This window comes from Ekhidna sp. (assembly GCF_040220215.1).
GTDB lineage: Bacteria > Bacteroidota > Bacteroidia > Cytophagales > Cyclobacteriaceae > Ekhidna.
Map to the genome: position 1 here is coordinate 1 of NZ_JAVJTR010000014.1, position 45,087 is coordinate 45,087.

The window sequence follows — 45,087 nt, forward strand, 5'->3', positions numbered from 1 at the left end:
CCGCAAAGAGCGAACACGATTTTTTTATACATGTAAATTGATTTTAGGATTAATCAAATAGTGTTGAGCATAACCTAATATGCTCGGTAAGCGGGATTCTTCCTGCTTGAAATGATTATCCTAAAGATGGGGGGCCTCTTAGCGAAACCGAAGTTAGGTGGGGGGATTTTGTAGGGTCCGGAGGATGTTGCCAGAGTATCTGTTCTTCCAGCTCCCTTTCTGATATCTTAATCTCATAAGCAACATCTGCTACTACAACCTTAACAGATACCTGTTGCTTGGAGATACTTTTGGCGACAAGGATATTATCAACCTGGACTGTGTGAGCGTGTGTCCCAAAAAGGAATCCTAAGAGATCAAAACCTTCACTGGAGTCATCATCGTCATGATGGTGGTGGTGATCGTGATCATGAGAATGCTCAGCCTTAGTCTCAGTAATGCTTATGTGCTCAGCGCTACCGTGCTCATGATGAACATGCGGCAATACCTGATGCAGCTGATACATACTGAATATGCTCAGAAACGATATGGCCGCTATTTTTCTAAACTGCTGCATTAAAGAACAAACTTAATGAAAATCAAATTGGAATAAGGAGTGCTTTGAAGTCGGGTATTTATGCTTTTGGTAGCATGTTTATCAAGAGTTTAAACCATTGACCCAATATCAGATCCCATCGATGGATATGCATAAACCATGTTCCGTATGTCAGAAACCGTAAGCTTTCCACGAATAGCCATTGCAAAAAGGTTAATCATTTCCTCCGCATGAGGACCAATGATGTGTGCTCCTAAAATGTACCCCTCATTGTCTGAAAGGACTTTATACGCATAAGTTGATTCATTGATTCGTTTGGCGTTGTACCAGTTTGATGCTGAGCCATCCTTTACTTGATATTCTAAGCCTGTTTCTTTTGCCTGCTTTTCTGTCATCCCAACAGATGCCAAAGTTGGTAAGGTGAATACCGCACTCGGCATTTCGATGTAGTCAGGTGTTTTCGAATTGCCACGAATAATATTAGCTGCCACAGCATGCCCTTCCATAACAGCAACGGGTGTGAGGTTTAGTCCATGGCTGTCCGCTGCATCTCCCGCAGCGTATACTGATAGATTGGTTTTGTTTTGCAAGTATTCGTTTACCTGTATTCCTTTTCTGCTGTAAGAAATATTGGCCTTTTCAAGGTTCATGCCATCCAATTCAGGCACTCTGCCGGCAGCATTAACAACTAAGTCTGTTTGAATAGTTTTTTCACCATTTTTTGATGCTGCCTTTACGGTAAATCCATTATCCGTTTTTTCTACTGCAACAACATCCGACTCAAGGTGAAGCTCAATTCCCAATTCTTCAGTGGCATTTACCAAATGCTTCACGATATCAGTTTCAAAGTTTTCCAAGGGCGTTTTGCCTCTGTGGATTATGGTTACTTCACTTCCTGCTCTGACAGCCAGTTGAGCAAACTCCATCGCTATATATCCGCCTCCAATAAAAGTAATTTCCTTAGGAAGCTCTTCCAGGTTTAGAAAATCTGTGCTGTCAATGGGTAAGTCACCTCCAGGTATATCCAGGATTACAGGCCGTGCACCTGTGGCAATTACGATTTTATCTGCATCTAATAGATTGTCTCCAATGCGGACAGTGTTTTCCGATTCAAAGCTGGCTGCTCCATGATACATGTCTACACCTGCTTTTTCATAACCTTTCTCTACACCTTTCGGCATTTTTGTAACAAAGTCATTTTTGTAGGCCATCAGATCCTGCCAGTTAATAGAGATATCTCCTTCAATGCCGATCCCCTTCATTTTATTGGCACGATCAATTATTTCAGCTGCTCCTACCAGTATTTTCTTGGGATCACAGCCACGTAGTGCACATGTGCCTCCATAAGGTCTGGAATCTGTAACAGCAGTCCTCAATCCTTTCTTAGCACATTTATTGGCAATGGTCATTCCAGCCATGCCTGACCCGATTATTATTACATCGTATTTCATGAACAACAGCTACTTTTTCCACCTTCCTGAATAGGAGGACATGGGACAGTTCCATACGAGCAATACACACAGCAATCTCCGTCTTTAGGTTTTAAGACTTGTTTGCAGCTTTCACACTCATAGAAGTATTGGCATGCATCTGTAGGCATGGTTTCTTCTTTTTGGTGGCCACAATTGGGACAGGTAATAGTGGATTGTAAAACGATTTCTTTTTCCATTATTCGTCGTTGTTAGGTTTTAGTAATTCAGCTTTATAGTTGGTCTTTTCTGCAATGGCTGCAATGAGTTGCTCAGGCTGGGTCTTTTTAGGATCATAGTCAATCACTGCAATATCACCGGGATATTCCACCGAATTGTCTACAACACCTTTAGTTTCCTTCAAGACTTTATATAGATGACTGGCACAGCCGGCACAAGTGAGACCGGTGACTTTCAGTTTAACTGTCTCACTTTCCTGTGTGGACTCGGTTGTTGGAGAATTGGCAGATTGTGCCATTCCATTTCCTGCAAGCAAGAAGACAAATGTTAGACTTAGAATGATGGTTTTCATTTTCTTTTTTATTTAAAATTTTTTCAATCAATGACTTTTTTATCAGTCACTTTATAGCCTGTAGCTTCCTCAACATTGGTTGCCAATTGATCAACGGATACTTTTGATTGGTCAAACTTTACCGTTGCAATGCCACTTTCGTAGGATGAAGAAGCTTCGAGAACACCTTCACTATTATTAAGCGCAGCATTCACGCTGTGCTCGCATCCTGTGCAGGTCATTCCTTTGATACTTAGCTCTGCATTCAAAATATCATTTTCTTTCACCACAATAACATTCGATGCATTGCTATTGCCTGAGAAAAAGATGCCGGAATAGGATGGGAAAGCAAGCATCAATACAGCAAAGACGGTAACGATTCCCAGAAACTTCTTGGACTGCCAGAAGGAAGGTTTTTCATCATCCTCACAGGCACAATCGATTTCTTCCTGGGTCCTGGGTCTTAATTTTTGATACCAGGCAAACCCTAATACCAAAATGGTGAGGCCTATTAAATAAGGTCTAAAAGGCTCCATCCACGAAAAGGACGAAGCAATGCCTCCAATCCCTGCCAACGTGGCAAAAACAGGAGTGATACAACAAAGTGACGCTGTTATGGCCACCAACAAACCTGCCCCAACACTTTTGGAGGATGTATTTGTTTGATTTGAATTGCTCATGATACTGGTTCTTTATAATTATCAAATAAGCTTTTTAAGACGGGCTTGATCACTTGTATATTCTCTTCTACCAGAGAATAAAAGACCGTTTGGCCTACTTTCTTGTCTTTGACAAGCTTCCCGTCCTTTAGCTTACGTAAATGCTGTGAAACTCCTCCCACAGATATATCAAGAATGTCGCTCAGGTCGCAAGGACACATTTCTCCTTCTTTGTGCAATAGAAAGAGAATTTTCAACCTTATTGGGTTTCCTGAAAGATTGAATATCTGTGTTGCTAGCTCCAGCTGTTCATCAAGCTGGTTCAGTGATTCCTTGCATTCCTTAATTTGGACGGGATCCGCCAATACTCTTATACAGGTCTTGCTCATCTTTTAATGTTTTAGCGATTACTAAAACGTAAAGGTACAAGAAAAGGTTCAGTATTTAAGAGAATGCTAAAATAAGATTAATGTGTTCTTGGTGCGTACATGATGATTAACATACCTATAAGGGCAATTATCCCACCAATAATGTCATACCGATCAGGAATGATACCATCGACTTTCCATCCCCAAAGGATGGCCATAACTATGAAAATTCCACCATACGCCGCATAAACACGGCCGAAATTTGCAGGCTGCCAGGTAGCCACAACACCATACCCAATTAGGATCAAACCTCCAATAGCACCTACCCACCAAGGCTTATTTTCTCTTAATGTAAGCCAGATCAAATAACCCCCGCCTATCTCACAAAGACCTGCCAGAATAAAAAAGAAAAAAGAACTTAGAATTTTACTCATAGAGAAAATAGCATTACGAGAACTTAACAAAAATACTGGAAGAGTAAGCTTCCAACCAGACTTTCCAAAACTCCGCAAGGTTATTAACAATCCTCCAACTCACAATTCTCATCCTGCCCTTCAAACTCTATGGTTATGTGGTTAATGGATTCAGCTTTGAGTTGTGATCTCTTCCACAAGCAATTAAGATTGGAATCAGTCAAATGGAATTTTAAAGGTGAGTGCAGGCGATGGTCGTGCATATGTGCTATACACATGATCCCAGTTTGGTTAACAAAAAAGCCGAGCCATTTCTGACCCGGCCAAACCACCAACTACTTACTAAAAGTCTTAAGAATTAATTCTAAAATTGATTTCTCAATCATTCAAACCTAGACGCCATGTCCAAACCGGAATGTCGGTTTGTCGAATCAAATTCTCCACCGTATTGTGCAACAGTAACCGATGAATGCCAGACCTCCGATGGTTGCCTACCATGATTAAATCTACCTTGTGAGCTTTAGCGACTTTCACGATACCTTCTTCGGCTTCATAATCATTGAAAATCTGAAAATCATGATCAGGAAGTTCAAACTGATTTTTAAAATCATGATATTGTGCTTCGTCTTCATCGGTAGTTTTGAAGTAGGTGGGCGTATTCACCTTAACTACTTTTAGTCTCGCTCCCGTGAGCTTTTGCATGGCAATCACCCGATTCATGAAATAGGCATTCAGGTCTCGGAAATCAGTAGCTAAAAGGATGCTTTTGCAATTAAGGAAATCTTTGGCTTCCCGCATTACTATGACAGGTGCTACACTATGATTAACAATTTTCTCTGTATGTGATTGAATAAATCCGTGATTTCCATTTTTTGCTTCATGCGTTCCCATCACCAATAAATCACATTTTTCATGACTAATTATTTCAGTCAATGAATCGTATGGATGACCAATCTTAATATGCCATTTAATTTCCACTTCCTTATGCGCATTAATAAATTTCATCATGCGCTCCTCAGTTTTTTCAATCAACTTTTCTATGTAAATATTTCCTTCAAAAGAAGGCATACCGGAAACACCCATACTGCTAAAGGTGTCTTCAGTAGGATGCTCTATTACATAAAAGAGGACTACTTTGGCTTGCTCTTTTTTGGCCAGAGCAACAGCATAGTTTGCTGCAGCCATTGATACCTCGTCACTATCAAATGGGACAATTATGTTTTCTATTTTAGTTTTCATTTGCTTCTTATTTAATGATTTTATCAATCTCCTTGATCATCTTGTCCAATGCCATTGTGTATTCTACCGGACTAACTGCTTCATTTTCCAAAAGGCTATCCATTTCTAAAAACACTTGTTTTTCAATTGCTAAATTTTCCGGGTTTTGATCCCAGTATGGATTGTGAAACAGCATCGCATTCTTGATGTGAAGCTGAGCATACTTCAGGGCTATATTGGCTTTGTCTAAATGGTTGGTCTCTGCATACATCTCTGCAACTTCTAGCTCCGCATGTGCCAGGTTGTTCAATGCAAACTCGAAAGCCGATCTCAACCTTTCAGAGTCTACTGAGTCTCTCAATATGCTTTTGTGCACATCTTCCAGCCCTTTAATCGCATTTTCTAGTTTCTCAAAACTTTGATCATCGACATCACTTTCAAGCTTCCATATAGACTGAATGGCTCGCTCAAGATTGAAGGCGCTTATTGCGTGTCTGTCTTTTTGTTCATAGTAATCCACATTACGCATGTACTCATCCGGCATAATTGCCGATTCGTTCAATGTTGGGTTATCAGGAGTTTGTTCCTGCCCCACTAAATAAAAGATCACAAAAAGGGTAATAACCCCAATGATGATCCACGTGATTTGTTTTCTCATAATATTATGATTTTTAGTTATCTAATTTCATTTCCAGCCCCCACCAAGAGCACGATAAATGCTTACCCATGCTTGTAGTTGGGCCACTTTAGTTTCTACTAATTCAAATTCAGTTTCCAGAGCATCTTCCTGAGTGAGTAAGACTTCCATATAATCCGCTCTTGCAGATCTGAATAGATTGTTGGATATGTCTATGGATTCGTTCAGTCGCTGAACTTGTTCAAATTTGAACCTATAGCTCTGCCTTAAATTCTGAATGTTAGCAATCTGATTTGCTACCTCCACATAGGCATTCAGAATAGTCTGCTCATATTCTATGGCTGCCTGTTTTTGTCGCTCATTTGCATTTTTATAAAATGCCTTTATGGCATTTCTATTGACCAAAGGAGATACTATATCTCCGGCCACCCCATACATCAGTGATTCGGGTGTTTCTAACAAATATTTGGGATTAAATGCCTGATAACCCAAGCCTGCATTTATTTCAAGTCTCGGATAAAAGTTGGCTTTGGCCACCTGGACATCCAATTTTGAAGCGGCCAATTGAAGCTCGGCTTGCCTGATGTCAGGACGATTTTCCAACAACTGTGAAGGCAAACCTGCCTGAATACTATCCGGAATTGCTTTTTCAAAAGAATCAAGAGCTCGCTGAATGGGCTGAGGAAATCTCCCAACAAGAAAATTAATCTCATTTTCAACCTCAACAATCTTTTGAGAGATATCAAACTGTAAACTTCTTGTTCCAGCCAGTTGGGCTTCAAATCGCTTTACCGCCAGCTCCGTTACTTTGGCAGACTGCTTTTGTACTTTCACAACCTGAAGCGCATTGCTTTGGATACCAATGTTTTGTTGAACAATGGCCAACTGTCGGTCTAGTGCAAGAAGTTCGTAATATGCACGAGCTATTTCCGATACCAGATTGGTAATAAGAAAATTTCGACCTTCGATAGATGCTAGATACCTGGTCAGTGCTGACTTCTTCGCGGTTCGAAGCTTTTTCCATACGTCTACCTCCCACGAAGCGTAGGCACCAACCATGAAATCGCCAAGTGGTTCTGGAAAATCCTGACCTTCACGTATTTCCAGACTTTCCTCTACAGCTCCTGCACGGGTATACTTCCCCGGTTTTTCCAGTCCGGCACCTGCACCCACATCTACGAAAGGCAGGTATTCACCCTTTCGGATTTGCACCTCGTTTCTCAGCATCTCCATTTCTCTCATGAAAATGTTTAGTTCCTGATTGTTTTGAAGTGCAGTATCTATAAGTGCTACCAGATAAGCATCATCAAAATATTGCCCCCATTGGATATTGGAGATGTTCGTTGTGTCACTATCTGTGTTGAATTGATTTGGTATCGACTGCTGCGTATTACGAACCGAAAGCTCGGGTACGCAAGAGGATACCAACATAGCTATCAAGACTATTGATAGACTATGCAATGGTTTAATTATCTTCATTGATCTTGAATCTTTAAGCTTGATCATCATCTGCTTTCTTTTTTCTTTTTCTCTTCCCATTTTCGGTTGTCTTCTACAAGGGATTGCACGTATTCTTCAGACATAGGCTCATCTGATTCATCTTTGATCATCTTTCTTCCTTCAGACATTTTTCCGAAGATGTAGTAGAGACCGGGGATAACAAGTACACCTAAAAGTGTTCCCAAAAGCATACCCCCCAGTGCTGATCCTCCGATGGTTTTGTTCCCTACTGCCCCTGCTCCATGGGAGATGACCAATGGAATCAACCCGGCAATAAATGCGAATGAGGTCATCAAAATAGGTCTGAACCTTACTCTTGCTCCTTCAATAGCGGCCTCAAATACAGTTGCTCCCTGATGATGCTTCTGCACGGCGAATTCCACTATTAGCACTGCATTCTTGCCAAGTAATCCAACTAACATGATGAGCCCGACCTGTGCGTACACGTCATTGGCAAGCCCCATCATTTTTAGCAGCATGAAAGAGCCGAAGATTCCAATAGGTAGTGATAACAAAACAGCCAGTGGAAGCAGGAAGCTTTCGTATTGAGCAGCTAAAACCAAATACACGAATATGATCACAATGATGAAAATGTAGAGTGCTTCATTTCCACGCCTCGATTGATCGTATGACAAATCCTCCCATGCGATATCATAACCCCTGGGGAGCGTGTTAGCCGCAACTTCTCGTATAGCTTCTATCGCATCTCCTGTGGTATAGCCCTCTTCAGGTAAGCCACGAATGGAGGCTGAATTGTACAGGTTAAACCGAGTGATTTCATTCGGGCCTTGACTCTTTTCAAGTGTCATAAAAGAGGAGTAGGGGACCATTTCGCCTTCCTCGTTTTTCACAAAGTATTCATCCAAATCAGATGGATATCGGCGGTATTCAGGATGTGCCTGAACATAAACTTTGAAGAACCTACCAAATCGAATGAAGCCTTGCTCATAGGTGCTTCCAATCAAAATATTTAGGTTTTCCATTGCTTTGTCAATAGACACGCCCTTTTGCATAGCCACTTTATTGTCGATGATTAACTTGTATTGTGGGTAGTTTGCCGCGAAGAAGGTGAACAGACCTGTCAGCTCTTCTCGCTTTCTCAATGCATTCATAAAATCATTGTTGATCCGATCAAAATCCTGATAATCGGTCTCATTAGTCTTATCCAATAAGCGCAAGGAGAACCCACCGGAAGTACCAAAACCGGGAACTGCGGGTGGCTCAAAAAACTCAATAATGGCACCTAGATTATGGGTTTTTTCTTCCAACTCCTCCATAATTTCATGGACGGTGTGTTCCCTGTCCGACCAGTTCTTTAAGTTGATGAGGCATGTACCAGCGTTCGAACCACGCCCTTCTGTCATAATCTCGTATCCAGCCAGTGCTGATACAGATTCAATTCCCTCAATTTCTTCAGCGATTTGCTGCAACTCGTGAGAAACCTGGTTAGTACGTTCTAGCGTTGCTCCTGGTGGGGTTTGAATAATGACATAAATAGTGCCTTGATCTTCATTCGGGATAAATCCCGATGGCAAAGATTTATTTTCCAAATAAATGCCAACACCAAAAGCGATAAGAACTCCCCATGTCACCGTCCTTCTATTTACAATCACTTTTAAGACACTTACATATCTGCCAGTTAATTTTTCAAAGCCACTGTTGAATGAATGGAGTGCTTTATCAAGTATATTTTTCTTCTTTTTCTTACCATGATTGTTTTTCAAGATCATGGCGCACAAAACGGGAGTTAGGGTCAATGCAACCACAGCGGATAGTATTATTGAACTTGCCATGGTGATCCCGAATTGACGATAGAAAGTCCCTACAGGACCTGGCATGAAAGTAATTGGCAGAAACACTGACGCCATCACCAAGGTAATAGCGATAATAGCACCACCGATCTCTCCCATCACCTCCCTCACAGCATTGTAAGGAGAAATATTCTTTTCGTGCATCTTGGCATGCACTGCCTCTACCACTACAATGGCATCATCAACGACTATTCCTATAGCCAGAACCAAAGCAAAAAGTGTGATGAGGTTGATGGAAAGCCCAAAAATTTGAAGAACGAAAAAAGCACCAATAAGGGAAACAGGTACTGCTAAAATGGGGATAAGCGTAGACCTCCAGTCTCCCAGGAAAATAAACACCACAAGAGCTACTAAAATGAAAGCATCCCTTAAGGTATGTGTAACTTGTTCTATCGAAGCATCTAAAAAGTTAGACACATCATAACTAATTTTAAAATCCATTCCCGGAGGAAAAGATTCTTTCATTTCAGCAAGTTTATCTTTCACTTCAGCGATTACATCTGAAGCATTACTTCCTACCGTTTGTTTCAACACGATAGAAGCTGCCGGGTGACCATCCAGGTTTGAATAGATATCAAAAAACTCACTTCCTAATTCTACTTCAGCAATTTCCCTCAAATAGATGATTTCACCTTCTTCATTGGCTCTGATGATCACATTCTCGTACTGCTCTGGCTTATTATACCTTTCTTGATACGCTAAAACATATTCACGTGCTTGCGAGTCTTTACTATCTGCTCTTCCTAATCTGCCTGGCCTTGCAATAATGCTTTGTTCGAGGAGCGCTTCCATGACCTCTTCTGCTGAAATTTTATAGGCACGCATTCGATCTGGTTTTAACCAAACCCTCATTGCATACTGCCTACTTCCTAAAATTTGTGCTGTAGCGATCCCCTCGACTCGCTGAATTTCAGGGATCATGTTTATGTTGGCATAGTTGTAAAGGAATTTCTCATCGGCATCTTTATCATTACTATATAAGTTGACATACATCAACATACTTGGCTGTATAGGAGTGATGATAACTCCTTCACGTTGTACCAATAGAGGTAGCAAAGGCATTACTTGATCCACACGAGTTTTTACTCTGACAACCGCCTCATTAGGATCTGTACCCGGTTCAAAAATGACACGAATCGTGGCTTCTCCTGCGCTTGTAGCATCTGATGAGATATAGCGCATTCCCTGCACGCCATTGATTTTTTGTTCTAAAGGAATCAGGGTTGAGTTAACCAGTACTTCGGCATTTGACCCAGGGTAGGCAATAAAAATATTGACCACAGTTGGTGCGATTTGAGGAAACTGAGAAATAGGCAATGTCTTGATTGCCAACGATCCTGTAAACAATAGCACTATTGATATGACAATAGCCAATACAGGTCTGTGTATTATTCTGCTAAGAAACATATTGATTTTGTTTTAGGGGTGAATGAATTATTCAGCGTAGAGATCGAGCTCACTCAAAACCTTCTCTACCTCGTGAAATTCTGGTTCGATTTCATCTCCATCCTTTACCTTCCTCAAACCCTCAAGCAGAATAACATCCGATTCTTCGAGTCCGGATGTTACTTCGAATAGATGCGGTAGTTCAGCACCAATAGTGATATGTCTGGAATGTATGACATTATCTTTTCCAACCACGAAAACATATCTCTGATCCAATATCTCAAAAATTGCCTTTTGAGGAATCAAGAGGGCATTTTTAAGCGGTCGCTTAAGCAGAATATTTCCTGTTTCTCCGTGCCTCAGAAGTCCCTTAGGGTTAGGGAATGTAGCTCTAAAGGCAATATTGCCTGTTTTATTATTGAAGTCGGCCTCTATCGTGGTTACTTTACCATCGTACTCAAACAGCTCATTGTTGGCCAACATAAGCTGTACCTCCATTACACTATCACCTTTTAACTTCTTCTTATAATCCAGGTATTCGGCTTCTGGTACATTGAAATAAACCCACATTTCATGATTATCTGATAGTGTGGTTAGTAATTCCCCCTCTTCTAGAAGACTCCCTTCTCTTGCATGGAAATGATCCATAATTCCATCAAAAGGAGCTCTTATTTGAGTAAAATCAAGGTGTACCTGAGCTAACGCTAATTCGGCATTCGCCTTATCCAGTTTTGCTTGGGCCAGGGCAAGTTCATTGGGAGCCACCACATTCTGGTCGGCTAGTTTTTTGGTGTTCTGATATTCAATTTCTGCAAATTCTGCCTCTGCTTTTGCTCGTCTGAGTTCGGCCTGATAGAGACGTGGCATTATTTGAAACATCAATTGTCCCTTTTTTACAAATTGTCCCTCATCCACATAAATCTTTTCTAAATAGCCTTTCTCTAAGGCCCTTAAATCAATGTGTCTGGATGAGTGAATTTGTGAAACATAGGTTCGTGTAGTTAGTGTATCCTTTCTTAAAGGATTGGTTACAGGAAGTCTCATCAGGGACTCCTGGTGTTCTTTATGTGACCCACAGCTAGTGATAAATACTATCACAGCTATGCTGATCATAGCTTTTAAGTTTTTCATTTTTAATACGTCTGTTAGAAAATCTGAATGGATTCCTGCGTGACAGGATATTCTATGGACTTGTGCAGCGCACTAAAAGTCCAACAAAAAGAGACGTATTAGCAGTCTAGTTTGAGACGATTGTAAAGAATGTAAAGCCTATTGGAGGATTCTGTTGAGGGTGCAAAAGAGTTTGACCCAGTTTTCTGTAGACCACAATAAAGTGTTGGGGTAATGTCACCAGTTTCATGAGCAAAATCATTATCCCATTCTTCTATTTCCTTCTTACCTTCTTTCTCTCCTTTTTCAGCATCTGATTCAGCTCGAAGTTCTATAGGATTATTGTCATCCTCAATCAGGTGACTCCAGATTGAATTCGTCGTAGTGACGATGAGGATAAAGGCAAAAGCAATATGAAGTATTCTTTTCAGCAAAGCAGAATTTACTTTTGGTGGATCGAAATTAACAATTTAATTATCTATTCAATGAGAGAATCCGTTTCTTTTTACCAAACGAGTAAAAGTGTAGACGAATCAGGAATTTTTGCTAGACAAGCTAACAATGCTGCAACTCACAATTCTCATCCTGTCCTTCAAACTCTATCGTGATATGGTTAATGGATTCATCTTTGAGCTGTGATCTCTTCCACAAGCAATTAAGATTGGAATCAGTCAAATGGAATTTTGAAGGTAAGTACAGGCACATGTGCTCTGTTAGCTAAGTCTTCCGCTCTGCTACCTCCAAAAATATGAGCAAGTCCGGTTTTTCCATGAGTACCCATAACAATGAGACCTGCATCAATATCATCCGCAAATTTTGAAATCCCAATGTCTGAGTAATCGGCCTCAATTGTGTTGAGCGTGTAGTCTTTTAAATAATTCCTTTTGGCAAAATCCTTAAGCTGTTGTTGTGCCACTTCTTCTGTTAAAAAATTATGTGGCGTTTTAACACGAATTACATGCATATTTAGTTTAAACAACTCCTGCACATCCTTGGCTTTATAAGCTATGATATCTTGTTCGTTTGAGAGATCTGAAGCAAAAACCATACTCTTCATATTGGAGATTTTTGTCGGCCCTTTAATCGTAAAAACGGGGCAGTCAGCATGTCTTATTACCCTTTCGGCAAGTGACCCAATAAATATTTCTTCTATCCCCGAAGACCCGGTTGAGCCCATTACTATCCAATTTGCTTTTTCTTCTGTAATCTCTTTACTTATGCTATGATACGTACTACCATATTCCATTTTTGTCGTGAGCGGAATTTCCGGATTTCTTCTCATTACCCTGTCTCCCCATTCCTCTAATTGACTATGGACCCTTTTTATAAACTCCTCTTCATATAGCGATTGTGCAAAATCCAAATTCCATTCACCTGCAGAGTTGAAGGAGGTAGATGGGAAATCCAGCACATGCAAAAGGGTAAGCTCACCTTTAATATGCTCGCAAAATTCAATCGCAAAATCCAACGCATCAGATGATCTATCTGAGAAATCTATGGGTACTAAAATCTTTTTCATTTCAATGGAATTAATTTAATCCTACTAATAAGGTTACTTAAATAGCACTTTTCCCTAATGGGAGCCTCTTTAAAAGTATCAATATTTCCTATAAATTGTCATTAATTAAAACCAAACCTTCTAAATATGAAAAGTATAAAAAGCATAAGCCTCATCGCAATTGCGATTCAATTGATGGTAATGAGCTGTACAAATAAGAATAAAGAGACTTCCAGCTATGAAGATAAAATGGATCAGGAGGCCAAAGCAGAGTACCTCGATCCTGATAACCTCTTTGCAGATGCGATAACCCGATTCGAAAATGGAGATCTAATTTCTGTAAAGAACGATATTGAGGAAGCCATAGTCGCTATGAGAAACACTATTATAGCAGGTGATACAGTACATGCTGAGGTTATTGAGTTTGCCATATCCGACTTACAGAACCTTTCCGATAAAATTTCAACTGATGGTTCTGTGTCGCCAGAAGAATTAAGAGGAGCATTTGCGAGTGCAGATGGGTCGCTTGGTATGTATAATCTACTGGTCATTGAGGATTGGGTTTTAAATGAACAAAAAAATAAAGAAACACTTCAGCGTATGCACACTGCAATAGTGCGAACACAATATGCAATCAATCATGCCAACCTTCCAATGTCAGAAGAAGAAAAACAAGAGCTCGCTCAGGCTAAGCAAGATGTAGCTAAGGCTGAACAGGCAGATCACACGTTTTGGAAAAACCTAAAGAAGAAACTTTCAGACATCAATCGAAGACTTGAAGAAAATGAGAATCCTATGGATGGGAGTGGTCTTTGACAATTGATTAAAAAATGGATTCACTTAAATGTTTCATTAGCGGTAAAAAAATTCCTCCAAATGAGGCTCATCAAGGTCTGCAAATACGAAAAGGAGTTTTTCAACTGATTCACAAACAATATCCGGCATTTTCAGAGAATGACTTTGTATGTACGGAGGAGTTGAACAAATTTCGCAAAGCGTATTTACTGAAATTAGTAAGTGGGGAAAAGAAAGAGCTAAGTAAATTAGAGAAAGAGGTTCTGCAAGCGCTCACTGACCACACGAAGGTAGTAACACAGCATGACCTTGCACCTGAAAGCACTTTTGGTCAACGGTTGGCGGATAAGATTGCAACATTTGGAGGAAGCTGGACATTTATCATCGCTTTCTTTAGCGTCTTGATGGGATGGATTTTTTTAAATGTTTTCATAATTGCCGCCAAACCGTTTGATCCCTACCCATTTATACTCCTTAATTTGATTTTATCATGTTTAGCAGCTGTACAGGCACCTGTAATTATGATGAGTCAAAACAGGCAGGAGCAGAAAGATAGAAGTAGGGCTGAAAATGATTATAAAATCAATCTAAAGGCTGAAGTAGAGATTCGAACCCTTCACGAAAAGCTGGATCATTTAATCACATACCAGAATAAAAGGATGATGGAGGTTCAGCAGCTACAAATGGAATACCTTGAAGATTTGGTCAATAAAATCAGGAGTTAATTCTTAAAAATCAAGCTCAAATGTCAAGCAAACTGGATCATTCGAAATTGACTCCTGCAGGTGTGCTCATCACCATGGGAATCATTTTTGGTGACATTGGCACATCGCCACTTTACGTGATTAAAGCAATTGTAGGTGAAAAAGAGATCTCAGAATTATTGGTTTATGGTGGGGTATCCTGTGTTTTCTGGACACTCACAATTATTACCACCATCAAATATGTGATACTTGCGCTAAATGCAGATAACAAGGGTGAAGGAGGAATATTTGCACTCTACGCACGGCTAAGAAAGTATAAGTCCAAATGGATTATTTATCCGGCTATTATTGGGTGTGCAACCCTCATTTCAGATGGGTTTATTACCCCTCCAATTTCTATTTCATCAGCTGTAGAAGGCCTGCAGCTGATAAATCCTGATATTCAAACAGTACCTATTGTGCTGGTTATCCTACTGTCATTATTTATAGCACAGCAGTTTGGCACAGCCAAAATTGGCAGTGCATTTGGGCCAATCATGCTGGTATGGTTTGGGATGATGGCATTTTTCGGTGTGATGGAAATCAGCAAGCACCCGGAAATATTGGCAGCAATAAATCCACTTTACGCCATTCAATTAATAACCAACTATCCCGAGGGAATATGGCTTCTGGGAGCAGTTTTTCTTTGTACTACCGGAGCTGAAGCATTGTATTCTGACCTTGGGCACTGCGGGAAAGCCAACATTAGATTTAGCTGGGGCTTTGTAAAAACAGCTCTTTTGCTAAGTTATTTTGGCCAATCAGCTTACGTCATGCAATTCCAGGGTAAGCTCCTTCCGGATGTAAGTCCTTTCTATGCATTGATGCCTGATTGGTTTTTGCCAGCAGGGATTATTATTGCCACAGGTGCCACCATTATTGCGAGTCAGGCTCTTATCACCGGTACGTTTACCATGGTAAATGAAGCAATGAAACTAAGGCTTTGGCCAAGATTGAAAGTAGAATTTCCTAGTCAGCTAAAAGGGCAGATTTACATACCCGCAATCAATTGGTTGCTCCTCGCAGGTTGTACGATAGTAGTGCTGATCTTCAGGCAGTCCTCAAACATGGAAGCAGCTTATGGTTTGGCAATCACTGTGGACATGCTCATGACCACCACGTTGCTTTCGTTTTTGATTTTCACGAGGTTCAAGTCGTGGCTACCGGTCATTTTCTTTGCATTGGTATTTTATACTATTGAAGGAACCTTCTTTTTATCAAACGCCAACAAGTTTACTCATGGAGGTTGGTTTGCCTTTTTGATTGCCATTAGTTTGTTCCTGATTATGTATGCACTTCATAAGGCCGGAAAGATTCGCAAAAAGCATGTCGAGTTTGAAAAGGTGGAAAACTATTTGCCAATTATTAGTAAACTAAAGGATGACAAAACCATCCCTTTAAAGTCTACTCACCTGGTTTACCTTTCACGGTCTTCCCGACAGGACCTGGTCGAAACTAACATTATTCACTCCATGATCAGGAGTACTCCCAAACGAGCTGGTGTTTATTGGTTTTTGCACGTAGATATTTTAGATGAACCATTTGGACTCTACTATGAAGTGAATGCACTTTCAGAGGGCTGCCATTACGTCAAGTTAAAGTTGGGTTTTAAAGAACCACACAAAATCAATTTAATGTTCAGGCAAGTGGTCAGCGAGATGATGGAAAAGAAATCGGTAACAGATAAGAACATTCATCCATCTCTAAGTGGATTTGATATACCTGCAGATTTTAAGTTTATAATTACTAATTCCAGACTTACAGTGGATACATTTCTTCATCCTTTTGATCAGTTTTTCATTCGAATTTACCGGATATTAAAGCTGTGGAGCGTTTCAATCACTGAAGACTTTGGACTGGAAGAAGCAGATGTAGAAGTAGAGACGGTACCTATTACCATACATGCAAAAGAAAAACTGAAATTACAGCCATGGACTCCATCTCAGAAAAGTTAAAGCTTGATCTGTTTTATACTTCAGAGGCACTCGTTATTGTCATTGGGAGCATCCTGTTGTCATTCATAGTCAATCGATTTTTCAACCGCTTATTTAAAAGCTCGCTCCGCAAAAAGAGAGATGTTACAAATTATCGTTTTGTCCAACATTTGATCACTGCCACTATTTACATGACCGGGTTTGCACTCATTATTTTCAACATACCTAATTTAAGACACCTGGCCTCAACCCTACTGGCCGGTGCTGGAATCGCTGCTGCCATTGTTGGGTTTGCTTCTCAGCAAGCGCTCTCCAATGTTGTGAGTGGTGTTTTCATTATCATTTTCAAACCCTATAGATTGAATGACCGCATCACTACCAAGGATGGCCTAATTGGAAGAGTCGAAGACATAGGCTTAAGACATACAACCATAAGGGATTATCAAAACAAACGAATAGTCATACCAAATTCAGTCATAGGGGGCGAATACATTGTCAATTCCGATCATACGAATATGCGGATTTGTCAGTTTGTCGATTTCGATATAGCATATACGGCAAGCATTGACAAAGCCAGGGAAATCATCCAATCTGAAGCCGGAAAACATCCAAGTGCAGTAGATGGTAGAACAAAAGAGGAAAAAGAACAAGGGCAGGATGTTTTTTTAGTGAAGGTTACGGAGTTAGGAGATTATTCCATAAAAATAAGAGCCTGGATTTGGGCTGAAGATCCTGGCAAGGCGTTTATGATGAAGTGTGATCTGCTGGAATCAATCAAAAAGCGTTTCGATAAAGAAGGAGTGGAGATACCGTATCCATATATGAATATTGTAAGCCAAACTAAAAAGTAAATGAGAGCATTGGTTGTTTCAGGGGGTGGTAGCAAAGGTGCTTTTGCAGGAGGAGTTGCTGAATTCTTACTAACTGAAAAGAAACGAGATTATGATTTATATGTAGGTACCTCTACAGGCGGTCTCCTAATACCATTATTAGCAAGTAATAATCTCGAAAAAGCCAGAAAGGTTTTTACCAGCATTGGGCAAGATGATATTTTCACAAAATCTCCTTTTAAAGTAGAAAAAGAGGAAGGAAAAGAGCCAAAGCTTCACTTTAATCTTCTCACCATCTCTCAAATGATATTGAAGGGTTCTAAAACTATTGGAGATAGTACCGCACTAAAAAACCTCATCACTACCACATTTGAAAAAAAAGATTTTGAGTATTTACATGACAAAGGGAAGCAGGTAGTTGTGACGGTTGCAAACCTCACCAGACAACAACTTGAATACAAATCGTCTTCCGAGTTTGAATATGAGGATTTTTGTGACTGGGTATGGGCTTCTGCAAATGTTTTACCCTTTATGTCATTGCTAGTAAAAAATGAGTCTGAATACGGAGACGGTGGATTTGGTAATGTGATTCCTATTCAAGAGGCTATTAGAAGAGGCGCAAAGGAAGTAGACGTAATAGTGCTAAGACCAGAATCAAGGGACATTCACTTCCCACCAGTAAAAAATGTCTTGCAGTTAATGACCCGTTCTTATGATTTTATGTTTAAGCAAATTATGAAGGATGACCTAGCGCTGGGCAAGCTTGAAGCGGCAGATCACGATGTGAAACTAAACTTTTATTTTACACCACGATTATTAACTGAACAGATGTTGATTTTTGATAAGGAACAAATGCTTAGCTGGTGGTGCGAGGGACGAGAAGTTTTTAAAAGCACTGACCCTGTAGAAGTGAGAATCACAACAGCTACTAAAGCTAATGGGTCATCGCTCTTATAACTTTCATTTTGTTTCCGAATAAACCATTCATATCCTCTACAAGCTCTTTCATGTCCTCGTCTTCGTATGGGTAATACCAGTTTATTTGAACCCTGTGCCCTTTTTCAATGAATTCATTCAATTTTCTAACTAGGTTATGTAAGCATTTTGAAGAGCTCGTATTGAAATATTCAAGGATTATCCTCACCGATAAGTCAAGTTTTATCCCTGAATCTTGAAGCAAGGTCAGGTGATCCAAAATCCTTTTGTAAAAACTTAAGCTGTTACTTGGATAGGATCGGCCTTTGATTTCAAAAACTCCTCTGGTTAAATTAAAGTATACTCTTGGAGTTACTTCCGTAGCTTCTATACAGTAGAAAGCAAATTGAGGTTCTTTCTTCATAGCGAATCAAAAGTCACAAATCTCTTTCGCTCTTACAATGGTGAAATATTACCATTATTTGTATTCACTCGTAAGATTGTTGCGGTTGCTAATCAGATATTCAGTCCGTTATCTTCAAAATTGATCTTTCTTACCTTGTTTTTAGCTCTCCTCTTTCTTATTAACATATAGAGAAAACCCACAACCAGCAAGCTGATGATTATAGGCCATTCATGCTTTTTTAGATCGTCAAAAAATGTTGAAAGAAACTTGCTACCAGCAAAACCCAGATAGGTATAAAGAGTGGCCCACGCAAGGCTACTTATAGTACAAAAAACCGCAAATTTTGGTGTTGATATTTGACTCAGACCCAATGAAAATGGAATGATAGTTCTTGCACCATAAATAAACCGATAAGTTGTAAGGAACAGATAAGGGTTCCGATCCAGCAACCCGGTGATTTTTTGCACCTTAGCTGCCATTACTTTTCTTTTATTCAAAAACTCCCTCCCCTTGATCCTGGCGATTAAGAAGTGGAACCAGTCAGTTAGCTGTACACCAACAAAACCCATAAATCCGATTAAATATACATTCGAGTATCCCTGATGAGCCGAAAAAGCACCAGCTAAAAGAGTGGCCTCACCTTCCAGGAAGGTTCCTGCAATGATGGATAGATAAATATAAATCTCATGGTTCATAAGCTGTTCATCTACTGTTAAAGCTCCACCTTTAGCTATTTGTGAAAATTAGTCGTAGTTTTTCAGTTATGAAAGTGTTCTTTTTAATTCATTGTCTCCTCGTCACTTTATTCACGGTAAAGGCACAGGTCGATGTAACATATTTCATTGAACAAGGTATTCAAAAAAATCCGACCATAGCTGATGCTAAGAATCAAGTTCAAATATCAACAATAGAGCAAGAACGAATAAAAAAAGAAGTGGCTGCCACCAAAGTCTTTCTCACCGGTGATGTGCTTTTTGCCCCTTACTTTAACAACAAAAGCTTTATTGATACCAGCCCAAACCCGAATGCCGTGGGATATGATATTAATATATCCAATGGAGGTTTGTACTCAGCGTTGATCAATGCCAGTCAACCCATTTTTACCAAAAAAATTCTTGAAGCCCGTACCAGCGTTGAAACAGCCAATCAACAAAAACTCAGAGCAAACCAAAACCTATTTACGAATGACCTAAAGAAACAAATCACTGACCAGTATATCAGGGTTTTGCTTGACCAGGAAATGGTTGCGATGAATCAAAAACTACTAAGTGATATTGAAGATCAGACAATTATAATTACTCGGTTAGCAGACGCAGGTATTCTAAAACGTTCAGATGTTTTGCTAATTGAGTTGGAACAGAAAACACAGACATCAGCCATAAACACGCTAATTAATCAGTGGCATCAGGGTTATTTCGATTTAACTACTATATGTGGGATAAAAGATACAGTCAGACATCAGCTAACCGTTCCGGTCTTTACTGAAAATGATTCTGTTTCATCCGGGTCAAAGGCATTTTTTCAGGCATTTCGAGCAGACAGTCTATCCGTCCTAGCAAGCGTAAGTGCTTTCGAAAGTGCTTACGTTCCTACTGTGAGTGTCTATGGAAATGCAGGTCTGAATGCTGCCAATATCAACAATGCTAACCGCAATATGGGGTTAAGTGCAGGGTTGACACTATCACTTCCTGTTTATGATGGAAAGCAACGAAATCTTAATTTGCAAAAAAACAAAGTAGCATTAAACACCATCCAGCAATACAGGAGCTTTAGGAATCTGGAAATAGAAAATAATAAGAAAAAATTGCTGGACGCTATACAAAGGGCTACCGAAAATGTAGCCTTTTTGGAAAAACAATCAGATGACTACCAAACACTTTTAAGACAATATCAAAAAGAGATTCAGGTCGGTCAGCTTTCCATTGTAGACTACATCAATGGCCTAAAATTTTATAAACAGGCACAAATCAATTTAATCAACACCAGAATCAATCTGTTGTTTTTGCAAAGTGCATACACCTATTGGAATTGGTAGTAAAATATCTCCTATGAAAAGACTCATTCAATTAACAATAATTTTGACTTTAGGAGCATGCAATAGCAAGACTTCAGATCAAAACAAAAAGGTAAAGCAAGCTTTGCCAGAGGTGGAAGTGACTACCATCCAAACCGGTGAGATGCATTTGCAAACGGAATTTAATGCCTATTCCCAATATCAGCAGAAAGAACTTTTGAGGTCTCCTATTTCAGGATATTTAATCAAAGTGAATGCCCTCCCAGGTCAGGTGATCAGGAGAGGTCAGACATTGTTTGTAATGGAAACTCAGGAAGCAAGAGCGCTCAAAGGCGTAAAACTCAAGAATGACACTCTGCTTAATGTGGAAAATAACATAGTAGTAAAAGCACCGTTGAGCGGAGTGATAAATAGTGTTGGATTTCAGGAAGGTGGGTTCGTGCAACAAGGAGACCAGCTTGCAGATATCATTGATACCAAATCCATCGTTTTTGTAATGAATGTTCCTTTTGAGCATGTTTCGGCTGTAAAGAGAGGAGCAGAACTTCAAGTAGTCATGCCAGGCGATCAATCATTCAAAGCCACAGTTGGGGAACAGCTACCCATTGCTTCCACAGCCACTCAGGTCCAGAGTTTTATCCTACATCCTGACTCCTTGTTTTTTGTTCCTGAAAATCTAAATGCTACGGTTTTGGTCAATACTCAGGCGAAACAAAACACACAATACCTTAAAAAAGAAGCGGTATTAACAAATGAGACCCAAACAAAATATTGGGTGATGCAACTTGTCAATGACAGTACGGCTGTTAAGGTGGCATTGCAAAAAGGTTTAGAGACCAATGAAAATATAGAAGTCATTTCTCCAAAATTTAATTCAACAGATAAAATTATCTTGAAGGGTCAATTTGGATTGCCTGATACTGCCACTGTAAAAGTTGTGAACAAATGAACGACTTCTTCACAAAATATAAGGCTCCTATCTCTGTCGTCTTGCTCTTTATGCTAGGACTGGGTGTATTTACCTACAGCAAAATGCAAACGGCTCTTTTTCCGGACATCACATTCCCAAAGATCAAGGTGATTGCGGATAATGGCCAGCAACCTGTGGGCAAGATGATGGTAACCGTAACCAGACCTTTGGAAGAAGCCATCAAGCGAGTTCCCGATTTACAAACCGTTCGAAGTATCACCAGTCAGGGTAGCTGCGAAATATCTGCATTTATGGATTGGCAGGCCAATATAGATTTGAGCAAGCAGCAAATTGAATCTCAGATCAATCAAATTTCCGGTAACCTGCCCCCTGGCACCAGCATCACCGTGGAAAAGATGAACCCGTCAATCCTTCCTGTTATCGGCTACTCGTTAGAGAATAAAAATCTCGATGGCATTGAGTTGAAGTTACTGGCAGAAAAAACCATCAAACCATTCTTGAGTAGTGTACCAGGTGTGGCAGCTGTGCTCGTCATCGGAGGTAAAAACAAAGAATACCAGGTACGGTTGGATGCCTCGAAAATAAGCCAACTGGGACTTACACCTGATCAGGTGATATCCATTTTATCTCAAACAAATTTTATCACTGCAAATGGATATGTAGTGGACTATAAGCGCCTATACCTCTCAATTACAGATGCCGCAGTTGACGACATAGAGGATTTGAAAAATGTCATCATTTCCAATAACCCCAACAGGGTTGTACTACTAAAGGACATTTCTTCTATACACATCGGAGAACAAAAGCAGTACATCAGGATAAATGCCAATGGAAAGGATGTCCCACTTATAGCTATTTTGAAGCAGCCTAATGCCAACCTTATTCAATTGGCTACCGACATGGAAAAAAGGTTGGTCGAATTGGAAAAAGACCTACCGAATGCAACCAAACTCATACCTTTTTACAATCAGGCCAATTTCGTAGGTGACAGTGTAAAAAGCATTACGGATGTGCTGTGGATAGGCCTTCTCTTAGCGATAGTTGTGGCAATCATTTTTCTACGATCATTCAAAGCCAGCGCAGTAATACTTTTAACCATACCAATCACACTGGGCCTCACCATTGTTGTTCTGAATCAATTTGGTTACACATTGAACATCATGACACTAGGTGCTATTGCGGCCGCTATTGGGCTCATTATAGATGATTCTATTGTGGTAGTGGAGCAAATCCACCGCACCCATGAAGAACATCCAGGTGTACCCACCCGCGAACTGATCGGTAGATCAATCCATTACCTTTTCCCAGCGATGCTCGGCTCCTCTTTAAGCACCATCGTGATCTTCATCCCATTTGTGATAATGTCCGGTGTAGCAGGTGCGTATTTCGGCATTCTCACCAACACCATGATCATTACGTTAATATGTTCATTTTTAGTGAGCTGGATTGGGCTACCGGTCATTTATTTGTTATTCTCATTTGAGCTAAAGAACCATAAAAAATCCGAGTCAGTACACGAGGTGAAATCCCAAACCTGGGTGGATTTCTTTATCCATAGACCAGCGATCAGTTTTACATTTATGGCATTGCTGGCTGTAGCCATCTACTTCGTATACCCTCGGCTAGCCACCGGATTCTTACCGGAGATGGATGAGGGATCCATTGTGCTCGACTACAACAGCCCTCCGGGAACATCACTCAATGAAACCAATCGAATGCTTTCGAAAGTGGATGAGATTATTCAAAACACACCGGAAGTAGAAAGCTTCTCCAGAAGGACGGGTACACAAATGGGTTTTTTCATTACTGAACCCAATCGGGGTGATTATATGATTCAGCTCAAAAAGAATCGAACAAAGACGTCCAATGAAGTAGCAGATGGCATTCGAAAGCAGATTGAAGCCACTACCCCAGGCTTAACCGTGGATTTTGGTCAGGTAATCGGAGATATGCTTGGAGATTTAATGAGTTCGGTGCAGCCCATAGAAGTAAAAGTCTTTGGATCTGATATAGGTCGATTACATACCATTGCCGGGCAGGTTGCATCGGTTGTTGAGCAAGTTTCCGGGACAGCCGATGTTTTCGACGGAATTGTGGTGGCTGGTCCCGTAATGAATGTGGAGCCTGATTTTGCGAAATTGGCTCAATATGGCATTACTCCAATCAACTTTCTCCAACAGATGCAACTTAAGACTGATGGTCTGGTAGTTGGATCCATACTAAAAGAAAATATGCAAACAGATATTAGGCTACTTCCGTCCTTTGAAGTAGGTGAGTCTGTAGAACAACTTCGAAATAGTAATATCATAGTCAATGGAGGGCAGCAGGTGCCCATACATCAATTTGCAAAAGTGGTTCTCATCGAAGGTGAAACAGAAATAGAACGGGAAAACCTGCAATCCATGGTGCCAGTTACAGCACGACTCAACAATAGGGATTTAGGAAGTGTGATGAATGATATTAAAGCTCAGGTAAAAAGCATAGTAGTCTTACCACAAGGGTATTCGATAGAATATGGAGGTGCTTACGCTGAACAGCAACAGTCGTTCCGAGAGCTTTTAATGATCCTGGGCATTGCCAGTATTCTGGTATTTACTGTTATTCTCTTCTTGTTTCGTGATGTAAGGGCGGCATTGATCATATTGGTAATTGCAATTCTGGGTGTCTCCGGTAGTTTTTTGGGCTTGTATCTAACAGGGACACCTCTCAATGTTGGGAGCTATACAGGTATCATTATGATCATAGGAATCATCGGGGAAAATTCTATTTTCACTTTCCTACAGTTCAGAAATTCACAGGGTGATATGGGCAAAAGCAGTGCATTGGTTTATTCTATTTCTACCAGATTAAGACCAAAGCTTATGACAGCATTAGGAGCCATCATAGCCTTAATGCCATTAGCTCTAGGTATAGGAACGGGTGCTCAGATGCATCAGCCATTGGCAATAGCTGTTATCGGAGGTTTTATAGCCGCTTTACCCTTACTACTGATCGTGCTTCCATCCCTGCTAATGGTTTTTTTGAAGGAAGAAAACAAAAATTAAAAAGTTGTTATGGAGAATCGTGAACAGACCATTCAGGAATACGATCTAATCTGCGTCGGCGGTGGAATTATGAGTGCCACGCTGGCAATGATGACCAAAATTCTTGATCCTAACCTGAAAGTGCTGATTATAGAAAGACTTGGAGATGTAGCTCAAGAAAGTTCTGCTACATGGAATAATGCTGGAACGGGGCATTCTGCGCTTTGTGAACTAAACTATTCACCTCAAGATGAAAAGGGTCATGTAAGTATCGAAAAGGCTATCAGTATCTGTAAGCAATTCGAAATATCCAAGCAATTTTGGGCTTACCTAAAAACACAGGGGATGATAGATGATCCTGCGACATTTATATGCAAAGTCCCACACCATAGTTGGGTTTCCGGAAATAAGAATGCAGACTATCTCGAAAAAAGGTACGAAGCAATGAAAAACCACTTCATGTTTAAATCCATAGAGTTTACCAGGGATATAGACAAAATGAAGGAGTGGTTTCCCTTGATGATGAATGGAAGATCTAAGGACGAAGTGATGGCAGCCTCACGAATCGAAAGAGGTACTGAAATGAATTTTGGCTCTCTTACCAAAACACTTTTCAAAATTCTTGAAGAACAATTCTCCACACCGGTATTATTGAATCATGAGGTAGTAGACATTGATCCGGACAGCAAAATCGATTGGACGGTAAAGATGAAAAACAAGCAAACCGGCCATAAAGAACACCTGGAGGCACAGCATATTTTCATAGGAGCCGGTGGGGGAAGTCTACTACTTTTGGAAAAAGTGGATATAGATGAAAAGGATGGCTATGGAGGATTCCCTGTCAGCGGAGAATGGTTGGTTTGCAAGAATGAAGCAGTGATCAACCAGCACTATGCTAAAGTATATAGTAAAGCAGGCATTGGTGACCCACCCATGTCAGTACCACATCTGGATACCAGGTATATCAATGGTAAGAGAGCGTTACTTTTTGGTCCCTTCGCCGGATTTAGTCCCAAGTTCTTAAAGGAGGGTTCAAATCTGGACTTATTCAAATCGGTCAAACTGGACAATGTGAAAGCAATGTTTGGTGCTTTTTGGCATAACCTTCCATTGACTAAATATCTCATTCATCAGGTATCCATGTCATTTGATGATCGTATGGACGCACTGAGGGCTTTTGTGAAAGACGCTAAAAACGAGGATTGGGAGCTAAAAGTAGCCGGTCAGCGAGTTCAGATAATCAAAAGGGATGAGTTTGAAGGCGGTAAACTTGAATTTGGCACGGAAGTAATCAGTAGTAAAGATGGAAGGATTACATGCCTGCTCGGGGCATCACCGGGCGCATCCACTTCCGTTAATATTATGCTGGAGGTTTTGGAACAAGCATTTCCTGAATTGCTGTCAAAAGAAACATCCAAGGATATTTTGAAAGAAATGGTGCCCTTTTGGAAAGCTGAGGTTGATGAAAAATTATTCAATACCATGCTGGATAAAACTACCCAGGTATTAAACCTTCAATAATTACTAATTATGAAAAGGATCGTTGTTTTCTCTCTTGTCGTTTTTATCATTCTTGCCATTGTATGGTGTATTGTGGAATGGCCAGTGATTGGCTTATCAATAGCAGTTGGTAGTGTGTTTATGATTGGCATCTACGACCTACTTCAAAAGAAGCACACCATTCTGAGGAATTTTCCGGTACTTGGCCATATACGCTTTCTTTCGGAGATGATTGCGCCAGAGTTGCATCAATACTTTGTGGAGTCTGATACCGATGGTAAGCCCATTGACAGAAATCACAGGTCTTACGTTTATCAAAGAGCTAAAAAAGAGAATGAAACCCATCCGTTTGGAACGGAACTCAATGTAGAAAGTGATGACTACAAATGGATGTCACATAGTATTTATCCAGCTCCAAAGCTTAATGAGGCGCCAAGAGTAATCATAGGAGGTAAAGCATGTAAACAGCCCTATTCAGCTAGTCTTTTTAACATCTCAGCCATGAGTTTTGGTGCCCTGGGTAAAAACGCTGTGAAGGCACTCAACATTGGTGCACGTGAAGGTGGTTTCTACCATAATACAGGGGAAGGTGGTATTTCAGATTATCATTTACAGGGGGGCGATGTAGTATATCAGCTGGGTACCGGATACTTTGGTTCCAGAAATGAAGATGGCACATTTTCATCCAAAAAATTTAAAGTACAGGCTGGTAAAAGTGAGGTTAAAATGATTGAGATAAAAATATCTCAAGGAGCCAAGCCAGGACATGGAGGGGTTTTGCCTGCTGCTAAAAATAATCAGGAGATTGCCAATATCCGTGGCGTGAAACCGAATACCACAGTGCTGTCACCCCCTGGTCATTCAGCTTTTTCAAACCCGACAGAGCTTATGCAGTTTATTAGCGACCTGCGAGATCTTTCGGGAGGAAAACCCATCGGCTTCAAGCTCTGTGTTGGTAATAAAACTGAGTTTATTGAAATATGTGAAGCAATGAAGAAAACGGGGGTAAAGCCCGATTTCATTACCGTGGATGGCGCTGAGGGGGGTACAGGAGCCGCACCTATCGACTTCTCAAATTATGTAGGGATGCCCTGGGAGAGCGCATTACTATTTGTCGTAGATACGCTGCGTGACTTTGGTTTCAAAGAAGAAATTAAGGTGATCACAGCTACTAAAATCATTACCTCGTTTGATATTTTCAAAGCATTGTGCCTTGGGGCTGATCTTTGCAACTCGGCACGTGGAATGATGCTGGCATTGGGCTGTATTCAGGCACTGAAATGCAACACTAACAACTGTCCTGCCGGTGTGGCCACCAATAAAAAATACCTGATGAATGGCCTGGTGGTATCCGAAAAATGGAAGCGGGTAAAGAATTATCATGAAGAAATTCTCAATGATTTTCTGGAGTTGATGGCAGCTTCCGGCTGCTCCGAAACTTCACAACTTTCGCGGGAATTCATATACCGTAAAGAAAAAGCTATTTCATGGGAATCATATCAATAAAAAAAGCTAACTAAAAATGAGCACACTAGAGGATAACCCGGAATATCGAAAGCTTCAGGAGGAGATGATCCGCATGGAAAATTGGGTGCAGGAAACAGGTCAACCGTCGTTATTTTATTCGAAGGACGTGACACTGCAGGAAAAGGTGGTGCAATCATGCGTTTTGTTCGCTACATCAATCCCAGAGGGTATAGGATAGTAGCACTTAACAAACCATCAGATGCTGAAAAGGGTCAGTGGTATTTTCAGCGGTATATCAAAGAACTGCCCAATCCCGGGCAAATTATTTTCTTTGACCGGAGTTGGTACAACAGAGCCGTAGTAGAGCCGGTAATGGGTTTTTGTTCAGAAACAGAGTATGAAACTTTCATGAAGGAAGTTGTCCTAATGGAGCGCATGCTAATCAATGATGGAGTGCACATTTTTAAGCTCTGGTTTTCAATTGATCATGACGAACAAAAAAGCAGACTGGAAGAGCGAAAGACCAATCCACTAAAGAAATGGAAGCTCAGCACAGTGGATATTGAGGCACAGCTCAGATGGGATGACTACACCTATTACAAGAATCAGATGCTCAAGAGAACTAGCTGGAGAGGTTGTCCCTGGGTAGTGATTGATGGAAATGATAAGAATATCGCGCGACTTGAGGCAATGAAATATGTCCTCAATCAGCTTGATTATCCTGATAAGGGAGCTACAGGTATCGACCTTGAAATAAATAATGTAGTGGTAGATGCCAACGTGCACCATGAAGTGAAAGATTTGGAATAACCCACAAATTATTAACTTTATAAAAGGCCAATGATAACTCTACTGTGGACTATGACAAACACTTCGAAGTATTACTTAAAAATTGGAGGTCAGCGGATACCGCTCTAATTGAGCGATATGCAAAGAAATACGCAACGATAGATGAGTTGTGTGAAACAGGGCCCACTATCTTTTATCTTTTCAATTACCACACACTGAATTTTGAATATCTAAGTGACGGGTTTAGCGCATTGACTGGATACTCCCCGGTTGTTTTTCAAAAAAACAGTAAGCCCTTTTTCGATCTTATTGAGGTGGAAGATCAAAAAATACTTGCAGAAACCGTCTATCCGACTTTTCAGGAAATTCGATCCACACATGATAAGGAAGATATCAAAAACCTGGCGTTTCAGGTTACATTCAGGTTAGTGAAAAAAAACGGTCAGGTTATCCGGGTTCTTCAGCAATTTCATGTGCTGGAGGTTGATGACGATCATCATCCATTACTAAGTTTTGGAAGGGTTACCGAGCTTTCGATGCAATACGATTTCGGAAATGTGTCCGCAGCTGTTCATTCTCTAAAGGATCAGGAATTCAGACTTATTTATCAAAAAACGATTGATGACAGTTCGGTTAATTTAACCTTAAGAGAAAAAGAGGTTGTAATCATGTTGACGGATGGCAAAACAAGTCGTCAAATAGGTCTGGAGCTTCATATAAGCCCAAACACAGTCAATCGACACAAGCAAAATATCATGGATAAGCTTGGATTTGATTCTACTGCAGAGCTTGTAAAATATGCTGTTTTACATGGTATCTATAAAAAATAAAAGACAGTGCTGGATGCACTGCCTTTCTTCACCTTAGCCGGTTAATCTAATCACTACCTAATCACTACATTGCAAATTAAGCTCGGAAGTTTTTTGTACACAATGGTAACTTTTTACCATTCATGACTATCTCAATCAATGAAACTCCTTTGAGTGGTTCTCATAAATAAAAGGCCTAGATAGCAATAGCATTCAGAGATTGCCATCTATCTAAGCACTCTTCTTAGTCCCATTCAGATTTTATCAATTGTGAGCTGCTTCTCTGTGTCACCTTCCTCGCCCTCAGAAAACATCTCGATAGTGACTTCCGTCTTGGAAGATATCACCCACTCGTCATTCAAAAGTACAATCGGTTCTTCGTCAGTGTCGAATTCTAATTCTACCTCCAACTTACTGTCTGATTCTTCATATCTTACCTCCCAGGATCCAACTATTTCCACTTCATTTATCTCCGCAATCACACTGCCATCTTCATTAAATATGAGTAAGTATTCCGCAAAGTCATCCGTTTTATCATCCACATCTTCAAACAATGAAATCCCCCATATTCCGGAAATCAGAAGGTCATGGGTTTCACGCTCCTCTTTTGTTAGCACATCATCGTCTTCATCGCAGGTTCCGTCAGCAGACACGATAGCATCATTAAGTTGACTATTGTTATTAACAGTAACTGTGGAAATATCGGGCCGGGTTAATACCAGAGGATATCTGAATCCGTAGATAAAATCTTCTGACAATTGGTCCAGATATGAATATAATTCTCGATCATCTTTAAACTCAATTACTTTGGCTTGTTGGGAAAGCTTGTCATAAGAGGAAATTTCAACGGGATAAACAAAGTCTATACATTCTATGTCATCATCTACTTCGTTCGAGCAACTATTGATGATTTGTGAAAAATCATCTGAATTAGAAACTTGCTGTTCCGAATAGTCCGCGAAGATTATTGTAATTGGGAAAATAAAATATAATGTATCATCGTCTTCCTCAGAGGCATCAAAAATCTGAAAGATCAAATCGAAATCAGATGTGTCATTAATCGTTTGTTCCTGATTATTTGCAACAACTCCAACAGGCAATCCAACAGAAGTGCAGCTAGACCGATCCAAAATGTTATCGAATGATCCGTCCATTTGAAGCATTCGCTTAACATTCTGGATTGTGATATCATCAACACTTAATACCTCCTCCTCAGAGGGTTCTTCTACCACGATCACCTCTTCCCTACAGCCAGAAATTGTCCCCAGAAAAATGAGGATAAAAAAGTGAAGTGTTATATGTATATGATTTTTCAAATGATCTTCTTCCTTATATTAAACCGTCATCCAATGCTTATTCCTACCGTTTCTGTTAAAAATTTAATCTCATTCCAACATTTATCGTCCTACCCAAGGCTTCCTGCTCAATACGATTTATTTGTTCACTAGGATCCAACTGGTAATAGATGCTAGTCGTGTTTTTTCTATCAGCTAAGTTCCAAATTGAAACACCAATTTGTCCTCTTGTCCGTTCAGAAACTTTAAAATGATACTTTAAAGATAAATCCAGTCTCAGGTAATAGTCTACTCGCTGACTGTTTGGTGATCCATAGTTGATAGCACCATCAATGGTCTCCACCTGTGGATTCGGCGAAGTAAAGGGTCTACCGATTCTATAGTTGAATCCAGCAGATCCACTCCATCGCTCGTATGTAACGCTAGTTCCTCCGGCCAAAGAGTGCGTGATGTCGACATTGTTAGGAAAAGTGACTGGTTGCAGTTCTCGAAACTCGTATGTATTTTCTGCAATAGCATAGCTTATCCAGGAAGAATTATGATCCGTTTTTCTGTTAATCAGAAAGTCCACACCATTTACAAGGTAGTTTCCTGGGGATCTTACAAACTGAAATTGATTTTGAAAACCCTGACTTGAGGTGATGATAGCGTTCACGTTTTTTCGATAAGCCTCAAGGGTCACAAGCCATTTTTGATAGGAATAATTTACGCCAATTGAAAGCTGATTGCTTTTAATAATGGGAATATCCTGATCATTTGAAAGTACCCATCTTCTTTTTTCAATACCTAAAAAATCTGTTTGAAAATCAATAATTTGAGTAGTAACCTGGCTCTTTAATTCACCCAAAAGGTCTACCGAAAATTTTGGAGATAGTGCTTGTGTTACAGCTGCTCTTGGCTCAATTCGCCATTGTCCAAACTTGTCAAAGTATGAAGCGCGAGATCCGAGTGTTATTAAGGTTCCGCTGTGTTTCGACTCGTAGGTCATTTGGCCAAATGCACTATGAGTTCTAACAATTTCCGTCTTTAAACTTCTAAAGTTCGGGTCGCTCAAGTTTTCTTCATTGGTGACTCCTACATCGTTGATTTCATAGCCAAGTGATAGATCAGCTTGAGCACCTAGAATAATTCCGGCTTCAATTTTTGCCCCAAAATCAAGCACTTCGTTGGTCTGTTTAAGTTCCTGGTTTTGTGAAATATCGTTATTGATGGCATTTAAATTATACCGAGAGACATACAGATTAAATGAGCTATTAAATCCGGTGTTCCACTGTTTTTTGAATTGAAAACCACCTGCTCTACTTTGTTGACTGAGGCTACTTGTTTTTTCTATCAAAGACCCACCTACAGTAGCTGCTTCCGTGTATTGAAGTTCATTTTGAATATTTAGAAGATTGAGTCTGATTTCATCTGTTTCATTGAGGTCAATCAAATAGTGAAAGCTATAATCGTAAAAACTAAATTGATCATCTGAAATAACTGTATTAGCGGAGGGATTGAACAAGTCTGAATCTCGGAAAGCTCGCTCAAAATAAGTATTGTAAGTAGGTGTCTTCCAAAGGCCAGAAATAGAATGTCTGCCAGACAAATGGATTGAAGACCGTTTTGACACAGGGATTTTCAATAAAAGATCACCATTGAGCATATTCACGCCTGCTGTTCCTGAAAATTCTTGAACGATGTTATTGTCCGAACTAATATTTATCATTCCAGAAACACTTCTTCCGTATGCAGCATTGGTACCGTTCTTGGTAATATCAACATGATGCGAAAGGTAGGGGTTGAAGGCAGAAATAAGGCCGAAGAAATGACCTGTTTGATACATACGAATATCGTTCCATAAGATCAGGTTTTGATCATTGGTTCCGCCCCTAATGTTGATATTGGAGATGGTCTCGTTGAAACTGTGAATACCGGGTAACGACTGAATGGAATGAAGTAAATCGGGTTCTACAAGCCCCGGTAACACACCGAATTTTTCAGCTTCCAGAGAAAAAACTCCACCAGGCCCAAGACTTATTCCTTGGGTGAGGTAGTTTGTAATAATTACCTGTTTAAGCTGCGAAATACGCTCAGTCAGGTAAATATTATTACAGTTTTGTCTTCGAATGGATGAAACATTTACTATTCTGGGTTGATACCCCAGTCGTTGAATCAGTACAGAGTCATTCGCAGCAATACCTTTAATTTCAAAAAAGCCTTCCTCATTTGTAAAAATGATTTCGTTTTTGGATTGAATAATCGCTTCTGAAACCGGATTCCCAGACTTCTTGCTTTTAATATAACCGCAGATAGCTACTTGTTTGTCAGGGATATACCTCACGGCGATAAATCGATCGCTCAGCACTTCAAACACGATCAACGTTTGCTGTTCTATGCTGCTCAAATGAGCATCAAGCACCCCACCTTGAAAGGGCAAAATCCTAACATTGGTGAGTGCACTGTCAGCAAAAGAGAAGGACACGTTGAATGTTTTCTCTAAATCTTTCAATACATCAATAACCGGCACATCTGTGCCATTATCGCCTTGTGCAAAAACATTGGATAACCCACAAAAGATCAGGAATAAACAGGCGGAATATGTTGTTTTAATTAGGTGACTCACTCATTAGGGTGACTTCTGAATCATTTATTTTATAATACAAATTTAGCGGTACCGTGATTGACCTTAAAGCAAGGTCAATATCAGCATGGGTAAAACTTCCGGAAAAGGATTGGTTGGTATTAATTGATTTTGCAGTCACAGTTACCTCGTATTGTCTTTCAAATGCTTTCAAAACTATTTTTAACGGAACACCCTCAAAGGTACTTTCTCCAAGCATCCAATCGGGAAGTTTCGGTTCAAAAATTCTTATTTCTCCCCCACTTCCATCAATGAATTGCAAACCCTGATTTGCAGTGAGGACAGCCTCCTTTTTATTCTTCTTCACTGCCACCTTCCCATGATAGCAGTCCACAGCAAAATAGCCCTCCCATGCCCTCACATTGAATGCTGTTCCCAGCACATTTATGCTTCCCTGAGTAGTGACAACTTCAAATCGAGAACCTTTTTTTACTTCAAAGTATCCTTCTCCATCCAGTGTTACCTTTCTTTCTGAGTTCCATTTACCTTGATCAAATGAAAGCATGGAGCCTTTTTTAAGCTTGACCTGAGAAGAATCCGGAAGAAGGATAGATTTTGTGGTTTCGGCAAAGACCTGTATGATCACACTTTCAGTTTTAGGTATAAAAATGTAAACCATAGTTGCCAGCAGCAGAAGAGTAGCCGCGATTTTCATCCAAGACTTTGCCCTTGAATGTTTGTACTCACTGGCTGCTTTCCTGCTGTTGGATTTTACAAGTTCCTCTTCGACTGAATATTCTGGAGATTTAAATGCCATCAATGCGCGATCAAGACGCATTAGTGATTGGAAGTCACTGCTCTTTCTAAAATTGCTCAGCTCCTGCTCGCTAAGTTCCTCCAATAACCACTTTTTTATGTATTTATCTTCCTCCATATCCATAAAACCGTTGAACGATCAGATTTCCTACCACGAGCTAACCAATTTTATCGCCTAATTTTTTCCTTAAAATTTTCAGAGAGGTATAAATACGCTTTTCGACCGCCTTTCTGGAGATACCGAGCATATCCGCAATTTCCTGATGCTTCTTTCCTTCAACACGATTGAGCATAAAAGTAACTCTTTGATCCTCCGTTAAATTGTTTAATGCTTCCTTCAACTTTTCCATGTATTCATGTTCCTCAAAAATGTACTCAGGAGTTTCTGAATCATGGGATTTGGTTGGTGTCTTTTCATAATCTAATGCCGTCTTTCGTTTAGCTATCTCATTGAGCATTTTATTATTAGCGGCTGTGAAAAGGAAGGATTTGGCCTTTTCTGGTAAAATATCCCTGCATTTTTTCCAAAGTCTGTAAAATGCTTCTTGTACTATATCTCCCGGATTGTTAGCAGAGCCAAACTTATAATAGAGGAAATCATGAAGATTCTTGCTATGGGTTCGGAAGAGCTCATTGTAAACTTCTTCCTTACATACGTTCGATTCTTGTTCTAAATTCATATCTGATTATTTCAAAACCAAAAAGAAAATCAAAGACCTGGTAGGAGTTTCGGATCCTCATCGGTTTTATGCCTGAAATTCATGAAAACGAACGATGAATGCATTTCAAGAATCATCAAAATTAAAATTCTTTTTGAAATGCACTTTAAAAAGTGAAAAAAATAAAATGATGAAAATGATGAAAAAGAAACTGATCCCTGTACTTGCCGCCTTTCTAGGATTTGGTGTTGTAAGTTGTAATAATTCAAGCGGAGACCTGTTACCTGCTATTGATACTAATAAAAAGATGACAGTTAAAGGAAAAGCTACTTATGGATCAACGCCAACTGGTGGTAGAATAGCTGCTGCAGTTGCAATAGATAAGTTTTTGGTTAATGTTGAAAAATTGGAACTGAAAATTGATGAGGCAGATGAACGATCAGCTACTGATTCAGTTCACTCAGAACCAGAATTTGACGGACCGTTCGTGTTGGATCTTCTGGCAGATACGCTTGCAGTAGATCTTGCCGGGGCTGAAATCCCTGCTGGGATATATGATGAAATCGAGTTTGACCTTGCGCCTTCAAATGACGCATCTTCAGGTTTAGATGGAAAATCTGTTTTGATTGAGGGAGACATTTCGGGTGTGCCATTTAAGTTCTGGACAGACAAGCGTGAAGATTTTGAAATCAACTTCACAAAAAATGGTGGTGATCTGGTTGTGGAAAATACGGGTTTTGTAATTGTGATTGACTTTAACCTTGATGCGCTATTTGGTGTCAATGGAACTGTGGATCTTTCTAAGGCCAAAGATGGAAATGGTGATGGTGTAATTGAGATTTATCCAAATGACCCAGATGGTAATAACACGCTATCAGTAAAGATTCTGAGCGAACTGGAGGATGCGGCAGAGCTAGAAGAGGATGAAGATTTGGATGAAGATGGTGAAGGTAATAGTGAAGACGATGATATTGACGGTGATGGAGTAGAAAATGATGAGGACGAGGATGATGATAATGATGGCATCAACGATGATGAGGATAATGATGACGATGGCGATGGAGAAGATGATGATGACGAGGATAATGATGATGGGGAGACTGACGATGATGATGCTGATGAGCAAAAAGAATCTGCCATTAACACACTTCTTATGTCAGGGGATTGGACACTGACCAGCTATGTAGATAAAACTGGATCAGATTTGACAGATGAATTTACCGGATTCTATTTCTCTTTTGATGCAGGAGAGGCACTCAGGGCTGATAATCTTGACACTCAAGTCGTGGTAGAAGGTGAGTGGGAGGCCATTACTAATTCAGACATGCCGATACTTTTAATTGAGTTTGAAGTAGAGGAAGGGCCATTTGAGCAATTGGAAGATGATTGGGATATTGTTTCGACAAGTGATACCAAAGTAGAGCTAACCAGTTCTTCAGATTCGGGAAACAAAACGCTCGTTCTGGAACAGTTATAATTGGTGGTTGACAAAGGTTAGTGATAGTTGTTCTATTTGGTAATAAAACCCCGGAGAAATCTGGGGTTTTTACTATTTAACAATAGAATGTGTTACTTAATCGAATGTTATAAGCTAGGTATTCACGTATTTACTACCTTAAAAGCTTATTAAGACTTAATGAGATTCATTCTAGCAAAAATAGCCCTACTACTTAGCCTTCAACTATCTGCACAATTAACCGCTGGCGATATCATGTTCGTAGGTTACAATGCAGATGGAAATGATGGTTTTTCTATACTTGCTTTGGTCGATATTCCTGCAAATTCTACCATCTACTTTACTGATAATGAATGGAACGGATCACCAATCGGAGGTGGTGGTGCCTTTAATAATCTCAATGAAGGAGAAATAACATGGAGTACAGGCGGTGCAATCATTACTGCGGGAACGGTGGTTAATTTTCTTGAAACAAAAAGTGCAGCAAATCCTGGTTATGGCTCTTCCGTGGGTACCATATCCGGAACAATTGACCTTAATGCCTCCAATGAAGTACTTTATGCTTTTCAAGGAACCAATGACAGCACACCTACTACTTTTTTGAGTGCCATAGCAATGATGGATTTGATAGTGTAAAAGGAACACTTACCAACACAGGACTGACGGCAGGAACAAATGCTACTTCCATAATGGGAGATGAAGATGTAATGGTTTATACAGGTAGTACTTCATGTAATACCACAGTGGCAGATTGTGCAACTGCAATTGCTACTGCAACTAATTGGTCAACACAAGATGGGGCTGGAGATCAATCGGCGGATGCTACCGCTCCCGATTTTCCGGCAGATGTCCCGCCATCGTTCGGAGGAACCGCACTACCTGTAGAATTAATCCGATTTGAAGCGAGTATCAAGAATGACGAAATAGTGGTAGTTTGGGAGACAGCCTCGGAGCTAAACAATGACTACTTCGAACTTCACAAGTCTTCTAATGGGGTAGACTTTAACATAGTTACACAGGTAAATGGTAATGGAACCAGTTCCCAGTATCAGCGATATGAATACACCGATAAGGAAACCGCTTTAAATAGATTTGTTTACTACCGACTTAAACAGGTAGACTATGATGGACAGTATGAGTGGTTTGAAACGATTTTAGTAAAACTAAATAAGATTGGAGACAGTGAAATAAACGTTTACCCAAATCCGGTTATAAACTCAGTTGTTAATTTCAAGACCAATAATAAGATAAAAAGAGTTGAGATTTTAAGTATAAATGGCAAGAAATTACTGGTCTTTGATGATCCTGATGATCATATTGAGCTTACTGATCTAAAAGCTGGACATTACCTAATCAGAATTTTAACTCAGGAGGGGTCAAGTATTAAAAGGGTAAATGTGGTTAATTAGACCAGATTACTATACTCAAAACCCCCATAATTTATTCGTATTTTCCCTGCTCAGTGTTTTTGCTCCTACATGATTTGCTTCTAATTTTGATCAAACCTGTCCCTCTCCATCTGATGGAACATCAGGACTGCACATCTTAATCAAGTTCTCTACTTTCAGGATATTCTTGTCTTGTCCTTTAGCGAGGACCTTCTTTCCATACTCAGTGAAGTATTGATGGTTTCGCAAAAAATCATGATTCACATGGTGCCATTCAAGGTCGGTAAAAGTCTTACCAAGTTCGGTTTCCCACTCTTTGCGTAGGAGCAGTTTACGGTAAAAGAAATTTGGTGTACTAACGTGAAAAAGGTCTGCATCACAAAGCACTTCGGCTATAGAGATCGTAGGGTTCTGAGGTAATTTGGTGGCGGCTATACATGCAACAATTTGATTGATACCATCCTCCGGATATCCTTTTACCTGTAAAAACTCTTTTGCGAATGAGATACTTACTTCCTCATGTCCTGCATACTTCTGAACAAGTCCGGTATCATGAAACCATGCCGATATGATCAAAATTTCATGATCATTACCCACAATACCTTCATTTTTGCATATTTTCTTTACGCCATCTACTACTTCTTCTGTATGGGTAAGGTTATGAAATGGAAGTGAGGAGCATCTTTCCCCAGTTAGAATTTCCTTACAATAAGTACTTACCTCCTTTACTATTTCTTTCATCTTTAAAATTTAAAATTATATCCAAATCGAATCACTTGAGTTTCATAGTAATCGTTACTGGTGTATGAGAAATTATTTCCGTTAATCTCTTTCCTAATGACCATTGTATTTAATAGGTCAGTTGCGTTTAGGAACAATTCACCTTTACCATTTTGGATCATTTTCTTAACGCCCAAGTCAAGGGAAAATCGTGAATCGATGGTTCCTTGAGGAATGATGTCAGGAGCTAAATAAATGGCAGATAATTGAGCTTCTGCATTTTTACCCAACTTGAAATTGGTGTTCAATTTTATGTTTCCTGAATAGACTTCCTGTTGATCAGCTGTAAAGGTGTTTTCTACCGGGTATTGATTGACAACCGTGAAAGCATCTATCTGGTTATAGTACCCGTTCAAATTCAAGTTCATGTTGATTTTATCAGTAATCTCCTGACTGATAACGACTTCAATTCCCGTATTGGAGCTTTTACCAGCATTCTGGGATATGTTGTAAATCAAGTTGGTAGTATCCACAGTGGTGGCCACTCGTGTGATGGTTCCATCGGAAAACCGATGATAAGTCGCTCCGTAGAAATAGCCTTTGTCCCAACCATTCTTGTAGCCAAGCTCAAAACTGTTGGTGAACTGAGGCTGAAGTCCTGGGTTACCTACCTTGATAATTTCTGCATCGTCATATTTAGGGAAAATTCGGATATCCACTTCATCGGGGCGATCAACCCTGCGATTATAGAAAGCTGATAGTTGGTTACTATCATTAATTCTATAGGTTAATCGTGCATTAGGAAAAGGCTGCAAATAATCATACCCATCACTCTGATAGGTATTGTGGTTTGGATCTACATCGTATTGTAAATCCACATATTCCACACGTAACCCAATTTCAGCTTCTAACTTTTTGACTTCATAGATGTAGTTTCCATAGATGGCTGGGATGGTTTCTGTATAGGTAGCCAGTCCATCGGCACCTGTGTCCAGGACAGAGTTTAATGCGGAAGGATTGAATTGCATATCCGTAGGGATGGTTCTTCTTCGAAACTTAATCCCTGTTTCTAAAAGGCCATGTTTCAACGGTCGGGTATAATCGAAATTGAAGTCTGCTACTTTCTGATCAGCAATTAGGAAAAAGGATTCCTCGGTGGAAAATGAAGGTTGGGTGTTGGTAAAGAAATACTTTTCATCCTCTCTGTCAAAGGTGTAATTGAAGCCAACATTCAACTTGTGACCTGGCTGCTGAAATTTATGTTCATAGGCTACAGATGTCATTGCAGCCGTCAATACTTCATCTTCTAAAAACTGCCATAGCCTGAGATTTTCTCCATCATTTCCATTGAAAAAAGGCTGATCTCCATAATCCTTGATTGACTCCTGACTAAACAATCCTGAAATGGTCAAACTGTTATAATCATTGATGTACCAATCCATGCCAGCTTTGGAGGAAAAGAAGTTGGTGTTTCGATTTCTTTTTAGCTGCTGGTTAATGACTGTACCATCATCATAAGTACGAGTGACAAATTCATTTTTATTGAGTGTCTCTGTATACAGGTTGTCTGCTTGTAAAAAGAAATTGACTTTCTTCTTTCGATAGTTCAATGAAAGCGAAGGATTGAGTTTTGGCGTGGCTTGATATTGTGGACGAATGCCTTCAAGGTTCTCTTTTCGTACCCATAATGCGCCAAGTCCAGTTGACAGTCCAACTTTCCCATTGAAGCCTTTTTGTTCTTCCTTTTTCATCACGATGTTGATGATGCCTCCATTACCATTAGCATCATACTTTGCAGAGGGATTATTGATGATCTCAATTTTATCTACTGCTGATGCAGGGATGTTATCTAGTCCATTCTGATTGCCAAAACCTGTAATGGCTGTTTGTTTACCATCGATCAGAATCATGACTTGATCATTCCCTCTGAGTTGGACTTGTCCATCTTGAGTGGTAACGCCCGGAAGGTTCTGCATGGATTGTAGCACACTGCCACCTCCCTGACTTACATTATCTTCAACTGTAAAGGTCTTTTTATCCATTTGTCCACTCACTGCATCTTGCTGAGCCGTTACCACCACTTCATTCAACTGTTGTACATCTTCTTCCAGTACAATTGCCCCTACATCGATGAACTCAGAGTTAGAGCCAACATAGAGCGCAGAAATATACTTTTTGTAACCTATGTACGAGATTTTTAGGAGATAATCACCTGGTTCAATACCTCCAATACTGAACAACCCCTTCTCATTGGAAATGGTACCTGTGACCAAAGAAGAATCAGGCCTTTGCATTTGAACGGTAACAAAAGGCAAGGCCTCATTGGAGACCTTGTCTTTAATCGTTCCGGAAACATTAACCGATGATTTTTGTGCCAATATCCCAAAGGGGAATAGCAGAAGGCCTAAGAAGGTAATCTGATTAATCTTCGTCATTCTCATCGTCTTCTTCGCTTTCCTTTTTCTTGGTTAAAGTTCCCTCTGAATCAATGGTAACTTCAAATTCCTCATCATCCGCTTCAATTTCCATTTCATAAGATATGCCTGCCGGTGTTTCAGCAATCTCAGCATCTTCGATCTCATAATCTGTGAAGTTTTCATCCAGGATGGCACGAATATTTGCCGGTATCTCAGATTCTTTTATTTCATATTCGGTTTCACGCCACTCCCCATCTGTGCTGAAATTGGCTGAATATTCTTTTCCCTTCATTTTAAATTCAGCTTCCCATTCTGAGTCGTTTTCCATTTCCCATTCTACTTTTTTAGCATCGGGAAACTTTTCATTGAAAGCAGTTTTTACTTTTTCAGGAGCGCTATTGTCCTTTTTGTTTTGAGCACATGATTGCAGTGAAAATGCAATCGATAGTGCAATGATTATTGCTAAATTTTTCATAATTGTATTTTTAACGTTTGAATTACTGGACAAACATCAGACACGATTTAGAAGAAATTTGGAATTTTAAAACTCCATGGAGAAAACATGGAAACCATTCTCAAAATGATAGTTCACTTTCCATTGGTATTTGTTTGCTACCTCCCGGACAATAGCCAGCCCCAAGCCACTGCTCACTTTGTCTTTGGTAACGTTGGAGAATCGTTCAAAGAGGTGATTTTGGTCTAAACTTTCTTTGCCGGTATTCTTCACTTGAAGCATTCTTCCATCACAGGATATTTCAATTTGACCAGATTGTGAGGTATGTCTGATTGCATTCGAAAGGAGGTTGTGAATAAGTGTTTCCACTAAAAATGAGTTGGCATTGATCAGAAGGGGTTCCTTTATATTGTTGGAGATTTGGAGTTGCTTGTCACCTAAATAGTCTTCAAAAAGGGTGATGGAACTTTCGAAGTATTCTTTTATGTCTAATGCTTCAATATCACTGTATTGGTGATTCTCCACCTTGGCCAATAGGAGCAGATTTTTGTTGATTCGGGAGAGGCGTGCCAATGGTGCTTCTATGCTATTCAGCATTTCAGAGATTTCAGGAGTTAGGTCTTTCTGCTGGATCAATAAGTCCATTTTGGATTTGAGCAACGCAATAGGAGTTTGAAGCTCATGTGATGCATTTTCTGTGAAGGCTTTTTGTTGCTGATAGGTATCAACATTGTTTTTTACCAACTGAAGCAAGGACTGGTTCATTTCCTGAAATTCTTGAATATCTGATGAAGGCAATTCTAAGGAGTGGTCTTTAGAAAGTTCAAAGGATTTCAGCGAACTCAATGTTTGATAAAAAGGTTGCCAGGTCTTCGTTGCAATTTTCTTATTGAGAAGTATAAAACCGATAATCAGAATGATGAAAAAGAAAAATGTAATGACTGCCACCGCAGCAAAGGTTTCATCCCATTCTTCAACATTGGTTTCGATAGTCAGGATGTATGGCTGACCATTTATTTCTACGAATGATTGTAAACCACGAAACCGATCTTCTCCATCACCCTCATCAAACACGTTTGGTCTAATGGCTTCATAAATACTGTCCTTTGAAACAATTTTGTCATCTACTTTCACAATCGAAACTCCAGGTTGCAGCTCTCCCCAAATGTGATTGATATTTTCTATTTCAGCTTGCGTGAATTGTTTGGATTGAAGTCTTTGTTTGGTATGTTGCAAGGTGAGCCAGTTGTTTTCATCCAATTCACTTGTCCAGATGTAGTCAATAACCAGCACATAAGCTGGAATGCTGATTGCCAAAATAATCAGTGAGTAAAGGACAAAAGCCTTTAATGGTCTATTGAGTAATTTGGTCATTGTTCCCACTTATATCCGGTTCCGTAAATGGTTTTAATGTAGTCCCCATAACCTTTCTCTTTGAGTTTTTTCTTAAGGTTTTTGACATGGGCGTATACAAAATCATGGTTGTCAAACATATCAGCAAAGTCACCTGAAAGGTGCTCTGCTAAAGCTCCTTTTGAAAGGACTCTATTCTTGTTACCAATGAAAAAGAGAAGTAGGTCGTATTCTTTCTTTGTTAGAGTAAGAGACTGATCATTAACCATCACAGTCTTTGCATTGATGTCAATGGTCAATTCATTTTGAACAATTACATTGTTGCTATCAAATTGCTTTCGCCTAATCAATGATTCTATTCTTGCTGCTAATTCTGCTTGGTGAAATGGTTTTGCGAGATAATCATCTGCTCCAAGTTTCAGCCCTTTCACTTTATCTTCAATTGCGTTTTTAGCTGAGATAATGATTACACCATCTTGCTTGTTCTGCTTTTTGAGCTCATCAAGAATAGTAAGCCCATCTCCTCCCGGCAGCATAAGATCAAGTAGGATACAATCATATTCATACGCATACACCTTATCCATTGCTGACTGGAAATCAGATGCCCATTCGCATCGATATTGCTCATTGGTAAGGTAGTTCACCATGTCTTGAGCAAGCTCTTTCTCGTCCTCTATGATCAAGATTTTCATTAGTGCAAACTACGAATTCAATTTAGAAGAAATTTGGAATTTAACTGCTCTTTTAACAATCCTCCAACTCATTATATGAATGATCGTGGTTATGAGACATAGTTTTTCATTTTAATCTAAATGGCTGATCAGTAAAGGGTGGTCTAACCTGGTTCGATATGAATATGCACATCAATTATTTGAGAAATACTTTCAATCAGCCTATCCTTTACTTTATGAGCTATCTGATGTCCTTTCTCTACCGAGAGCTCACCATCTACCCAAATGTGTAGGTCAACATGATATGCTGATCCCATTTTTCTGGCATGGCATTGTTCTACTCTTTGAACCTCTGGAATTTGCTCTGCAAGAAGGATTATCTCCTTATGAAATTCAGGCTCTAATGCTTCATCTAATAATTCACCAATAGCAGGGCGGCCTATCTTGTAGGCATTGTAAATGATAAATGCTGCTGCGATAAGTGCTGCGTAATCGTCAGCTACTTCGTATCCTTCACCACCCCATAGAGCAATGGATATCCCTATGAATGCCGCTAAAGAAGTAATGGCATCACTGCGATGATGAAAGGCATCTGCTTTGACCGCTCCACTTTGTATTTCTTTCCCAGTTTTCAACACAAAACGATATAGAAGCTCCTTTATAATCACCACCACTACTAAAATAATTAGCGTATAAGGTGCCGGGGTTTTATGTGGGTTTTGAATATGGGAGATGCTGTCTTTTATAATGATAAAGGCTGCACCCACAAGTGCCAGTGAAATTCCAAGTGCCACCAAAGCTTCCGCCTTACCGTGTCCATACGGATGGTTTTCATCCGCTGGCCTGGTAGACCATCTCAAGCCCACCCAAAGCATCGCGGAAGTTACCACATCTGTCCCTGATTCTATTGCGTCAGCTATAAGTGCATAAGAGTGACCAAAAATTCCTCCCAGAGCTTTTACGATAGCCAATAATGCACTTACAACAATACCAATCAGGGTGGTTTTTAACCCTTTTTCAGATATGGCATTGGGGTTTCTTTTACTTTTCATTTAGCCAGTTTCAACAGCACTTGCACTTCAATTTAGATGAACTTTCTTCGTTTATATTTTTCTTTTTCATAGCGCATATGTTTTAACTTCAGAATAAGGTCAAGCTAATAATTAAAGGCTCTCAATAACTGTTTTTAACTTTGACTGAATTTCCTCAGCAATGCCTTCCAGGTCTTTATTCTGTACAGCCTGCATTGAGGCCACCGGATCCACTGCTGCTATCTCTATGCCATCATCGGTTTGTTGAACGATTACATTGCAGGGCAGCATCGCGCCAATTTTATCTTCGGCTAACAATGCCTTATGCGCGAAAGGCGGATTGCATGCACCGAGTATCTTGTAAGGGCGAAAATCTTCATCCAGCTTTTTCTTCAGGGTTTCTTTTACATCAATTTCGGTAAGGATACCGAACCCTTCCTCTTTTAGTGCCTCGGTTACTTTTTGAATCGCTTCTTCGAAGCTTACATTCGTCAATGTTTTTTCGTTATAATATTTCATGTGTGACATAATATTTTGTTATTGTTTCCCTTCATTATATGAATTTTGCTCAACAAAGTCCGTAACTATTGTTACAAAGTAAAGAGCCCTATTTAGTTGGTAAAGGCAGTTGACAATGTCTTGAATTTTCACTGATACCACTACTACTTCTTATAAGCCAACAACCTCAACGCATTAAACACCACTACCAGCGTAGAGCCTTCATGAATCAGTACGGCAATACCAATGTTGGCAAAGCTGAAAATCGTGGCTGGTATCAATAAAGCCACAATACCCAGACTCACCCAAAGGTTTTGTTTGATAATGCCTTTAGCCTTTCTACTTAAACCGATTGCAAAAGGCAAGGTCTCCAGCTTATCAGCCATCAGGGCTATATCGGCTGTTTCCAGGGCTACATCACTGCCCGCTGCTCCCATGGCAATACCTACGGTGCTATTGGCCATGGCTGGTGCATCATTCACGCCATCGCCCACC

At 40.0% G+C, this 45,087-nt stretch carries 43 protein-coding genes and 1 pseudogene; 16 read left to right on the forward strand and 28 right to left on the reverse strand.

Translation table 11 applies throughout. The features are described 5' to 3' along the window. Positions 1–115: 115 nt before the first annotated feature. The 14 genes from RIC88_RS08230 to RIC88_RS08295 all read right to left on the reverse strand — a co-directional run bounded on the left by RIC88_RS08230 (position 116) and on the right by RIC88_RS08295 (position 13,136). Positions 116–556 (reverse strand): DUF6769 family protein, encoded by a 441-nt coding sequence (locus RIC88_RS08230; RefSeq protein WP_350217058.1) that lies wholly within the window; start codon positions 554–556, stop codon positions 116–118. Between the two features lie 89 nt (positions 557–645). Then, positions 646–1,986 carry a dihydrolipoyl dehydrogenase family protein gene (locus RIC88_RS08235; protein ID WP_350217059.1) on the reverse strand — a complete coding sequence of 447 codons (1,341 nt, stop codon included), beginning with the start codon at positions 1,984–1,986 and terminating at the stop codon, positions 646–648. After that, positions 1,983–2,204 (reverse strand): GDCCVxC domain-containing (seleno)protein, encoded by a 222-nt coding sequence (locus RIC88_RS08240; protein WP_350217060.1) that lies wholly within the window; start codon positions 2,202–2,204, stop codon positions 1,983–1,985. The genes RIC88_RS08235 and RIC88_RS08240 overlap by 4 nt, the downstream gene beginning before the upstream one ends. Beyond that, positions 2,204–2,536 (reverse strand): heavy-metal-associated domain-containing protein, encoded by a 333-nt coding sequence (locus RIC88_RS08245; protein ID WP_350217061.1) that lies wholly within the window; start codon positions 2,534–2,536, stop codon positions 2,204–2,206. Before RIC88_RS08245 ends, RIC88_RS08240 begins: the two co-directional genes overlap by 1 nt. A gap of 23 nt (positions 2,537–2,559) precedes the next feature. Continuing rightward, positions 2,560–3,195 (reverse strand): mercuric transport protein MerTP, encoded by a 636-nt coding sequence (gene merTP / locus RIC88_RS08250; RefSeq protein ID WP_350217062.1) that lies wholly within the window; start codon positions 3,193–3,195, stop codon positions 2,560–2,562. Then, the gene (locus tag RIC88_RS08255; protein WP_350217063.1) at positions 3,192–3,563 is read right to left on the reverse strand and encodes an ArsR/SmtB family transcription factor; all 372 of its coding nucleotides are present in this window, start codon (positions 3,561–3,563) and stop codon (positions 3,192–3,194) included. The genes merTP and RIC88_RS08255 overlap by 4 nt, the downstream gene beginning before the upstream one ends. A gap of 77 nt (positions 3,564–3,640) precedes the next feature. Beyond that, complete coding sequence (locus tag RIC88_RS08260; RefSeq protein ID WP_350217064.1) at positions 3,641–3,976, reverse strand: YnfA family protein; 336 nt, start codon at positions 3,974–3,976, stop codon at positions 3,641–3,643. 357 nt (positions 3,977–4,333) lie between these two features. Then, on the reverse strand, positions 4,334–5,194 hold the full coding sequence (locus RIC88_RS08265; protein ID WP_350217065.1) for a universal stress protein: 861 nt from the start codon (positions 5,192–5,194) through the stop codon (positions 4,334–4,336). 7 nt (positions 5,195–5,201) lie between these two features. Then, the gene (locus RIC88_RS08270; protein ID WP_350217066.1) at positions 5,202–5,831 is read right to left on the reverse strand and encodes a hypothetical protein; all 630 of its coding nucleotides are present in this window, start codon (positions 5,829–5,831) and stop codon (positions 5,202–5,204) included. Positions 5,832–5,858: 27 nt separating this feature from the next. Beyond that, on the reverse strand, positions 5,859–7,289 hold the full coding sequence (locus tag RIC88_RS08275) for a TolC family protein (protein ID WP_350217067.1): 1,431 nt from the start codon (positions 7,287–7,289) through the stop codon (positions 5,859–5,861). 26 nt (positions 7,290–7,315) lie between these two features. After that, positions 7,316–10,528 carry an efflux RND transporter permease subunit gene (locus tag RIC88_RS08280; RefSeq protein ID WP_350217068.1) on the reverse strand — a complete coding sequence of 1,071 codons (3,213 nt, stop codon included), beginning with the start codon at positions 10,526–10,528 and terminating at the stop codon, positions 7,316–7,318. A gap of 27 nt (positions 10,529–10,555) precedes the next feature. Beyond that, complete coding sequence (locus RIC88_RS08285) at positions 10,556–11,638, reverse strand: efflux RND transporter periplasmic adaptor subunit (RefSeq protein WP_350217069.1); 1,083 nt, start codon at positions 11,636–11,638, stop codon at positions 10,556–10,558. A 98-nt stretch (positions 11,639–11,736) separates the two neighbouring features. Beyond that, positions 11,737–12,051: a hypothetical protein gene (locus RIC88_RS08290; protein WP_350217070.1), complete on the reverse strand. Its 315-nt coding sequence runs from the start codon at positions 12,049–12,051 to the stop codon at positions 11,737–11,739. A 233-nt stretch (positions 12,052–12,284) separates the two neighbouring features. Then, positions 12,285–13,136 carry a universal stress protein gene (locus RIC88_RS08295; RefSeq protein WP_350217071.1) on the reverse strand — a complete coding sequence of 284 codons (852 nt, stop codon included), beginning with the start codon at positions 13,134–13,136 and terminating at the stop codon, positions 12,285–12,287. A 126-nt stretch (positions 13,137–13,262) separates the two neighbouring features. Here RIC88_RS08295 and RIC88_RS08300 point away from each other — a divergent pair, with 126 nt between their 5' ends. The 5 genes from RIC88_RS08300 to RIC88_RS08320 are packed head-to-tail and all read left to right on the forward strand — an operon-like array spanning position 13,263 to position 18,374. Then, complete coding sequence (locus tag RIC88_RS08300) at positions 13,263–13,931, forward strand: hypothetical protein (RefSeq protein ID WP_350217072.1); 669 nt, start codon at positions 13,263–13,265, stop codon at positions 13,929–13,931. A gap of 14 nt (positions 13,932–13,945) precedes the next feature. Further along, complete coding sequence (locus tag RIC88_RS08305; RefSeq protein ID WP_350217073.1) at positions 13,946–14,635, forward strand: DUF1003 domain-containing protein; 690 nt, start codon at positions 13,946–13,948, stop codon at positions 14,633–14,635. 20 nt (positions 14,636–14,655) lie between these two features. Continuing rightward, positions 14,656–16,608, forward strand: a complete 1,953-nt coding sequence (locus tag RIC88_RS08310; RefSeq protein ID WP_350217074.1) for a KUP/HAK/KT family potassium transporter — start codon at positions 14,656–14,658, stop codon at positions 16,606–16,608. Continuing rightward, the gene (locus RIC88_RS08315; RefSeq protein ID WP_348281580.1) at positions 16,584–17,438 is read left to right on the forward strand and encodes a mechanosensitive ion channel family protein; all 855 of its coding nucleotides are present in this window, start codon (positions 16,584–16,586) and stop codon (positions 17,436–17,438) included. The genes RIC88_RS08310 and RIC88_RS08315 overlap by 25 nt, the downstream gene beginning before the upstream one ends. Then, positions 17,439–18,374, forward strand: a complete 936-nt coding sequence (locus RIC88_RS08320) for a patatin-like phospholipase family protein (RefSeq protein ID WP_350217075.1) — start codon at positions 17,439–17,441, stop codon at positions 18,372–18,374. Here RIC88_RS08320 and RIC88_RS08325 read toward each other — a convergent pair. Beyond that, complete coding sequence (locus tag RIC88_RS08325) at positions 18,352–18,756, reverse strand: DUF1987 domain-containing protein (RefSeq protein WP_350217076.1); 405 nt, start codon at positions 18,754–18,756, stop codon at positions 18,352–18,354. The two genes, RIC88_RS08320 and RIC88_RS08325, sit on opposite strands and share 23 nt — an antisense overlap. Positions 18,757–18,848: 92 nt before the next feature. After that, on the reverse strand, positions 18,849–19,433 hold the full coding sequence (locus tag RIC88_RS08330; protein ID WP_350217077.1) for a DedA family protein: 585 nt from the start codon (positions 19,431–19,433) through the stop codon (positions 18,849–18,851). Positions 19,434–19,501: 68 nt separating this feature from the next. Here RIC88_RS08330 and RIC88_RS08335 point away from each other — a divergent pair, with 68 nt between their 5' ends. Genes RIC88_RS08335 through RIC88_RS08370 form a run of 8 tightly spaced genes read left to right on the forward strand, consistent with a single transcriptional unit; the run spans position 19,502 to position 29,292 of the window. Then, positions 19,502–20,773 (forward strand): TolC family protein, encoded by a 1,272-nt coding sequence (locus tag RIC88_RS08335; RefSeq protein ID WP_350217078.1) that lies wholly within the window; start codon positions 19,502–19,504, stop codon positions 20,771–20,773. 13 nt (positions 20,774–20,786) lie between these two features. Further along, positions 20,787–21,701 carry an efflux RND transporter periplasmic adaptor subunit gene (locus RIC88_RS08340; RefSeq protein ID WP_350217079.1) on the forward strand — a complete coding sequence of 305 codons (915 nt, stop codon included), beginning with the start codon at positions 20,787–20,789 and terminating at the stop codon, positions 21,699–21,701. Further along, positions 21,698–24,727: an efflux RND transporter permease subunit gene (locus RIC88_RS08345; RefSeq protein ID WP_350217080.1), complete on the forward strand. Its 3,030-nt coding sequence runs from the start codon at positions 21,698–21,700 to the stop codon at positions 24,725–24,727. The genes RIC88_RS08340 and RIC88_RS08345 overlap by 4 nt, the downstream gene beginning before the upstream one ends. Positions 24,728–24,736: 9 nt before the next feature. Then, positions 24,737–26,227, forward strand: a complete 1,491-nt coding sequence (gene mqo / locus RIC88_RS08350) for a malate dehydrogenase (quinone) (RefSeq protein WP_350217081.1) — start codon at positions 24,737–24,739, stop codon at positions 26,225–26,227. A 9-nt stretch (positions 26,228–26,236) separates the two neighbouring features. Next, positions 26,237–27,712: an FMN-binding glutamate synthase family protein gene (locus RIC88_RS08355; protein ID WP_350217082.1), complete on the forward strand. Its 1,476-nt coding sequence runs from the start codon at positions 26,237–26,239 to the stop codon at positions 27,710–27,712. Positions 27,713–27,728: 16 nt separating this feature from the next. Beyond that, positions 27,729–27,911 carry a hypothetical protein gene (locus RIC88_RS08360; protein WP_350217083.1) on the forward strand — a complete coding sequence of 61 codons (183 nt, stop codon included), beginning with the start codon at positions 27,729–27,731 and terminating at the stop codon, positions 27,909–27,911. After that, the gene (locus tag RIC88_RS08365) at positions 27,869–28,483 is read left to right on the forward strand and encodes a polyphosphate kinase 2 family protein (protein WP_350217084.1); all 615 of its coding nucleotides are present in this window, start codon (positions 27,869–27,871) and stop codon (positions 28,481–28,483) included. Before RIC88_RS08360 ends, RIC88_RS08365 begins: the two co-directional genes overlap by 43 nt. A 44-nt stretch (positions 28,484–28,527) precedes the next feature. Continuing rightward, a complete protein-coding gene (locus RIC88_RS08370) occupies positions 28,528–29,292 on the forward strand; it encodes a LuxR C-terminal-related transcriptional regulator (RefSeq protein WP_350217085.1) in 765 nt (254 codons plus the stop codon). A 233-nt stretch (positions 29,293–29,525) separates the two neighbouring features. On the opposite strand, the gene RIC88_RS08375 is transcribed toward RIC88_RS08370, so the two are convergent. Genes RIC88_RS08375 through RIC88_RS08390 form a run of 4 tightly spaced genes read right to left on the reverse strand, consistent with a single transcriptional unit; the run spans position 29,526 to position 34,625 of the window. Continuing rightward, the gene (locus tag RIC88_RS08375; protein WP_350217086.1) at positions 29,526–30,587 is read right to left on the reverse strand and encodes a hypothetical protein; all 1,062 of its coding nucleotides are present in this window, start codon (positions 30,585–30,587) and stop codon (positions 29,526–29,528) included. A gap of 55 nt (positions 30,588–30,642) precedes the next feature. Further along, complete coding sequence (locus tag RIC88_RS08380) at positions 30,643–33,171, reverse strand: TonB-dependent receptor (protein ID WP_350217087.1); 2,529 nt, start codon at positions 33,169–33,171, stop codon at positions 30,643–30,645. Continuing rightward, the gene (locus RIC88_RS08385; protein WP_350217088.1) at positions 33,155–34,063 is read right to left on the reverse strand and encodes a FecR family protein; all 909 of its coding nucleotides are present in this window, start codon (positions 34,061–34,063) and stop codon (positions 33,155–33,157) included. The genes RIC88_RS08380 and RIC88_RS08385 overlap by 17 nt, the downstream gene beginning before the upstream one ends. Positions 34,064–34,103: 40 nt before the next feature. Next, positions 34,104–34,625 (reverse strand): RNA polymerase sigma factor, encoded by a 522-nt coding sequence (locus RIC88_RS08390; protein ID WP_350217089.1) that lies wholly within the window; start codon positions 34,623–34,625, stop codon positions 34,104–34,106. Positions 34,626–34,803: 178 nt separating this feature from the next. Here RIC88_RS08390 and RIC88_RS08395 point away from each other — a divergent pair, with 178 nt between their 5' ends. The 3 genes from RIC88_RS08395 to RIC88_RS08405 all read left to right on the forward strand — a co-directional run bounded on the left by RIC88_RS08395 (position 34,804) and on the right by RIC88_RS08405 (position 37,469). Beyond that, a complete protein-coding gene (locus RIC88_RS08395; protein ID WP_350217090.1) occupies positions 34,804–36,081 on the forward strand; it encodes a hypothetical protein in 1,278 nt (425 codons plus the stop codon). Between the two features lie 159 nt (positions 36,082–36,240). Further along, positions 36,241–36,696, forward strand: a complete 456-nt coding sequence (locus RIC88_RS08400; protein ID WP_350217091.1) for a hypothetical protein — start codon at positions 36,241–36,243, stop codon at positions 36,694–36,696. A 53-nt stretch (positions 36,697–36,749) separates the two neighbouring features. After that, the gene (locus RIC88_RS08405; RefSeq protein WP_350217092.1) at positions 36,750–37,469 is read left to right on the forward strand and encodes a T9SS type A sorting domain-containing protein; all 720 of its coding nucleotides are present in this window, start codon (positions 36,750–36,752) and stop codon (positions 37,467–37,469) included. A 90-nt stretch (positions 37,470–37,559) separates the two neighbouring features. Here RIC88_RS08405 and RIC88_RS08410 read toward each other — a convergent pair whose 3' ends face one another. The 8 genes and pseudogenes from RIC88_RS08410 to RIC88_RS08445 all read right to left on the reverse strand — a co-directional run. Further along, positions 37,560–38,189 carry an HD domain-containing protein gene (locus RIC88_RS08410; RefSeq protein WP_350217093.1) on the reverse strand — a complete coding sequence of 210 codons (630 nt, stop codon included), beginning with the start codon at positions 38,187–38,189 and terminating at the stop codon, positions 37,560–37,562. A gap of 2 nt (positions 38,190–38,191) precedes the next feature. After that, positions 38,192–40,603 (reverse strand): TonB-dependent receptor, encoded by a 2,412-nt coding sequence (locus RIC88_RS08415; protein ID WP_350217094.1) that lies wholly within the window; start codon positions 40,601–40,603, stop codon positions 38,192–38,194. Next, positions 40,590–41,060, reverse strand: coding sequence for a PepSY-like domain-containing protein (locus RIC88_RS08420; protein WP_350217095.1), 471 nt, complete (start codon positions 41,058–41,060; stop codon positions 40,590–40,592). The genes RIC88_RS08415 and RIC88_RS08420 overlap by 14 nt, the downstream gene beginning before the upstream one ends. Before the next feature lie 66 nt (positions 41,061–41,126). Further along, the gene (locus tag RIC88_RS08425; protein ID WP_350217096.1) at positions 41,127–42,413 is read right to left on the reverse strand and encodes a sensor histidine kinase; all 1,287 of its coding nucleotides are present in this window, start codon (positions 42,411–42,413) and stop codon (positions 41,127–41,129) included. Beyond that, positions 42,410–43,084 (reverse strand): response regulator transcription factor, encoded by a 675-nt coding sequence (locus RIC88_RS08430; protein WP_350217097.1) that lies wholly within the window; start codon positions 43,082–43,084, stop codon positions 42,410–42,412. Before RIC88_RS08430 ends, RIC88_RS08425 begins: the two co-directional genes overlap by 4 nt. A gap of 143 nt (positions 43,085–43,227) precedes the next feature. Continuing rightward, entirely contained in the window at positions 43,228–44,115 is an 888-nt protein-coding gene (locus RIC88_RS08435; RefSeq protein WP_350217098.1) for a cation diffusion facilitator family transporter, read from the reverse strand. A 111-nt stretch (positions 44,116–44,226) separates the two neighbouring features. Beyond that, positions 44,227–44,613, reverse strand: coding sequence for a DUF302 domain-containing protein (locus tag RIC88_RS08440; RefSeq protein ID WP_350217099.1), 387 nt, complete (start codon positions 44,611–44,613; stop codon positions 44,227–44,229). A gap of 143 nt (positions 44,614–44,756) precedes the next feature. Next, positions 44,757–45,087: pseudogene (locus RIC88_RS08445) on the reverse strand (heavy metal translocating P-type ATPase); the annotation flags it as partial.

Coding starts and splice junctions, on each gene's coding strand:
- RIC88_RS08230 (WP_350217058.1), bottom strand. CDS start 556: ATGCAGCAGTTTAGAAAAATAGCGGCCATATCGTTTCTGAGCATATTC.
- RIC88_RS08235 (WP_350217059.1), bottom strand. CDS start 1,986: ATGAAATACGATGTAATAATAATCGGGTCAGGCATGGCTGGAATGACC.
- RIC88_RS08240 (WP_350217060.1), bottom strand. CDS start 2,204: ATGGAAAAAGAAATCGTTTTACAATCCACTATTACCTGTCCCAATTGT.
- RIC88_RS08245 (WP_350217061.1), bottom strand. CDS start 2,536: ATGAAAACCATCATTCTAAGTCTAACATTTGTCTTCTTGCTTGCAGGA.
- merTP (WP_350217062.1), bottom strand. CDS start 3,195: ATGAGCAATTCAAATCAAACAAATACATCCTCCAAAAGTGTTGGGGCA.
- RIC88_RS08255 (WP_350217063.1), bottom strand. CDS start 3,563: ATGAGCAAGACCTGTATAAGAGTATTGGCGGATCCCGTCCAAATTAAG.
- RIC88_RS08260 (WP_350217064.1), bottom strand. CDS start 3,976: ATGAGTAAAATTCTAAGTTCTTTTTTCTTTTTTATTCTGGCAGGTCTT.
- RIC88_RS08265 (WP_350217065.1), bottom strand. CDS start 5,194: ATGAAAACTAAAATAGAAAACATAATTGTCCCATTTGATAGTGACGAG.
- RIC88_RS08270 (WP_350217066.1), bottom strand. CDS start 5,831: ATGAGAAAACAAATCACGTGGATCATCATTGGGGTTATTACCCTTTTT.
- RIC88_RS08275 (WP_350217067.1), bottom strand. CDS start 7,289: ATGAAGATAATTAAACCATTGCATAGTCTATCAATAGTCTTGATAGCT.
- RIC88_RS08280 (WP_350217068.1), bottom strand. CDS start 10,528: ATGTTTCTTAGCAGAATAATACACAGACCTGTATTGGCTATTGTCATA.
- RIC88_RS08285 (WP_350217069.1), bottom strand. CDS start 11,638: ATGAAAAACTTAAAAGCTATGATCAGCATAGCTGTGATAGTATTTATC.
- RIC88_RS08295 (WP_350217071.1), bottom strand. CDS start 13,136: ATGAAAAAGATTTTAGTACCCATAGATTTCTCAGATAGATCATCTGAT.
- RIC88_RS08300 (WP_350217072.1), top strand. CDS start 13,263: ATGAAAAGTATAAAAAGCATAAGCCTCATCGCAATTGCGATTCAATTG.
- RIC88_RS08305 (WP_350217073.1), top strand. CDS start 13,946: ATGGATTCACTTAAATGTTTCATTAGCGGTAAAAAAATTCCTCCAAAT.
- RIC88_RS08310 (WP_350217074.1), top strand. CDS start 14,656: ATGTCAAGCAAACTGGATCATTCGAAATTGACTCCTGCAGGTGTGCTC.
- RIC88_RS08315 (WP_348281580.1), top strand. CDS start 16,584: ATGGACTCCATCTCAGAAAAGTTAAAGCTTGATCTGTTTTATACTTCA.
- RIC88_RS08320 (WP_350217075.1), top strand. CDS start 17,439: ATGAGAGCATTGGTTGTTTCAGGGGGTGGTAGCAAAGGTGCTTTTGCA.
- RIC88_RS08325 (WP_350217076.1), bottom strand. CDS start 18,756: ATGAAGAAAGAACCTCAATTTGCTTTCTACTGTATAGAAGCTACGGAA.
- RIC88_RS08330 (WP_350217077.1), bottom strand. CDS start 19,433: ATGAACCATGAGATTTATATTTATCTATCCATCATTGCAGGAACCTTC.
- RIC88_RS08335 (WP_350217078.1), top strand. CDS start 19,502: ATGAAAGTGTTCTTTTTAATTCATTGTCTCCTCGTCACTTTATTCACG.
- RIC88_RS08340 (WP_350217079.1), top strand. CDS start 20,787: ATGAAAAGACTCATTCAATTAACAATAATTTTGACTTTAGGAGCATGC.
- RIC88_RS08345 (WP_350217080.1), top strand. CDS start 21,698: ATGAACGACTTCTTCACAAAATATAAGGCTCCTATCTCTGTCGTCTTG.
- mqo (WP_350217081.1), top strand. CDS start 24,737: ATGGAGAATCGTGAACAGACCATTCAGGAATACGATCTAATCTGCGTC.
- RIC88_RS08355 (WP_350217082.1), top strand. CDS start 26,237: ATGAAAAGGATCGTTGTTTTCTCTCTTGTCGTTTTTATCATTCTTGCC.
- RIC88_RS08360 (WP_350217083.1), top strand. CDS start 27,729: ATGAGCACACTAGAGGATAACCCGGAATATCGAAAGCTTCAGGAGGAG.
- RIC88_RS08365 (WP_350217084.1), top strand. CDS start 27,869: ATGCGTTTTGTTCGCTACATCAATCCCAGAGGGTATAGGATAGTAGCA.
- RIC88_RS08385 (WP_350217088.1), bottom strand. CDS start 34,063: ATGGAGGAAGATAAATACATAAAAAAGTGGTTATTGGAGGAACTTAGC.
- RIC88_RS08390 (WP_350217089.1), bottom strand. CDS start 34,625: ATGAATTTAGAACAAGAATCGAACGTATGTAAGGAAGAAGTTTACAAT.
- RIC88_RS08395 (WP_350217090.1), top strand. CDS start 34,804: ATGAAAAAGAAACTGATCCCTGTACTTGCCGCCTTTCTAGGATTTGGT.
- RIC88_RS08400 (WP_350217091.1), top strand. CDS start 36,241: ATGAGATTCATTCTAGCAAAAATAGCCCTACTACTTAGCCTTCAACTA.
- RIC88_RS08405 (WP_350217092.1), top strand. CDS start 36,750: ATGGGAGATGAAGATGTAATGGTTTATACAGGTAGTACTTCATGTAAT.
- RIC88_RS08410 (WP_350217093.1), bottom strand. CDS start 38,189: ATGAAAGAAATAGTAAAGGAGGTAAGTACTTATTGTAAGGAAATTCTA.
- RIC88_RS08415 (WP_350217094.1), bottom strand. CDS start 40,603: ATGACGAAGATTAATCAGATTACCTTCTTAGGCCTTCTGCTATTCCCC.
- RIC88_RS08420 (WP_350217095.1), bottom strand. CDS start 41,060: ATGAAAAATTTAGCAATAATCATTGCACTATCGATTGCATTTTCACTG.
- RIC88_RS08425 (WP_350217096.1), bottom strand. CDS start 42,413: ATGACCAAATTACTCAATAGACCATTAAAGGCTTTTGTCCTTTACTCA.
- RIC88_RS08430 (WP_350217097.1), bottom strand. CDS start 43,084: ATGAAAATCTTGATCATAGAGGACGAGAAAGAGCTTGCTCAAGACATG.
- RIC88_RS08435 (WP_350217098.1), bottom strand. CDS start 44,115: ATGAAAAGTAAAAGAAACCCCAATGCCATATCTGAAAAAGGGTTAAAA.
- RIC88_RS08440 (WP_350217099.1), bottom strand. CDS start 44,613: ATGAAATATTATAACGAAAAAACATTGACGAATGTAAGCTTCGAAGAA.